The sequence below is a fragment of the Photobacterium sp. HL06 genome (assembly GCF_059552575.1).
On record NZ_CM183915.1, the window covers coordinates 2,132,972 to 2,190,642 of the forward strand.

The window sequence follows — 57,671 nt, forward strand, 5'->3', positions numbered from 1 at the left end:
AGAAAGACTATCGACCAAGCCGTCAGCAAGCTGTTGGATTATTTTTCCTGTTGGTGGGTGTTTGAGAAATAGCTGGCCATAATCCGAAAGCATGGTTTCCATTTTTGCTTGATAGGCTAGTAGCTCTGAGTCTACTTCCGCCTGAGCTTTCAGTTTCTCAATAGATTGTTCAATAAGCTTGTTTGCTGAGTAAAGTTCATGGCTTTTTACTTCCAGTAGTTTTTCGGCTTCTTTTCGAGCAGACTTTTCACGCTGCAGCTTTTTTTGCAGCAAAGTAATATGCAGGCTCTGATCCATACTCACCTCACAATCAGGTTGAGGTTAAATCGTACGTGGCTTTGATCTTCATTTAGGGGCTGCATGCTGACTTCAACTATTTGACCAAAATGTTTAGCGCAGCCTTTGATAAGACCTAGACAAACATGGGACATGCACCTTGCTGATTTATAGTCCATCACCATTTGTGTTTCTGATTCAGACAGGAAGTCAAATCGAGGGGGGGTTGCATCGGGGTAGAGCTTTTTCACTTCGGTATGGATATAGCTTTCGACCGTTTTGATAAAGCGGAATGTATCTTGTTGATGACTGGCCATTTCGGGCATAGTTTGTAGTAGTCGCGTGAAAACGGCTTCGCCAAAAATCTCTTGCAGTGATTCAGGAGAAACCTCCGTTATGTTACTGAGGGTAAGTATCAGTTTAACTAATGCCCGATGGTCATAACTGCCGACAGCGGTATAGATACCTTTGTCAGAAGCTTGATCAAGCATTTGCTGACAGATATCAAGGCCAAAGTTTTCTTCAATAATGTCTAGAAACTCAGTAAAAATGATTCCTTTCATATTCTTACCTATTTATCAGTACTCTAAACCATTATGGTAAGGGAATTATATTGAGTCAAAATTGTGTGAAGGAAGAGAGTCGGTAGTCAATAGGTTTGATGGGCTATATCAAGAGGTCGTTGAATATTAAGCGTAGGCAGAAAGGCGTCCTATCCCTTCTGACAGTCATTCAGTAATGAGCCGTCAGCTTTAGCAGCGGCAGATGATGAGTTGTTTGTTGTCAGAGCACACTTTCGCCAACAGGCTGTTTTCCATCTCAGAAATTAAGTTCTGTTGATTCGCTAGCGGTAACGCATGCACATCTGATATTAGGGCAAGATTGTTATCTGATTGGAATATCATGCCGCACGCTGCCGGTTTTCCCTTAAAGAAGCCGACAAATAATTGTGCCGCTGAACCTTCCTCAAACATGATCTGTGTTAGGAACTCGATAACCGCTTCTTTTTCTTTCTCATTCTGCCATTTGCTGGCTAAAACTAACGAATAGCGAATCGTTAATGGGTGGCAATCAACAGGATAAATAGTGAGAGAATTTGTGGATGAGCCGGGAATAGATGATATCAGTTGGCTTGACTGCTGTTGCTGTCGTGATTGATAGAGTGCCAGTCCTCTTTCACTCAGTGGCGTTGGAAATTCGGCCTCGGTAACGTGGCTGGCCATCCAGGCATTCTTTAAGTTGATGAGTTGTTCAATCTGTGACTGCATATCATCTGTTCTTTATTGAGGTTACACATACCTTACCGCAAATCAGTTTGATAAGGTATGGGATAGTATGTTAAGTGGTTAATTAATGACTAATTATGACATCTTGTTTGGCCACTCGGTGCCTGTCACTATAAATTCCTTCTTCAGTTCTTTTTCCGCAGCTGATGATCATAGTGATTTCAGCTTGTTTTGGTAAGCCTAGTAATTTTTTGGCTCGATGCGAATCAAAACCTTCCATTGGACATGTGTCATAGCCTTCTGCTCGCATCGCTGTCATGAAAGTCATTGCCGCTAGCGAACTGCTTTTGTGTAAACACACCCGTACATCACTTTTACTCACTTCCCGGACCATGGGCTTTTGATAACCTAGGCAGTGGCTCAGGATCTTGCGAGCATAACCGAAAATACCTAATCGATCATTGCAATAGACAAAAGGAATGAGTTTTTCGTAATACTTCAAAGCGCGTTTTGCCGTTGCATCGTCACGGCCATCAAAAGCCTGGCGAATTTGTGCTGCATTCATTTCTGCACGAGACTTCCATTTATAAGGCGTAGTAACAAATGCGACAAGCTCATTGGCCGTTTTAGCTGCATTTTGCCCCATACAGATATCAGCAAGTTGCTGACGCTTTTCATTGGTGATGATCCGGTGAAATTCCCATAGTTGCATGTTCGAGCTATTTGGCGAAAGTGTTGCCAGCTCGAGTGAGCGAGCCACAGCATTGTGGTCAAATGCTGTATTTTGTTCATATTTTCTGACTGAGCGACGTGATTGGATCAGCTCGTTAAAAACAGCTTTTGGATCTGACATAGGTAAATTGTTATAACTCAATAGCTTGGGATTGTTCCAATCATACCAACCCATTTAACTAAGCTAAATAGCCTTTTGCCGTGCTTATTGATTACTGTCAAATATACCATCTGTCACCGCTATTTTCCGTCCACTCGTTTAACATACAATTTGTCACATAGGTATCGTTAAATCACACTCATAGGCTAACTTTTACTATGTACTAGCGAACTGAATGATACCAATAGCAAAATATGTTCGATGAAACTGTTAAGGCTGTTCTGAGTGTGGGAGTACAGGCATGAATGTTAAGCATAAGTTCATGGCTGAAAAGAGAAGGGCTCCTTGGCCGCTGGACTCTCTCTTTTATCTCATGTTCAGGCAGCTTACTTTTCTTGTTAGTACGTTCTGTCGATGTGTGTGAATACCGTGGTATCTAGTTAGCGGTGAAATGCGGAGTACTCCCCACTTTTTAAAGCAATCGAGTTCTGAAGTCTTCTTATTTGTGCATAGTATATCGATTTCATATATTGTCTGGCTGTTGATGAATTGTAGTGGTGTATGAATGGATAATATAAGGTTCAGTTTTACTGCTAGGGATATCTGCATCAGTACCTTACTGTGTATTGGTATTGCACTAATAACATACATGATTAAAGGTGGAGGTTTTAGTCGCCACCTGATCATTGCGTTTGGCTATGGCGGGATTTGCAATCTAATTAGTTTGCTTATTCGCAATTACTGGCCCTCATGGCATTCCTCAGTCCATTTTATAATTGTGGTCAGTGGCACCCTTATTTTAGGCACACTTCACGCGATGCTATGGTCGACATGGTACCCGCTTCAGGGAGGAGTTGGAGAACTAATGAGCCTTATGAGTTTTGCTTTGTTTTTTTCTACCTTGATCTATTACTTCTTTTACAATCGTGAAAAATCATTGTTATATAAACATGAGCTAAGGCAAGTTAAACTGCTTCAGGCAGAGCATGAAAAAGCACTCGTGATTAGCCAGCTACAGGTTCTTCAAAGCCAAATTGAACCCCATTTTCTATTTAATACTTTAGCAAATTTACAAGTATTGATTGATACCAATCCAAAAAAAGCCAATTTACTATTAGGACGCCTAACTGAATTACTGAGGATTAGCTTAAAAAAAAGTCGGCGTGAATGGATAATGCTTGAAGATGAAATAGACTTGTTAGATGCATACTTAGGTATTCAGTCAATGCGGCTAGGGGACAGGTTGACTTACCGTTTCGTAATTGACAATAATGTAGATAAACAATGTAGTATACCACCTCACATGTTGCAACCATTGGTCGAAAATGCTGTTTTTCATGGTATAGAGCCTCGTGAAGAGGGCGGAGAAATTGTAATTTTAATGACTAGCCTTGAGGGGCGATTACTTGTCGAAATCAAAGATAATGGTGTTGGGCTTGAAGAGAAATCACTTCATCAAGGGAGTGGGATAAGCTTAGATAATATTCGTCAACGGTTGAAAGCATTATATGGCAACAAATCATACCTATCGGTCACGGCACCTGATGGCGGAGGAGTAACCACCAAAGTAGAGCTGATTCCTGGGGGGGATATATAATGACTGGTATAGAAACTATAACAGCGGTAATCGCTGATGATGAACCTTTATTGCGCCATCATCTGAATCGCTCTCTGGCTGAAGTGTGGCCTCAACTAGAAGTTGTAGGTAGTGATTCCGATGGTAAAGCAGCGTTGGCGAGCATAAAGCGAACTCGTCCAGATATTGCTTTTTTAGATATTCGGATGCCTGGCCTTGATGGAATTTCAGTTGCAAGAGCTTTGAAGAAAATAGATAAAATCCCACTGATAGTATTTATCACCGCTTATGATGAATATGCGATTCAAGCCTTTGAAGAGCATGCCTTTGATTACTTATTAAAACCCATCAACGAAAAAAGGTTGATGAATACCTGTGAACGTATCAAGTCATACCTTTTAGCTGTTAGCCCAGATCAAGAACATAATTCTGAGACTTCCGTCGAAGCGATTGAACGCTTAGTCGCCAGAATTCAGTCTCCCCCTAATCACTATTTACGCTGGATAAAAGCCAGTCGAGGTGATGATATTTGCCTAGTATCTGTTGACGATGTTAATTACCTGAAAGCAGAGGATAAGTATGTCAGTGTTTATACTCATAATGGTGAGTATATTATACGTACTCCATTGAAAGAATTGATTAAGCAGCTAGATCCTGATCTGTTTTGGCAAATTCATAGAGCTACGATTGTGAGAGTTGAGGCGATAGAGCGAGTTAAACGTGATTTTACAGGGAAAATGTACGTGTACTTGCTCTGTGGTAATGTGAGGTTGGCTGTAAGTCGAAATGCGCAAGGCTTATTCAAGCAAATGTGAGAGCGCAGCAATACCAGGCTGCAAAGTTAGGCTAATGTTTACTGAAGAAGTTTTTGTTATGGATGCGTCTGAGAGCCATCTATCGCGTTATATTCCTTTTATCTCGTTCACTTACCATTTATCGCAACGTTGTTCACAGTGAGTATATTGTAGGTAACCTATGTGTATAGAAAGAAGGCCGTAGCTTATATAACCAAAAGCGTTACAGGAATAACCCTTTAAGGTACAGCTATGGTAGCTCTTGAAATAATCATAAATAATGTTTGTTGGCATTTAACTGAGCCCCCTTAGGGGGGTAAAGTTAAGTCGAGTTCTGTTCTCAGTTCTGTACTCAGTTCAGGTTTCAGTTCTTCTTCAGTTCTTTAATCAAGGAAGACTAGTGATTGAGTTTCAGAGGATACAGAAAAGCTATAGCTTAGCTGGGCATCGTTTCCATGATGCGCTAAAAGGTGTAGGCGGTTGTATCAATCGTGGTGAAGTAGTCGCTCTGTGTGGACCTTCAGGTTCAGGTAAAAGTTCGCTGTTGAACATTTGCAGTTTGCTAGACAATAATTATAAAGGACGGGTAATTATTGATGGTGAAGCAATTACAAAAACTTCTGAATTTGCAGTAGATATTCGTCGTGATAAGATGGGACTGATTTATCCTGGATTTAGTTTGGTGGCAGCCTATACGGTATTTGAAAATATTGAGTTCCCATTAATCCTTAATCAAATATCAGAGGGAAAGCGAAGATCTCGTGTTTTTGATATGATGGATAAGCTTGGACTAATACAGTACGCACCTTACAAGCCAGATCAATTATCCTATGAGATAAAACGAAAAGTTGTGATTGCAAGGGCATTCATTAACCATCCAGTGGCAGTAATCGCTGATGAGCCTGTTGCAGACTTGAAGAGTAGAGAAGCTCTTTACCTGATAGAGAAGATAAAAAAATTAGGACAAGAGTTTGGCAGTGCCGTGCTAATGGCAACGTATAACTCTGCGATTGCTGAAAAATGTGATCGTACGATTCACTTGCATGATGGCTTAATTGTTGAACATGTACCACTAGTTTTAATTCAACGGCGAAAAGTCGCAGAGGCTCTTCCATGGGGAATCTAGTACTACAGATAAAGTTAATAAAAAATTGTTTAATTTACCAGTGGCAGTTCACATTGTTATCCATTGTCACGGTATGTACTTCTGTCATTATATTGAAAACAATTAGAAGTTATAGTTTCTTGTTAGATGAGTCTATTAGCATAGTATTTAGATTAGCTTATCTGACGATTCAAATTTTAGTTGTTGTTATATTTACGAAATTCACGCTGGAAATTGCAAGAAGGAAAGTGGCTAAAAATGCATCTGAATTTAAAGCTTTTGTAATTATTGGTTTGAATGAATCCGAGATTTTGCTTTGTTTAATAATTAACTCATTTATTATATCAATCATTGGATTCTTTTTTGGAACAAGTATTATTTCACAGTATCAATTAGCCACATATCATTTGGTGCCGCACTCTGTATTTGAAGCTATGAGTATTATCATGGGAGGGACCATTATATCAGTGTTTGCAGCTTCAATTACAATAAAGGAATGTATCGATAATCGAAGATGAAAGATTAAGGTGAAATGAGCCTGATATTGTCCATTTATTGATCCGACATGAGAGAGTGCTATTTTTGCCTGGTGGCTGAGCACTGAATGTCTGGAAGGATGGATGGGTAGGTGGATGGGTAGGTAGGTGGATGGTAGCCCAAGGTTTTTATTGAAATTTCATGCGCAAATTACGGGTTTTTAGTCTATTAATTTGTAGGTGTTTTAAACAAACTCTAGGGAGACCATGAATGGACTGTAACCAGCATAAACATCTTTATATTCCACCGTTTTCAGTGATGTCAACAGAGAGCTTTTTTCATCCAATACAAATGCTTACGCTATCAGGAAGAGCAATTGAATCGCTTGCGGTAAACCAAGCACAGAAATCGATTGAAGCGGCTTATAGTCAAACAGTCAAGTTACTTGAAGAGGTTGATACAAGTATCGAAAGAGCGAGTCACTCGGTAGATAGCAGTCTGCGATTTCCCTTTGATGTCATGGATCATGTAACTAGGACGGCTTCGGATAATTGGCGTGTTTTAATGGGAGGAAAAACGACGGCAGAGATTAAGTTGGCCGAACAAATTGAAAATCAGGAGATACTATCTTCTCGAATAGAAAATCAATTAAAAGCAGAAAATGCGTTGCTAATACAGAGTGTATCAGAGAAAAATGAGACGTTACTGTTACAGCAATCTGAATCTGATAAAGCAAGAAAAGCCAAACTATCGGCACAGCGTGCTCAGCGTAAGTTAAAAGCAGAACTTCAAGCGAGTAGTGATGAAGCACTATCGTTGAAAGTGGAGCGAGATAAGTTTACAGAGAGATACGATCTACAACTGTCTGATAATTTATTATTACAGGCACAAAATACGCAATTGGAACTTGAGCTGGCAAAAGCAAGACAAGAAGAGCAACTGCGAATAACTGACTCTGAGCAGCTGGCAGCAGAAAATGATGCCCTGACTATAGAGCAAGCGAAACTGATTGCCGAGAAAGACGGCTTACACAAACGTATAGAAGAGCTGCAACGGCAGTTAGAGCACTCTTCAAACTATACCGAATAATTACTCTTTCATTTTCATTTAAGGCGCCTCGCTCACAGGGCGCTTTTTTTTTGCTGGTGGATAGAAAATGCTTGCTCTGTCAGGCACGTATTGATTAATGTTTAAGGGTTGTTAATGAAGTTAACGTTTTGGATGTATGACCACTGTATTAAATATCGTTGGTCGAGAAAGGCAGAGTAGCCGAGGAGACTATGTATGGATGGTGGGCAGCGTGATGTCACTTTAAGGTTCCTCGCAGAGCCGGGAGATGTGAACTTTGGCGGTAAAGTTCATGGTGGCGCGGTAATGAAATGGATTGACCTTGCCGCCTATGCTTGTTCAGCAGGCTGGAGCGGAAAGTACTGTATTACTGCTTATGCAGGTGGAATTCGTTTTGTTGCGCCAATTCATGTCGGAAATCTTGTTGAGGTTAGTGCGAAGGTTATTTATACCGGCTCATCTTCAATGCACATTGCCATTGATGTACAGGCAAGCGATCCGAAAACACTAGAAAGGCGACTTACGACGCACTGTATCGTGATAATGGTAGCCGTGGATGAACATGGTAAGCCAACATCTGTACCTGAGTGGGTACCTCAGACAGAAGATGACAAGATGTTGCGGGACTCGGCAATTAAGTTGATGAATATGCGTAAGGAAATTGGTGAAGAGATGGAAGCCCACGTCAAGTATCTTAAAAAGGGCAGTTGATAGGTTTATTGAAAAAGGGGCAGAGGCCCCTTTGTTTGTTTCAGGCAGAAATCCGGTGATATACCTAACTTTGCTTTAACGCCTGGTGGGGAATTGTGCGGGACTTCTTATTATTACAAGCTGTTGTAACTAAGAGGGAAAAGCCCCACATTAGAGTGGGGCTTCGATAGTTCAGTCTTAAGTTTAATGGCTGTGCTTGAATTTAGATACTTGTTCAATAAGCTCTGAAGATTGGGCGCTCAATGTCTCTGTTGTCAGTGCAAGATCGTTGACGACCTGCTTGTTGTCACTGGCAATACTGTCAATATGCTCGATCTCGGCCTTGATATTAATACTGTCGTTAGCTTGCTTGGCCGCAATCTCTTCCAGTTCTTCTAGTTGTGCCAAAGAAATTTTTGCTCCCTCACTTAGCTCGCTAAGGGGTTTAACCATTTCGGCAACCATTAAGACACCACGGTCCATTTCCGAACGTCCATCAACCATGCTATTAACCGCTTCGTTGGTTTCCTTGTCGATTTTATCAATAACGTTGTTGATCTCAACCGTGGCAGTTCCCGTTCGAGTTGCTAAGTTGCGAACCTCGTCGGCAACAACAGAGAAGCCGCGACCGCTTTCTCCGGCTCGAGCTGCTTCTATTGCCGCATTCAGTGCTAGGAGGTTAGTTTGTTCGGCTATTTCTCTTACTGTCGTTACCAATTGACGTACTGAGGCAGCACTTTCTTGTAGTGTTTCTACAGATTGTGCCGAGTGGCTTATTGCTGTGGCGATTTTGTCGAACTCCCGGGTAACGAGGTGAATACGCTGCTGTCCATCCTGGGCAAGATCATGGCCTTGTTGCGCCTGTTTCTTTGCTTCTTCGGCTGTAGCGGCTACCTGGACACTTTCGGCAGAGAAGGTATTGATGGTATCACTAATTCGTTCAACAGCTTGCTCCTGAGAATTCGAACCCGTTTGTATTTTTGCGACAGGCTGCTGAATGGTATCTGAGGCATCACTAACTTTGTCTGATGAATGGTGGATAGCCATGATCAGCTGATCAAGGTTTAAGCAAGTCTCTGTCAGGGCTTGGGTAATATCACTAATTTCATCCCGGCCTTGTGGTAACTCAGGTGCTCGAAGATCACCGCTTGCGAGACGTCGAACGCCTTTCACTACACCACGTATCGGCTTCACAATGCTGTGGCTGACCACTAGGGCTAGGCTGATCCCCAACAACAATGCAACCCCTGACAATAGCATTACCCATTGCTGGGCTTGTTGGCCTTCTTGTTCAACAGTTATTTGCTCCTGCATCATCAGCATTTGTTGTTGCATACTTAATGCCTCGATAGCACCTAAGAAGGCGTTTAGCGCAGGTTGGGTTTGCTCTGAGAAATGTTCTGCTGCTTGTTCAGGCTCGATCTCTACGAGCTCGACAGTCGCCAGAAAAGCGGTACGGTAAGTGGCCTTGCTATCCAGTAGCGCATCAAATTTCTCATTTAGTCCCGTTGTTTTCACTTCTGCGAACTGGTTGATTACACCATCCAGCTGCTCTAGGTGCGTGTCCATATCGCGATAAAGCTGCACTCTTTGATCCCAATCGCTAGTCGAAAGGATCTGTAGCAATCGTAGTGCGGCGGCCTGGGCTTCAATATTCATTTCTGAAGACAAGGTAACACGTTGAACATCATGCTCTATAAACTGCTTTGATGCTGCTGAAGAGGTTTTCATCCTGTCAATAGCAACCCCTGAGATGATAAATAGCAGGGTTAAAATGAGTAAGAAACTTACTCCCAGGCGTTGACCGATCCTTAGATTGGAAAGAAAAGACATAAATAGGCTCTCGATACCCTATGGTTAACAATAATGTTTCAATAATGACACATGCAATTAACGCTTTGAACTGAATAAGTTAGTTTTGATAGTATCTTTTGGCAGCTGACATTCCTGTTTGTTATTACCCACATTGAGATTTGGCAGTAATCTTGTTTTTTTGAGGCAAGATTCAGACAGGGTTAGGATTAAGACTCTAGAATGATGACTGTACAGTAATGAAAGGATTCACCATGGTACAGAAACTAAATCACGATACCTTTCAGTCTGCCCTGGTTGTTGAAGGGGGCGCAATGCGAGGGATTTTTGCGGCTGGCGTTCTCGACAGTTTCATCGATAACAATTATCGCCCCTTTGACTTTTGTATCGGCGTGTCTGCCGGATCAACCAATTTGGCGGCTTGGCTAGCGAACCAGCGCGGAAGAAGTTACAAGGTTATTACCGATTATTCTTGTCGCCCTGAGTTTATTAATTTTCCTCGTTTTGTTAAAGGCGGCCATTGGTTAGATCTTGACTGGTTGTGGGATATTACCATCAGGGAGATCAATATAGATGCCGACGCGATGGCAAGCCAACCGATCCCGCTGTATGTCGTTACGACAAAAGTGGAGACTGGTGAAGCAGCTTATATCAAGGCCGTTCCCGATAATCTTAATGAGCTGTTGAAGGCATCCTGCTCGGTACCTATTGCCTATCGTGACTTTCCCCTGATTAATGACGAACCGATGACGGACGGCGGTGTGGCAGATTCCATCCCGGTCATCAAAGCCTATGAGCTTGGGGCACGAAATATAACTGTTGTACTGTCGCGTTCGCTGGGATACAAAAAAACACCGGTACGAAATAAATGGCTGGTAAGAAAGCTGTTATCAGGTTTTCCTGTATTGGCTGAGGCGATGATACAGCGTGCCGAGAGCTATAACCGTGCGATTGATTTCATCGAGAATCCCCCAGCCGATTGCGATATTACCGTGATCGCACCGCCTGATAGTTTTTCTGTAGGGCGTATCACGACGGATCTGTCCAAGCTCAATGCCGGTTACCAACTGGGTATTGAAGCGATAAGTAATTAATACGATAAACCTTCATGGAAAATCACAGAGCAAAGGAACGATTGTGATAGAAAACGCGGTAGATAGTGATATTCCAGAAATCACTGTACTGATTGAGCAGGCAATAAAAATCTGTATTGATGTAACAGAGGATGCAGCCAATGATCTTGTCGCCCATAGTGTCTATAACATGCTGTGGTGGAAGAAAAATAAACATAACGCGGTTCATCTTGTTTATCGTCTTGAGGAAAGAATTGTGGGTGTTGTGCTGGTTAAAGAATTTTGGAATCTCACTAGCTTGTTTGTTGATCCTGATTTTCAGGCCAGAGGGGTTGGCAAGGAGCTGGTGTTTGAGGCGCTTGCACAATGTAGAGGACTATCACCTAAGGGGGTGGTTAAACTGTCGTCTTCAACCCACGCTCAAGATTTTTACCGTACTATCGGTTTTGAGCAGGCAGGCGAACCGAAGGCGTTACCCGGAGGTTGTATTCCATTTAGGTACGTATTTTAGTGAGTAAGGAACGGGCCGCATGTGCGGCCCGTTTTTATTTATGTAGCTATACAACCAGTTAAGTCATAGTTAACCGACATAGAGGAAGAAAGCCGTTGTGAACACGATACCAATCAAGGCATAAGGAGCCTGGGTAATAGCGTGTTGCATTGCCGTACAGCCACTGCCTTGTGCTGACAGCACTGTCGAGTCACTGAAGAAGCAAGAATGGCTACCTGCTGCTGCAGAAGAAATCAGTGCGCCGATAACAATTGGCATTGATACATCTAGCTGCTGTGCCAGAGGGAACACGATTGGCATTGCGACGGCAAATAGTCCCCACGAAGATGCAGTGGCAAATACCAGCATTGTCAGGATGACAAACACAATCGCAGGAAGGAGCTCAGGAGACAAGATAGGTGCAACGGATTCAATGACGTATTGGGTCAGGCCAATTTGGTCGTTGACAGTCTTGAGCATGAAGCCGCCGATAACGGTAGCCAAAGGCAACAGCATGATTTTGATGCCATCGTAAATTGCATCGAACATTGCATTGAACGACAGTAGGCTCTGGATGCCGTATAGAAAGATGGTGAACATAATGGCTACAAAGACACCGGCAAGCAGGTCAATATCGTAGTAGCAACTGGCGGCAACCAGAACAACCATAGGCAAGATAAAGTTCATAATGCCCATGAAAGTATTCGGATGCTTCTGGATGTCGGCACCAAAGTCGATATCAACAGCACCTTCAGGCTTGGTTTGACCTGTCGCTGCTCGCTGCTCGGCTTTTTTCATTGCACCCAAATCTGGCATTTTCTGGATAGCAACCAGGAAGACGACTATCAGAGTTACCCAACCGTATGCCATGTAAGGAATAGCAGAGATATAGGTAGTGATGCCGTTGCCTTCATCAGTGATCTTGTTGGCTTCAAGCAGTGAAGCGAAGAAAATCGCCCATGTTGAGATAGGCACCAAAATACAAATCGGTGCAGCGGTAGAGTCAACCAGATAGGCCAGTTTCTCACGAGAGATGTTATAGCCGTCAGTGATGCGTTTCATCGACGATGAGATAGCAATGGCATTGAGGTAGTCATCAATGAACACCAAAATCCCTAGCACGAACGTTAAGATCATTGATTGACGACGGCTTTTTACCTTAGATACAAGCGCATCACTGAAAGACAGAATACTACCGCCTTTTTCTAGCATCGTGATTAACCCACCCATCAGACCACAAACCAAGATAATCCAGGCAATGGTTTCATCCATCATGACGGTGAGGGAGATATCAACGATATTGCCGACAATTTGTGCCGGATCGACCATCAACAGGCCAACAATTGTCCCTGCGAACAGTGCTTCAACGGTTCGATGCGTCAGTAAAGCGAAAGCCAGTACTACCGCGGTTGGTAACAAGCTGAACCAGCCATAAGGTGTGTCTGGTTCATGCAGGTTACCAATAATGATAAAGCCTGCAAAAATAGCGAAAATGATCGTCATCACGCTCAAGCGTTGAACGGTTATTCCACCTGGAGATGATAGCGATGTAGTTTGTGTTGTCATCCTATTAGTCCTTTAACTGGGTTAGGCCGAGTGGAGCATCCAATCAACTTCAAGTGGTGTAATGAATTGTTCAAATTCACTAAGCTCACTTTGTTTGCATGCTAAATACAAATCAAGAAATTCTTTATGAAAATATTTGGCTAGGGTTTCGCTAGAGGCTAATTTGTCTAGCGCGTCAGACATCCGTGTCGGTAATGACGGTGCATTCGAGCAAAGTTCTTGCGGGCATTGGTCCGGAGATAGTTGATCAGCATGCAACACTCCGGCGAGTACGACAGCAGCTAAGATGTAGGGATTTACATCAGCTCCGGCAATTCGATGCTCAATACGACGGTTTTTTGCATCACTTTTAGGTACTCTTAGCGCAACGCCGCGGTGGTTATAGCCCCAGTTAACAGTGGTAGGGGTGAACATGCCTTTTGCAAAGCGACGGTAAGAGTTGATATTGGGGCACAACAACGCCATTGTCTCCGGCATCATGTTTAGCATGCTAGCCAAGGTTTGACGGAAAAAATTACTGGGCTCGCCATTTGATGCCGAAAATAGGTTCTGTGACTTTTCGTCCAGCACACTTAAGTGAATGTGCTGTCCGCTACCTGCTTCATATGCAAAGGGTTTAGCCATGAAAGTGACATCAAACCCATGCTTTTGGGCAGCTTGCCTGATCAGGCGCTTGGCACTGAGAAGCTGATCGCAGGCATTAACCACATCTTGCTGGTGGAAGAAGTTCAGTTCGAACTGCCCGGGAGCTGACTCAGCCAGTGCACCGTCTGTATTTAAGTTTTGTTGTTTGGCAGCGGCGTTAACGTCTGATAAGAAAGCATCATAGTCATCCAGGTTATCCACGTTATAGACATCGCAGTTTGTTTCACGTTGTTTTGTTGACGGATTGATAGGAGCCTGAATTGCACCGTTTTCATTTCGTTGCTTGTCGATAAGATAGAATTCAAGCTCAAGTGCAACTACAGGGTATTGATGGCGAGCGTGAAGCTTGGCCACAATATCGAGCAATACATTACGGGCCTCGAAAAGACATGGACTCTTGTCGTCTTTATCCAGCATCTGTAGCTGCACCTGACCAACATTCGGGTTAAAGCTTGGTACTAGCGACCCCGGCACAACGGCACATAGGTGGTCGGGCTCACCGAGCTTTTCTCCTAGCCCCGCACTTTCAATCACACTTCCCGTCACGCTCAGCGAGTTGTTCGATACCGGAAGATATACCCCTCGATCCAGCTTGTGAGCCGATTCTATTGGAATACGCTTACCCCGTGGCGTGGCGTTGAGATCGTAGAACAACAGGTCGATAAAACGTATATCCGGCCATTCTTGTTTAAAATATTGTACATCCTGTATGGCGTCTTCCATGTTTTAGAGCTCCCAAATGATGGCTTTGCTTAACATGGCTTTAACATATAGCTCGATATTTTTAACAGGGCAATCCGAAATAGGCTGATTTTGTGATTGGCGTCACGATAATAGAAGGTGTTATTTAATTTTATGTTCTTTATTGTTGCCAAACTGTTACTCGCTCGCTATGTTTTTTGTCAATTAAATCGAACAAGAGGCAGAGGGATGAAAGGAATAAGCGTTAAACCACTGATTGCGGTTGTCTGTTGCCAAAAGCAGGTTGATAAATATTCCGTTCAATCTGTGAATGAGTTTTATCTCAATAGCGTCAGCGACTTTGGTGGTATCCCTGTACTAATTCCGGCAGGAATTTCGGAAGGTGATGTTGAGCAGCTACTTGCCAGTGTTGATGGCGTCTTGCTTCCTGGCAGTCACAGCAATGTGGCACCTGAGCACTACGGGGCTGATCATCACGAAGCAAAACAGGATCCAGGTAGAGATGAACTTGCCTTTCATCTGATCCGAGCATGTGCTGAGAAAAACATTCCTTTGTTCGGGATCTGCCGTGGCTTCCAGGAGATGAATGTGGCAATGGGCGGGACACTGCATCCTAAAGTGCATACCAAGTCTAATGCGCTTGATCATAGAGAGCCAAAGGATGATGACTTTGCCGTTAAGTATGCCGTCAGCCATTTACTGGAAGTATGTCCTGGCGGATATTTTGCCAACTGGCTGCAATCTGAAAAGACAATTTCAGTTAATTCCCTCCATGGCCAGGGTGTCGAGCAGCTTGCTCCAGTTCTGCATCAGGAAGCCATTGCCCCAGATGGCCTAGTCGAAGCATTCAGTTTGCCGGGGCATTCATACTTTATTGGTGTGCAATGGCACCCAGAATGGTTCGCAACAGAGTTATTTGTGTCAAAATTGCTGTTTAGCCACTTTATCCAAGCGGCACAACACCTTAAGGAATTGAAAGATGGAAAAACAGCAAATCGGATCCAAAGTCGCGAAGCTACGCAAGTTACATAGCCTATCGCAGCGCGAGCTTGCGGAACGGGCTGATATTACCCACAGCGCGATTTCGTCAATCGAGAATGACAAGGTCAGTCCGTCCGTCAGTTCGTTGCAAAAGATTGTGAATGTATTTTCGATGTCTCTGTCAGAATTTTTTACCAGCGAGGAGCCGAATATCAAACGCTCTGTGGTGATCAAACCTGAACAGTTTATTGAAATCGGGAATGAATCTGTATCGATGAAACTGGTATGTGACGGCCGAGCTGATAGGCAGATGGGCTTTTTGGTTGAGGTTTACCAACCACATACCAGTACAGGTTTGAAAACCATTAAACACGAAGGGGAGGAAGCTGGCACGGTGTTAGAGGGAGAGATTGAACTTACCCTCGGGGAAGATTCCTACATCATCAAGCAAGGTGAAGGCTACCTGTTTGATACCAGCATCCCGCATAAATTTAGCAATCGCACTGATCATGTTTGCCGAATAATCAGTGCCCATACGCCGGCAAGCTTCTAGCGCTTGCAGAGTTGAGGAAGAAGGGATGAATACCAAACAACAATGGATAGAGCGACAACATGAGTTAACCATAGAATCACGCGCATTTATTAATGGTTGTTATCAGGACGCGATTGACCAAAGTAGCTTCAGCACAATTAACCCGGCAACTAACCAGGAGTTGGCAAAAGTCGCGCGTTGTAAGGCTGCCGATGCGAATGTAGCGGTTGAAATAGCCAGAAGTGCCTTCGAACGTGGTGTATGGCAACATTTGGCACCAGCTCAAAAAAAAGCGGTATTACTTAAATTTTCCTCACTCATCAAGCAGCACCAGGAAACGCTGGCTTTATTGGAGACCTTAGATACAGGCAAGCCTATCAGCCATAGTTACAATACGGATATTCCTGGTGCAGTGAATGCCATTCGCTTCTATGCCGAAGCCGTCGATAAGGTCTATGGCGAAGTACCAGCTACTGAGCCAAATGTGCATGCTCATATTCAGCATGAAGCGATTGGTGTTGTTGCAGCCGTTGTCCCTTGGAACTTCCCACTATTACTTGCGTGCTGGAAGTTAGGGCCAGCTTTGGCTGCCGGTAACAGCGTTATCCTCAAACCTTCCGAAAAATCTTCTTTGACGGCGATTTATCTGGGTAAGTTAGCCAATGAAGCCGGTATTCCTGCTGGCGTATTCCAGGTCTTGCCAGGTTTTGGCCATGAAGTCGGTGATGCGCTGGCAAAGCACAATGATGTCGATTGCATCACTTTCACTGGCTCAACCAAAATTGCACGCCAACTAATGATCAGTGCGGGTGAGTCCAACATGAAACGTGTTTGGGCTGAGGCCGGCGGAAAAAATGCCAATATCGTCTTCCCAGACTACAAGAACCTTGAGAAAGCCGCGCAAGAAACTGCTGCAGGCTGCTTTTACAACCAAGGTGAAGTCTGCGTAGCAGCAACACGCCTGTTAGTACATGAGAGCATCAAAGATCAGTTTATTCAGTTGGTGAGAGAGGCTGCCAAGCGCTTTACCCCCAAAGATCCTCTGGATCCGGCATCTTCCATGGGCGCTTTGATTGATCAGGGGCACAAGCAGTTGGTACTAGGCTACGTGACGTTGGGTGAGCAGAGCGGGGCCAAGAAAGTATGCGGCGGGGATGTAGATCATCAGGGCGCTTTTGTTGAACCCGTGATTCTGGATCAGGTTAGCAATGATATGCGTGTTGCCCGCGAGGAAATATTTGGCCCGGTTCTCAGTGTGATTACTTTTAAAACCGAAGAGGAAGCAATCGCGATTGCTAATGATTCACCGTATGGGCTGGGTGCGGCACTTTGGAGTTCGGACTTAGATCGTGTGCATAGGGTCGCCAAACAGCTACGCGCAGGCTCGGTATGGGTTAATAACTATAACGAAGGTGACATGACTGTTCCATTCGGTGGTTATAAGCAAAGTGGTAATGGCCGTGATAAGTCACTGCATGCCCTAGAGAAATTCACAGAACTGAAAACAACTTGGATCCGTCTCGAATCTTAATCAAAGGAGTGATCATATGAGCAAGCATGTTGATTCTTATTACGCAGCCACTGCCAATAATAAGGAAGATTATCCGACGTTAAACGACAACATTGAATGTGATGTTTGTATTGTCGGTGCCGGTTTTAGCGGATTGTCAGCCGGGCTGCATCTGGTTGAGCAAGGGTTTAAGGTTGTGTTGCTTGAGAGTGTCAAAGTGGGATTTGGCGCGACAGGCCGGAACGGTGGGCAGATTGTTAACAGCTACAGCCGTGATGTGGATGTGATCGAGAAGCGTTATGACAAACGTACCGCAGATGCCCTGTGCAGCATGATTTTTGAGGGTGGCGAGATCATTCGCCAGCGTATCGAGAAATATAATATTGATTGTGACTACCGCCCAGGCGGGTTGTTTACGGCGCTAAATAACAAGCAGTTTGAAGAGCTCAAGCATCATAAGAAAAACTGGGAGCGTTACGGCCACACGCAGTTGGAGTTGCTAGATGCCAAAGCGTTGGGTGATGTGGTCGGCACCGATGTTTACCAGGGTGGGTTGCTGGATATGAGCGGCGGCCACATTCACCCGCTGAACCTGGCGTTGGGTGAAGCTGAGGCTATTGTCAGCCTAGGTGGACAGATCTTTGAGCATTCAGCGGTCACCCGTATAGAAAAGGGTGACCAGCCTGTTGCCTATACTGAAAATGGGTCGGTGAAAGCGAAGTATATTTTGTTGGCGGGAAATGCATACCTCGGCGATCTGGCAACGAATATTACCAACAAGGCGATTCCATGCGGCACTCAGGTCGTTGCCACTAAGCCACTGTCTCAGGATCTGGCTGATGAGCTATTGCCGCAGCGCTATTGCGTTGAAGACTGCAATTACCTGCTCGATTATTTCCGGATAACTGCAGATAACCGCATGTTGTTTGGTGGTGGTGTTGTTTATGGTGCCAGAGAGCCTGCCTCGATAGAACGTGAGATCAGGCCAAAGATGGAAAAGGTATTCCCGCAACTCAAGGGAGTACAGCTTGATTATGCCTGGAGCGGTAACTTCTTGCTGACCTATTCACGAATGCCGCAATTCGGTAGCTTCAGCGACAATATCTATTATCTGCAGGGCTACAGCGGCCACGGCGTGACTTGTACTCATCTAGCGGGCAAGTTGTTGGCAGAAGCCTTGCGGGGACATGCCGAGCGTTTCGATGCATTTGCTTCATTGACTCATATAGCCTTCCCGGGTGGCCGCCATTTGCAAGTTCCTCTCACTGCACTGGGTGCAGCCTACTATACCCTGCGCGATAAGCTTGCCATTTAAGTTAGTTCAGTTAAGGAGAAACTATGTCACGGATTGTTAAATTTGCTGCTGTGCAGCTGGCGATTAGCTGGGATCTAAGCAACAACCTGGAAAAAATCAGCAATGCGGTACGCGAAGCGGCCAAGAATGGTGCCCAGGTCGTTGTGCTTCAAGAGCTATTTGCGGCCCCGTATTTTTGCAAAGAGCAAGTTGCTCGGTATTTTGAACTGGCGGAAGAAACAGGCAACAGTCAGTTAATCAAGCACATGAGCCAGCTAGCGCGCGAGTGTGATGTTGTTATTCCTGTTAGCTACTTTGAAAAAGCAGGTAATAGTTTCTTTAACTCATTAGTCATGATTGATGCTGACGGTACGGTATTGGATAACTATCGCAAGTCGCATATCCCTGACGGGCCTGGCTATTGTGAGAAGTTTTACTTTAGTCCTGGCGATACCGGTTTCAAAGTTTGGCAAACCAAATATGGTACGTTTGGCGCCGGGATCTGCTGGGATCAATGGTTCCCAGAACTGGCGCGCAGCTTGGTGCTTGCTGGTGCAGAAGCTATTTTTTATCCAACTGCAATCGGTAGCGAGCCCCAGGATCCAACACTGGATTCACGCGATCACTGGCAGCGAACCATGCAAGGACACTCTGCGGCTAACGGAGTACCGGTTATTGCTTCTAATCGCACCGGGGTTGAAACCGATGACGGTATCGAAACAACGTTCTACGGCTCATCATTTATTACCGACAATACAGGCGGCAAACTGGCTGAAGCGAGCCGTGATGAAGAAACCATTATCTATGCTGAGATCGATCTTGCTCAAGCGGCACAAGAACGCCATAGCTGGGGCTTGTTCCGGGATCGTCGCCCAGATCTCTATGGGGCATTGAATTCATTAACCGGTAAGTAGCCCCTCAGCTTTTATGGAGCAGTGAAATGGAACTTTCAGGCACACCCAAACAAGATGGGTTTTATTTTCCGGCTGAATACCATCCCCAGCAACAGGTGTGGATGGCCTGGCCTGAGCGCCCGGATAACTGGCGGCTTGGTGGCAAGCCAGCCCAAAAAACTTTTGTCACGATTGCCGAAACACTCAGCCAGTGTGCGGAAGTGACCGTGGTTGCCAGTGCTGCGCAGTACTTGAATGCTCGGTACTTATTACCCGCGAGTGTCAGGGTGGTGGAAATGAGCTACAACGATGCATGGATGCGTGATATCGGCCCGACAGCAGTACTTAACAGCCAAGGAGAAATGCGAACCGTCAGTTGGCAGTTCAATGCATGGGGTGGTCTTGAGGGGGGGCTGTATTTCCCCTGGGACAAGGATGATCAGGTAGCCGCTAAAGTGAGTGAGCTGATCGGCGTGGATCACTATCAGGCCCCTTTTGTGCTGGAAGGTGGGGCAATCCATACCGATGGCGAAGGAACCTTATACACCACTGAAGAGTGTCTGTTACATCCTAATCGTAATTCGCACCTAAGTCGCGATCAGCTGGAGAATTACCTGGCAGAGTACCTGGGCATAGAGAAGGTTATCTGGATCCCCAAGGGGCTCTATAACGACGAGACCAATGGCCATGTCGATAATTTGTTGCATGTTATTGCACCAGCAGAAGTGGTGCTGACGTGGACAGATGATGTGAATGATCCTCAGTATGCTATTTCGCGTGAGGCCTATGAGGTCTTGATGCAATCAAGTGATGCGAAAGGGCGTTCAATAAAGGTTCATAAACTGCCGATGCCAGGGCCGCTTCACCTGACGAATGAAGAAGCGGCTGGTATTGAAGCCAGTCAGGGAATGAAGCGACAGGCGGGTGAACGCCTTGGCGCATCCTACTGCAACTTCCTGATGATCAACAAAACGGTCGCCTTTCCGTTATTGGATCCCCGCACTGATGATTTAGCCAAGGAGATGTTGCAAAAGGCGCTGCCGGACTGGCGGATCATCGGTATTCCCACCCGAGAAGTATTGCTGGGTGGGGGAAATATTCACTGTATTACTCAGCAAATACCAGCTTGCCTCACGGTTTAGTCTGGTTCAACGCAACGTTAAGGAGTAACCATGCAATCTATTCAAAATCGCTCGCTGATTTCATTCCTATGCGAGCCATCAGAAACAACTCTCGCCGTTACTGATCCGGCAACCGGAGAGGTCATCGGTCATATTGCGACCCAAACCCGAGCTGAGATTGAAGCGGCTGTAGAGCGCTCTCATGAGGCACAGGCGTTTTGGAAGTGTAAAACAGCTAAGGAGCGGGCTGCCGTCTTGCGCCGCTGGTACCAGCTGATGATGGAAAACCAGCGCGATCTGGCTCGTTTGATGACGCTCGAGCAGGGAAAACCGCTGGCTGAAGCGATGGGTGAAGTCGCTTACGGCGCTTCATTTATCGAATGGTTCGCCGAAGAAGCCAAACGTACCTATGGTGAAACCATTCCGGCTCCGGTCGGCGATCGTCGCCTTGCAACAATAAAACAGCCTGTTGGCGTGGCAGCGGCAATCACGCCGTGGAACTTTCCCATTGCGATGATCACCCGCAAGGCTGCCCCAGCATTGGCGGCGGGGTGTAGCTTTATTGCAAAGCCTGCTAACCAAACGCCTTTGTCGGCGTATGCAACGGCTGAGTTGGCTTACCAGGCTGGTATCCCGCGTGATTTGCTAACTCTCGTAGTGAACCAGTCCAGCAGTATGATTGGTGAAGTGTTCTGCAGCCACCCGAAAATCAGAAAACTGTCGTTTACCGGATCGACGCAAGTAGGACGTCTGTTGCTTGAGCAATGTGCCAATGATGTCAAACGTACTTCGATGGAGCTGGGTGGGAATGCACCATTTATTGTGTTTGATGACGCTGACATTGATAAAGCGGTTCAGGGCGCAATTGCCTCGAAGTTCCGTAATGCCGGGCAAACATGTGTCTGTGCTAACCGGTTTTATGTCCAGGATGCAGTTTACGATGCGTTCGTTGATAAGTTTGTTGCCGCCGTCAAGCAGTTGAAAATCGGTAATGGCCTGGAAGAAGGCGTCACGATTGGTCCGGTGATTGAGCAGAAAGCCAAACAGAGTATTGAACAAATTATTGATCGAGCCAAGCAACAGGGGGCGTCGGTTGTTTGTGGTGATACACCACAGCCTGGCCTGTTCGTAGCACCGACGATACTGACGGATGTGCGACAGGATATGGATATCGTACAGCAGGAAATCTTTGGTCCTGTGGCTCCAATCATTCGCTTTGACAATGACGAAGAGCTGGTTCAAATGGCAAACGACACAATCTATGGGCTGGCCAGTTACTTTTACAGCCGCGATATTGGTCGTGTCTGGAAAGTGGCGGAAGCGCTTGAATACGGCATGGTGGGTATTAATGAAGGCATTATTTCTACCGAGGTTGCTCCCTTCGGTGGTGTGAAGCAGTCAGGTATCGGCCGTGAAGGCGCGAAGCAAGGGATAGATGAATATCTAGACATTAAATACCTCTGTTTCGGCGGCATTTAATATCCAACTAACCAGCAAGTAAACAGCTTGGTATATCAGTCAGTATTTAAAAGGAAGAAAATAAAATGACAAGCAATCAATCATGGCAGGAACGCAAACAACAAGTTATTGCTCGCGGCATGGGTAACCTGAGCCCGATTTATGTAGAGAAGGCAGAAAACGCCTATGTGTGGGATATTGAAGGTCGACGTTACATTGACTTTGCCGCGGGTATTGCCGTCAATAATACCGGGCACTCTCACCCGCGCATTATCGAGGCAGTAAAAGCGCAGCTCGATCAGTTTTCCCACACTTGCGCAATGGTGACCCCTTATCCGTCTTTCGTTGAGTTGGCAGAACAGCTCACAGAGCGAGTGCCGGGCGACACTGACAAAAAAGCCATGTTTGTGACAACAGGTGCTGAAGCGGTTGAAAATGCAATCAAGGTTGCACGTGCCCATACTGGTCGAAGCGGTGTGATTGCCTTTAAAGGAGGCTTCCATGGCCGGACCAATATGACGATGGGGCTTACCGGCAAAGTGGCACCTTATAAGGCGGGTTTTGGCCCATTCCCTAACGAAATTTTCCATGTCGCTTACCCGAATGCTTACCATGGCATCAGCGTTCAAGATAGCCTGCAGGGGCTTAACGATCTGTTTGCTTGTGACATCGCGCCGTCACGTGTTGCTGCCATCATCTTTGAACCGGTACAAGGTGAAGGCGGGTTTTATCAGGCACCGCCGGAGTTTGCTCAAGCTCTGAGAAAATTATGTGATGAGCATGGCATTGTCCTGATTGCCGATGAGATCCAGACCGGTTTTGCCCGTACCGGTAAATTATTTGCCAGTGAGTACCTGGATATTGAGCCTGACTTGATGACAATGGCAAAAGGTATCGCTGGTGGCTTCCCGCTTTCAGCCTTAGTCGGTAAAGCTGAGATCATGGACGCAGCAGCACCCGGTGGCTTAGGCGGTACTTATGCGGGCTCTCCATTGGCCTGTGTGGCGGCATTGGAAGTGCTTAAGATCATTGATGAAGAAAAACTGTGTGAAAAAGCCTTGTCTATTGGTGAAGTCATGGGGCAGCGCCTATCGGGCCTGCAGAATCAATTTGATGAAATTGGTGATGTGCGTGTGCTTGGGGCAATGGTTGCTATCGAGCTGATCTCCCCGGAAGACGGCTCACCAAATGCCGGGCTGACTAAGGCATTGGTAGAAAAGGCAAATGCTGCTGGTGTGATCCTGCTGTCTTGTGGCGTACGTGGCAATGTTATTCGCTTCTTGCCTGCACTGACTGCAGAGCTGGAGACTCTTCATGAGGGGTTAGACATTGTGGAGAGTTGCCTGGCAGAATTGGTAGCAGATAAATAGCAGATGTTCGTAATGATTTCGTAGCGAATATCTGTTTCCAAGGAACGGTCGCTATATAAAATAAGGCGAGCTTTATAGCTCGCCTTATTTATTCCTAATGCTTAACTTTGCCAAGATCAATGGTGACTGAAGCTAGAAAATAGCCACAATATCAAAAACCTTTCGTTCACCACCAATTTGGATTTCTACCTCATCATCAACATGGCTGCCTGCTAAGGCTTGCCCAAGCGGTGCAGAAGGCGTCACGATGATGATCTCTTTGTTATCAAAAGCAACCTTTAGTCCACCGGCTGCTGGTCCAAGAAAGACATACTTATCTGTATCGTTTTCATCAGCCAAGTGGAGCAGACAGCCGAGAGAAACAGCATCCTCACTTGAGAAGCTTTTGATATCAAGCTTGGCATATAGCGCCAAATCGTCTTCACACTCTGCAACCCGCTGTGCTTGCCCTTGGGCTAGATATGAGGCCTCAAGGCTTAAGGTGTCATACTTATTCTCTGGCGCATTTTCATCATCGGTCGCTGTTTCGTATGCACGCTTAGCGGCATCTATCGCTGACTGGTGGACGATTTTAAGCTCATCTACAATATGTTTGAGTAACAGCGATTTATTCATTTTTTCAATTATCATTTTTAATTAGCTAATAACGCATCGTACCCGAAATCTAGCATGATTTCATATTTGACTTTCTAGCGGTTATTAGAGAAGCGCGTACTTAAGATTGTAGTGATTGAAACGAAAGTAGGTGTCGAATATGCCAAAAATCGGATTAGGTGGAAGTTGCTACTGGTGTACCGAAGCCATATTTCGCTCTCTGATTGGGGTGGAAAAAGTGGAGCAAGGCTGGGTGACTGCAAAGGAGCATGACACTTTATCAGAGGGTGTTATTGTAGAATATAATGGTGACGTGATTGATTTATATTCATTGATTCAGATTCATTTGCATACTCACAGTTGTACATCAAACCATGCGTTACGTGGACGGTACCGTTCAGCTATTTATGTTTACAACCCAGAGCAAAAAAAAGTGGCTCAGTTATGCCTGAAATCGCTGCGGGCAGAATTTACGGAGCCAATCATAACTCAGGTACTCGATTACAAATCCTTTGAACCGTCATGTCAGCAAATTCAGGACTATTATTATTCCAACCCTAAAAAACCATTTTGTATCAATCAAATCACGCCTAAATTACAGAAGCTACTGACACAGTTCGGCGATAGAGTTGGACATAGCCAGAAGGCAGTGATTGAAGGGAATACGAACCCAAAAAAGGTAGGCCAATAATGACGAAGGCAAAGGAATACCCGCTTGAACATGATCTTGAAAAGAAAGAATATCGGATGGAAGTGGCACCTGGTGCTTATGCGTTGGTCACTTACAGTCAGCAAGGTAACGTTTTACACCTAAACTATTCCGAAGTGCCTGTCTCGTTAAGAGGGCAAGGACTTGGTGATGTTTTGATGGAAGCTGTGTTGAAGCAAATTCAGGCTGAAGGCTATCTGGTGTTACCGGTTTGCGGGTTTATCAGTAATTACATCACCAAGCATGAAAAATGGCACTCATTGGTTGCTGACTAAGAATGGGCTGAGTCGATAAAGGTGAGCCGTAGCCCGCCTTTGAGTGCAAAACAAATTTCTGGCCTGACTCATTAGGCTGGAGATAATCTGAGAAGTTGTTCACTTTCCCAGCCTTAGTTAGGGCTTTCAACGTTATTTTGCTCTACATTATTGAGTTAGGTGTTTGAAAAAGCGTATCGCTAAATAGCAAGGAGGCTAGCTAATGACAAAGCATGCAGTAAAGTATTGGAATGTTCTATCGGAATCGAGTCGAAATCGTTGGCAAGCTATCGACGGAACTGATGGCATGATTGAGCAGGTTACGTTAAGTATGGATGATGCGACAGGTGATTATACCCGTTTAACACGTTTCAAGGCGGGTGCCGATACCACGCCGTTTGGCCGCAGCCGGCATGATTATCCTGAAGAAGTGTTTATTGTCTCAGGCCGGCTATATGACCAGACAAATAAAACTTGGCTAGAACAGGGGCACTATGCCAACCGTCTGCCAGGGGAAATCCATGGCCCTTTTTTGTGTGAGCAGGAATGTATTGTTCTGGAGATTTCGACACCAAGCCAAGCCTGATGTAGTTAATGCTCCAAATCCAGTATCGATCCGATGCGTTCAAGCATCGGATCCGGTTCTTTCCTTATAAAAGAAATAACCTACTTACATAACGTTGCATGTTCCCATTGAGTTAGCAGCTCCATGATCTCATAAGAATCTTTCGGCTGTGCTGCTGGCCGCAGGGCATGTTTGAGCCCGGCTTCAAGGTACTTCCGAGCCTTTCTTACTTGATAAAGGAACGCATCACCGTCAGCATCTACTTTGATAACCTCTTCTTGTTGCTCGTATTTTTGTATGATGAGTTGATTACCTGTTGCTTCTGGTAGCCATGGGTTGGATTTTAATTGAATACAACCTTCAGCCCCGAGAATGGTGAATCCTGAGTGTAGGCCGTAATCTTCTGCGGTGTGCAGCTGGCAGACAACACCGTTGGCAAACTGAAGAGTCGCGGCAGATTCACAAATGTTGCCATCGGTACCTCGGCGTCCATTGGCTGTGATAGTGTAATCATCAAATACACTGTTACCAAAGCTATGCTGCATTATGAGGTGCAAGAGAGAAGCGGGATAGCAGCCAAGGTTGTATAGCGCTCCTTTGCTATCAGGGTTGACAAACTGGGCGATCGAAGCACAGTAATGGCCCTGAACTGAGCGAACTTCCCCAATGACACTGCTATCAAGCACCTCAAGGATTTTGCTGGTAAAAGGGTGGTGTAAATACATAAGGCCTTCCATAAAGAAGACATTGTTTGCCTCAACTGCAGCAAGGGCCTCAGCTGTCTTTTCCATATCAACTGACAGTGATTTCTCGCATAAAATGGCTTTACCAGCGTTAGCCGCTTTGATGATGTATTCGTGGTGAAGATGGTTTGGCAGTGCAATATAGACAATATCGACGTTGCTATCGTTGATAATGGCATCAAAGTCTGCGGTTGCTACATCGATATCATAATCCACCGCAAATTGCTTGAGTGTGGCTTCAGAGCGTCCGGCTACGGCATGAATACGCGTGCTTCCTTCTTTATGAATCGCATCAGCCATCACGCCCGAGATAAAGCTTGTACCTAAGATCCCCCAGCTTACTGTTTGTGACATGATTATTTCTCCGTTAGTAGAAGTTGAGATTCAAACGCTTGAACGAGATCAGTTAGCCCCGCATTAATAAAGTGCTGAGTGTGGTTGGCTTGGAAGTGCTGCTCGAAAGCGGCCTGATCTTCATAACGTTCCCAGAAAATAACTTTCCGAGGATCTTTCTGATCTTGAAGGGCCAGAGCGAAGGAGCAGCCAGGTTCACTATTCATTCCTTCACAGAACTCGTGAATTGATGAGATTGCATGATCCAAATCGACGTCAGGTTTAATGTGAAGCTCTGCGGTGATAAACAGGCCTTGTTGGGATAAAGCTTTTAGCATGGGAATTTTTTCTTTGTAAATTGCTCGGCAGAGATAAATCTAATTGACTCTAATGAGTTGATAAACAATGATCTGGTTTGATGTTTATAAACTATAGGTTGTTAATGTGGATAAGTTGAAGAACATGCAGGTGTTTGTTTATGTGGCACAGCATGGCAGCTTTGCCAAGGCCGCCGCTCATTTTTCAGTGTCGTCTACGATGGTTGGTAAGCATGTTAAATCGCTCGAAGAACATCTTGGCACCAAATTGATAAATCGTACAACACGCAAGCAATCATTAACGGAAGCGGGTCAGATCTATTTAAATGAATGTGAACGAATCTTGAGGGACATAGCGGATGCAGAAAACAGTCTGCAAACATTGGAAAACAAGCCTAGGGGAACCGTTAGGATAAACTCACCGGTAACCTATGGAAATTTAGTCCTGGCTCCGCTGGTTGCAGATTTCCTGCAGCTCTATCCTGAAATTAATATTGAGCTGGTGGTCGACAACGCACTGATTGATCCGATGCACGAGAGGTTTGATGTTGTGTTTAGGGTGGGGGAACTAGCAGACTCTTCATTGATCGCCCGGCAATTGCCTGATTATGAAATGATGTTTGCAGCATCACCAGAATATTTGTCAAAAAAAGGAAAGGTGGAATCGCAAGCGGATTTGCTTAACCATCATTGCCTAGGGTTTAGTTACAGTGATATCCAGCCTCAACTCGCACTGGGGATCGAAACACAGGCCTTTGATCGACAACATACCCGTTTATTATCCAATAGCGGGCAGGCACTGAAAGTTGCAGCGGTTAAAGCCGCGGGTGTTGTCCTACAACCTCGATTAATCCTCTCGCAAGAGCTAATAAAAGGATCGTTGGTTGAAGTACTTCAGGGTGAGCGACCTAAAGCGATGCCAGTTAATATGCTATACAAGAGTAAGCAATTACCGTTGAAAACCCGGACGTTTGTTGACTATATTTTGAGAGCTTTTTCTGGCTGGGCTGATAAAGAATCCAACTGTGACTCATGCAGGAAGTGAACATAAGCCAACGTAAACACAATTATCCCTTTTGTAAAAAAGGTTCTATACCATGTATTAAAATAATAGGTATCCGTATCGTGAGTGTTTCCATTGTGTTTGTCTAATGTTGCGGCATTCGATGTGGCTCTCAGTGTCTCTGTATCCATCTCTATGACCTCCGATTAGCTCATCATCTGAGAGTATTCATTAGCTTGGTTATTCGCCACTAATTGCCATTGAGGCTCATTCTGAATGGGTATCTTGAGGGGGTGAAAAAGCTAAAAACAACATCTGTTTCTTCTGGATTTTTGACATTTTTCCTTAGTAAACTATTAAAAAATAGAGTGGCTAAGTGATAAATATGATTGTTTCAAATTCCACATTTACTGAAGAAGATTTTTCGAAACAAGACCTTTCTGGTTCGGTTTTTAAACATTGTAGCTTCTTTCGGTGTAACTTTAGTCGAGCCGATCTTACCGAAGCCGAATTCCACGATTGCCGATTTATTGAACAGGGTGATATTGATGGATGTAGCTTCGAATATGCGCAATTGAAAGATGCCAGTTTTAAAGAATGTGATTTGAGCCTGGCCCAGTTTACTGGTGCCCAGTGTTTAGGTATAGAATTTAGAATGAGCAATATGAAGGGCAGTAACTTTCTGCGCGCTAACTTTTGTAACTACATTACCCAAAACACATTTTTTTCCTCTGCCTATATCACCGGATGCAACTTATCTTATTCAAACTTTGAGAACCAACGTTTGGAAAAATGCGATTTGTTCGAAAATAGGTGGAATGGTGCCAATTTAAACGGCGCGTCTCTTAAAGGGTCTGACTTGAGTCGTTGTGAATTTTCTGAAGAGCAATGGGGGCAGTTTTTGGTTGAAGAATGCAACTTGTGCCACGTTGATTTGGCGGGGCTGGATCTCAGAAAAGTGAAGTTAAAAGGAGTCATGATCAGTGATTGGCAACAAGAGCAGCTGCTTGAACCTTTTGGGCTTTGTATCATTCCTTCGTAGTTCTAGTTCTAGTTCTAGTTCTAGTTTTCAGGGGCGGCCTTTTGGTCGCTTTTTTAGTTTCTGTATTGTTTATTTTCACCTTCATCCCCCCCTTAGTAGGCTTGCTGGAAAGGCTATGTTTGTTGTCGATTGATTAGAACACGAAATATTATTTTGTTGCTATTGTTAATAATCATCGAAGTTACCAGCAAATGTTGATTATTTATTGTTCGTTTGCCAGTAATTTCCAATTAAACTTGACACTTCAACCACATAAATGATTTGATCAGTGGGCTCAAATTTTATTTATAGGACTAAATATTCTTGGCTGAAAGTGTGCCAAGTAGGATTCAATGATGAGTAAACATGATAAGTACAGTATAGAAAATACGGATTACACGGTTGGACAAGACAATATCCAAAAGTGGGGCTTTGATGTCCATAATCCTGTTTTTGGCACAAGTGCTGGTTTAATTGCCTTGTTTTTGGTTGCTGTTTTGATCAGCGACCCGGCAACGGCTAAAACGGCCCTAAATGGGGTGAAAAATAGCATCATCAATAATTTCGATGCTCTTTTCATTTGGTCAGGCAACATTTTCGTTATCTTCTGCCTGGCGTTGATTTTCTCTCCATTCGGAAAAATTCGTATCGGTGGACAGGACGCAGAGACGGATTATTCTCGAGTTTCCTGGCTGTCGATGCTGTTTGCTGCAGGTATGGGTATCGGCTTGATGTTCTGGAGTGTTGCCGAGCCAGTTGCGTATTACACTGGGTGGTACGAAACACCGCTAGGAGTGACGCCTAATACACCTGAAGCTGCAAAATTGGCGATGGGTGCAACTATGTACCACTGGGGTTTCCACCCTTGGGCAATTTATGGTGTAGTCGCCCTGTCTCTGGCTTTCTTTGCCTATAACAAAGGCTTGCCTCTTTCTATTCGCTCCATTTTCTACCCTCTGCTGGGTGATCGTGTATGGGGTTGGGCTGGTCACATTATCGATATCTTCGCGGTGCTTGCTACCTTGTTTGGTCTAGCAACGTCATTGGGCTTAGGCGCTCAACAGGCAGCGAGTGGTATCGAACATGTATTGGGCCTAGAAAGTGATATCACTTTGCAGATTGGGGTGATAGCCGTTGTTACCTTGTTGGCGGTAATCTCAGTGGCTCGTGGTATTGACGGTGGCGTAAAGCTGCTAAGTAATATCAATATGCTGGTTGCCATTGCACTGCTGGCATTCGTTGCTTTGGTTGGTTTCGCCGTCTCGATGGGCACGATTCCAACAACTATCTCTGGCTATGCTGAAAACTTTTTTGCGCTAAGTAATCCACATGGTCGTGAAGATGAAACTTGGATGCGCGGCTGGACAGTATTCTATTGGGCGTGGTGGATTTCTTGGTCACCATTCGTGGGTATGTTTATCGCTCGTATTTCAAAGGGCCGAACTGTTCGCGAATTTATGATTGCGGTACTGATTGTTCCAACAATGGTGACGGTTCTTTGGATGTCAGTGTTTGGCGGCCAAGCGATTGATCAGGTGATTAATGGTGTCGGTAGCCTTGGTGAGAATGGGTTGACGTCTGTCCCTCTGGCGATGTACGAAATGTTTGAAGCACTGCCATTCAGTAATCTGCTGTCTGTTATTGCCATTGTATTGGTGATGGTTTTCTTCATTACATCATCTGACTCAGGTTCGCTGGTTATCGATAATATCACCGCTGGTGGTAAGCTTGATTCGCCAATGCCGCAGCGTATTTTCTGGGCTACGGTTGAAGGGGCGATTGCTGCAGTAATGCTATATGTTGGTGGTACACAGGCAATTGAAGCGCTTCAGGCCGGTGCAATATCAACGGGTCTACCGTTTACCATTATTTTGCTACTGATGTGCGTAAGCTTGGTAATGGGTTTCCGTACCGAACGTTTTCGCTAATCAGTAAAGATAGCAATACTAAAAACGCCGCTGTTTTCAGCGGCGTTTTTTTGTCTATCAATTAGCGTCAGGTGCTAATACTGGTGCTGATTGGTATTATTGCCAAATCTCCGATATCGGCGTATCAGGGTCAAAATGGTAGGCAATCTGTGCCTGTAGCAACTCAGCTGTCGCTAGAGCATCGGTTAAGGCATGGTGGGGTTGGTAGGTGGGCAGGCCGTAACGCTGACGAGCCTTACCTAATCTTACCGAGCCGCGGCGCTTTCCCTGCAAACGTTTCCAGAAACCACCATATTGGCGTTGCTGTATTGCTGATTCTATCGCCAGTGTATCGACGACAGGAAAGTAAATACCTTCGTTGAGCCTTGCTTTTAACGCACTGTTCATGAACTCTCGCTCAATTTTTTGATAATGAACAACGACGATTCTTCCGGCAAGGGCATCCAGCACTTTCTCTAGAATACGCAACAAATCAGGCGCATCACTAACATCTGAGTCGGTGATACCATGGATCACGACTGACTCTTCTTCCAACTGTCTATGTGGATTAACCACCCAATGGGCAGAATCTCTGCACCGAATGCGTTGAAGGTTAAAGGGAACAAGCCCGATGCTGATGATCTCGTCTTTCTTGGGATCAAGTCCTGTGGTTTCAAAGTCTAACGCAACGAAAGGGACATCCCGCAACGGCGTATCGCCACTGACTATGTCTGTGGAGTAGTACCGTTTTAGGCGTGAGTCTTTAGCCTGGCTGGCCAATGTAGTGAAAAAAGTCGGCCAGTCAGGTGTACTTGTATTGGCTAGTAAAGGCCTTTTCGTTTGTTTTTGCATCATTAGCGTCTGTTGCCTTGATAGCGAAACTTGATGAAGTTTTGTGCATTGCTGAGGATTTGAAATGCGGCTTTGAGGTTACGACGTTCAAAGTCCGACATGTTTTCCGGCTCAATACTGTTATCAGCTTCAATCCCGGCTTCAACATCCAGAGCCTGGTGGCGGATGCGAACCATATAGATAAACTCCATGGCATCACGAAGATCTTGTCCTCGGCCTTTGGGTAAGATGCCGGCATCAATGATGTCATCCAATCGTTCGAACGAGTTTTGCGAACGAGAGCCCACAGCAAGGGCATGGACACGGATCAGATCTGCAAGCGGTGCTGTACCGCGGCGTTTCAGGTTAATTGAGTTGTTATGGCGGCCATCTTTTTCCATAACGAAGTCTTTGAAAAAGCCTAGCGGTGGTGTGCGGCTGATCGCATTGCGGGCAAGGCAGGCTAGAAAACGATTGTTTTTTCGGGCTCGTCGAATAATAAAGCTATTGAGTTGCTCGGCCCATTTAACGCGCCCCCAAACTCCATCTAAATCAAAGAAGATAGAACTGTTGAGGAGTGCTTGCGGCTTAGGGTTATCAATCCAGTCGGCAAAACATTCTTCCCACTCTTGCCGCGTCATTCGCCACTCTGGATTGGAGGCCATGATATCACCCTGGCAATAGTTGTATCCGCAAGCGTCGAGCCCATCACAGACAAAGGCAGCGAGCTTGGCAAAATACTCACCGTGTCGGCTTTCATCGTAGCTATTGTCCAGGATCAGTGCATTGTCCTGGTCGGTAACAATCAATTGTTCGTCCCGGGCCATAGAGCCAAGTGCGAGGAAGCAATATGGAACTGGTGGCGGTCCTTGAATTTCCTCTGCCAGTTCAAGTAGCCGCTGCTTAAAGCTACGGCCAATTACGGCCATGGCGCTACCAACCATGTGTGAGTTGGCATCTTCGTTGACCATGCGTACAAAGCAATCTTTGACTTGCTCTGACAAGGCCTGTAGTTCTTCGACACTCTGTTGCTGGAAGATAGTACTAACCAGTAACAGGCTATTTTGCGATTCATAACGAACAATATCGGTAAGGCCAATAACCCCAATTGGATGCTTATTGCGTAGTACTGGTAAGTGATGGACGTTGTAGCGCAGCATGGTTAGCATAGCTTCAAATACGTAGGCATTGTGATCGAGAGAAATGACCTCGGTTGTCATAACTTCTGAAACCGGAGTCGAGACATCAATACCGCTTGCCAGTACACGGGTGCATAAATCACGATCTGTGATAATACCAACCAAGTGATCCCCATCTTCATCGTCATCTGATGCTTCGGGATCGGTGACTAGAAGAGAGGAGGTACTTTCTTCTGCCATCGTCTGCGCGGCGATCTGAATCGACTCGTCTTTTGGGATCAGCAGCGGATCGCGTGTCAGTAGTGTTCGTACTTTTGACGTTGTGAGATCATTGGCATCGGTGTGGGTTGAGACCACACTGCGTAGACGGGCGCTGTCTTCGACTTCGACGAAATCAGCAAAGGTATCGAACTCCTCATAGAGGCTGTTGAACATCTCTTCAGGAATACAGTAAACCAGCGTATCTTCAATGGCCTTGGCGGGCATACGAACGCGGTTGTTCATCAGTAGCCCCATTTGACCAAAGAGCGCCCCTTCATCAATACGGTTGTAGAGTTCACCTTTACGTCGGTAAATCTCGACGGCGCCGCTACGGATCAGGTAAAGGTCGTGGATTTCATCCCCAAAGTTGAGGATCATACTGTCGGCGCGGTAATAGGATACCTCGATTTGCAGTGCTACTTGCTGTTGCTTTTCTTCTGGTAGATTATCAAAAGGAGGGAACTGGCTGATAAAACTAAGTATTTCGAGCTGTTCTGCTTCCATCACAAGATCCGTTTCATGGGAGTAATCGGTGAGTATATTGATGTAAGTATACAAGGGTTGCAACTGACATGCTTTTACATTCAGCTTGTTAGCGGGTGGTTGATTAAAAAATAGACCGCGGGAGGGTGTTTGAAATTATAGCGTTCATCCGCGGATATCTTCGTGAATGATGGGTAAAGAGAAAGCTAGGTAAACTGTCAGAATATAGATAAAATCAGACGCCGCAGTATATGCGCTGCAGTAATTGATTCTGGTGACGGCATCCTGTTTTATGCAAGATACTCTTAATTTGTGATTTGGTTGTTTCTTTTGATACGCCACGGATAGCGGTTATCTCACTTCCGTCATATCCTTTAGCGAGTAAAGAGACAATGTTGTGTTCTGCCTGCGTGAGGGTATCGGGTAATTTCATCATCCCCCTCGCAAGTGGCTCTGAGCCATATATCGTTTCCAGAGTGTTACGAGCGATAAAAAACTGTCCCCAGTGAACAAGGGCATCAAGCAGCTTTTGCATCAGCTGCTTGTTTTCCATGGTGAAGGGCTGGTAATAACGATGGAAAGTAATGGCAAGCATTTGCCCTGGAGCAACAGGATATAAGCCGCTGATGGAGTAACGAACAGCTAGCCGTGGGATCATTTCCTCGATAAACCAACAGTCATGAATGCGCTTAACTGGCAACATATCTTGCAGGGCGACCATCTTGCCTGTCAGTGAATGGCTCAGGTAATGTTGCAAATAAACATCATCACCTGAATGACGCAAGTAAAAGTCGAAATCGCCTTTTTCTATCCCGTGGTGAAGGATCCAATGTTTACCATGGTGTGGTGGGGAACCGAGGAAAAATAAGCTTAAGTCAGCGCCCAAATATAGGCCGATGCGCTGAACAACACGATTAAGGTCGTCGCTCGACTGGCCAGCCTCCAGCAACTCTTTTACCCAGCAATGAACCCGTTCCATGGATTTGCTCCGCTATTGTTAGAGTTATTACTCATAATCGTTGTATATATGCCGTTCGTTTGCAATTAATAATCTGAATCATGTGAACCCAGTTCGAATTCCATCTTGTATGTCGTTGTGGCTTGCAATAAGAAGATATCCGAGGCGTTATTTTGCTTACTGTTAGCAACCTACGTATTATTCCATTAAGCGATAGAATGGAAACTAACATTAGATAGGATGAACTGGATGTCACAGAAGACACTTCCTTTATTAAAGTTATTCAAAGTCCTGCACCTTGTAGGCTTAGTTATGGTCGTAATTGGTGTGGTCATTTTACTGATGAGTGATATTGGGCAATCCGTTAACGGTATGGTTGTTATCAGTAGTTTGATTGGTATAGGTGGAGTTATGATCTCGCCTTTTCCTGTGGCCGTGTTTATCCAGTGGGCGAGCCAATCTCAGCCTAATAAAGTAGATTGATAAAAAAGAGGAAATGATGAGCAATCGATATAAGGATGATCTCGGTTTCAGTTTCCGGGAGTGGAAATCTGGCGACGTTGTTATCTCTCATCATGGAAAAATCGTCACGACGTTACGGAGTGAAAAAGCGATCAGCTTTATCGATAACGTTCAGTCAGCCAGTTTTACTGAGCAACAGCAGCTGATGGCAAGGTTAACCGGAAACTATAAACGCGGAAATGAGCGTCCGGTATAATTATTGACGATATTCGATAATCGCCGGAAACAAAGAAAGACAAAGATAGAACAAGGATGAAGTGTTGAGCGTAGCGAATAAAATAGGGATCAGGGAAGCAACTGTTTCAGATGCCAAAGCTGTAACAGAAGTAATGCTGACATCACGAAAACAGCTGCTGGCATTCGCCCCATTAGCCCATAGTGATGAGGCTGTTTTTCAATGGATTGAAGGGTACCTTATCCCCAACAGTAGGGTTACTGTTGCGCTGTTGAAATCCCAAATTGTGGGTATTTGCGCCATGTCTGAGCAAGACGGGGTAGGGTGGATTGATCAGCTCTACTTACTGCCTAAACATACCGGTAATGGTATTGGCTCGATACTCATATCTGATGCTCTGGATTATTTTGAAGGAAGGCCTGTTCAGCTTGTTACTTTCCAGCAAAACCACGGCTCTCGAGCTTTTTATGAACGTTTTGGTTTTAGCGCGGTGGAATTTAACGACGGTACGAATAATGAAGAAGGCGTTCCAGATGTCCTTTATCAAAAGTTGCCACCGTCGTAACTGGGGCTGATATGAAGATAACAAAACTAGACCGAAATATTTGAGCTTGAATTTACCATATAGAGAGGAGTATTTGACTGCACAGTTTTTAAGGTGGTAGCTTGAGTGCAGCGAACGAACGGAATAAAAGGAATTTAAACAAGGATATGAAGTTTATTACCTGCACCTTCGAATCTCATGCCGCTGAGATTCTGGCCATTCTTAATGATGCCATTCTACATTCAACCGCTTTGTATGATTATGAACCGCGAACAATGGACAATATGGTTTCATGGTTTGAATCCAAGGAAAAAAGTGAGTTTCCAGTAATTGGTGTGGTTGATGATAACGGTGAGCTCATGGGCTTTGCCACCTATGGCCGATTCCGCGAGCAACCAGCCTTTAAGTATACTGTCGAGCACTCTGTCTATTTACATCATGCTGCCAGAGGTAAAGGGTTAGCCAAAGAACTGATGCGTCGGCTAATCGAGCTTGCCAAACAGCAAGATTACCATGTCATGGTTGGCGCCATTGATTTAGAGAATAAGGGCAGTATTGTATTGCATCAAAGATTAGGCTTTACCCATTCTGGAACTATCAGCCAAGCGGGTTATAAATTTGGCCGCTGGCTGGATTTAGGTTTCTATCAGTTGACATTAAACACCCCAACCAACCCGGTTGATGGCTGAAGTGGTATTTAGCGGCCAGAAATCAAGTACTATGCTTACCTATACTATTGATAATGTGATCTTTTCGTAGATTATCGATACTGGTTAGATTTCATATTTGCCGGAGTTAATTAGAGCTTCTACTCTTCATTGTTCCATATACAACGGAAATAATAACAATGAAGACATTAACTAAGGGAATGATTACAGCGTTGGCAACGCTCTCTTTTTCAGCTTCCGCTGCCATTGGTGAACATCCTATTATTTTGATCCATGGCTTCCAGGCCGATCAACTGCAATCGAAACCGGATAGTACCGCGGTTGAGCAAGAAGGCGCTGATTATTGGCGCGACTTTTGGCTAGCGAAGGCCGATGACCGTATTGACTGGCCGTCTCATGAACGGGTCGCTGGAAAGATCTCGACGGATTATATTTGGCCTAAATTGCAGGAATTATCACGTAACCAGACTTGTGTTAACGGCTGCATTTTCGTTACCCATTCAACCGGTGATCTTGTCGCAAGGTATATGCTTGATAATCAGGCTAACTGGCTTGAGAACGCAGGCCTTCAGCCGTTGAATATTCTAGCGACGTTTGATTTTGCAGGTGCTGGTGGAGGCTCTGAGCTGGGTGATTTAGCAATCAATGTGGCAGAAGGGAGCGGATGGGTTAATGGAGCCCTGCAGTCGGCAATTAAGCTTTGGTTAGGTGAAATTCCGAATAGCTCTAATACCGGCGTGTTGAATGATCTGAAGGTGGCGAATGCACGCCAGTTGGCACCTTTACCCGACGGGCGTATTCCGCGGGTTCGTTTTACCGGTGATGGCTCTGATTACTTCCAGCTTACAGCAGGTTTCCTTCCGGGTCATGATGATGGAGTGGTTGCCAGCCATTCAACCTGTGGTGCCAGCCAATCAGGAGACTTCAACAGTTGTTCACTCAGTGTTGCCTATGACGGTAAGCTGGCAACGCAGTCACGTGGGGTGAGCGACTTTATGCCAGATCATTATCCGTTGTTGATGGGAGAGGGCTATAGTCACGGTGGTTTGATTGGTAACTCGCATAGTGGGCAGGTTACCGCTGCAAGTCAACAGGCGACGCTAAGTGATGGCAAGACCTTGACAGTCAGTACGACTGACGAAAGGTACTGGCTGACGGGTTACTATTATCGCTATGTTGACGGCTCAGATAAAGTGACGATGTCACAACTGGCAGCAGACTTGCTTAACTGATCCAGCTGAACATTGAAATCAAGTAAAGGGGGCCAGCTGGTCCCCTATCAGTACAACTTGAAGATTAATGATTACTAAGAATTGTATGAATAATAATAAGCATATAGTGATAGCTTTGATATTAGGTACTTCAATATCTACTTACTTTTTGCTGGAAGCGAAAATTGACGTAGTGCCGCTTGGGGAGTCGACAGATATTGTGGTACTGCAAGACGGGCAAGCGAAGCGGGTAATTGAGCCGCAAACCATATCGGTAGATAACCTAAGCCATAGTAAAAATCTTGGAAATGTGAAGCTGGATGATGCATCGGTTAATAGGCAAGAGATTGAACCTGAGTTGAAATCTATTACTCAGCAACTGGCCCTGATTTCAGATGTCTATGCAGCTGAAGTTCAATATCCTCCGTACTCAAAGCCCATTTCTGAGTCGAGTGTGAGCTACCTTGAGCCTAACTATTTCAATGTGGTTGAAGTCCCTGTGCTTGATGGCGACAATACGGCTTCACTATCGCTGGATAAATACCGGTTTTTCTATCCTGAACCTATTGTGGTTTCATTAAATACCAAACTGGCTATCAGTAATATTAAGTATGAGCTCTATGAACCTGATACAAAACAGCTCTTGTTTGTTGAGCAAACAAATAGCAAGACGTTAGCCATCAAAACGAAAGAGAGTTGGCCACAGGAAGTCAGAATAAAAGCAACCATCGATTTTGAGCAAGGGACAGATATATTAACTGCCGATTTTAACTTTTTTGTTCCTACGGCCTACCTACTGTCAGCAGGCGAACCGTTGTCAGAAGGAGCAGATATGCTGATCCCCCTAGCGCTCGATGTTAAGCAGGGTGGAATATACCGGGTGAGAGCGAACTTATTTAGCCAAGACGGCGAAGTGATTGCAGCGCTTAATGGCAAGTCTAAATTGGGAGAGGGGAGTGAAGTCTTGGAGCTGAAAGTTCACCAGAGTGTTTTGGCAGGTACTGATGGTCACTATCAGCTGAAAAACTGGGTGATAGAGAAAATGTCAGGCTATCCTGGCGAGAAGGCCAGTTTTGGTGTGAGCCTGCATGACGCGATACCATTGGCACCATTTGATATCTCAACACTGAGCAAAGACGCTTATACGCCGAGTTCCGAAGAGCAACAAAGGTTAGAGTTTTTGCGCCAGGCTGCAAACCAGTAGGGTGAGATTTCGTTGTGATGCAATGCCTGGGCGATCGGGCATTGCAAGAATATAGGTTTCGGTGAAAGCGCTAGTTTGTCTCTTGAACAGAAAGTTTGTGAATGTGGTAAAGGTTGACAAAAATACAGAAACTATTCATTACCACCACGGGGTAAGCTTGCAGCTGCCATCCATAGATCACAAATAATAAACATCCTATTCCATTGATATATCTAAGACTTTTCATATTACTCATTAATAGCGACAGCCCTACCATGATTGAGGCAGCGTAGCCGATGGTTTCAGAAAATTCCATTTTCACACCTATGAATTAGCGCTTTCATTTCATTAACTGTAGAACAAAAATACATCGTGTATTCAAGTGTCAATCTCCAATTTGGCTTCGATAAAATACGACTCTTTGAAGGCGGATATTTTCGGGGATTGGACATGTGGTCTATGTTTAAGTGGAAACTTGTGCACGGCTAAGAAGTAGGAGAGTATGTCATTGAAACCATAGATTATCTAAAAGATAGGTATGCAGAAGAACAAGCTCGATTCGACCATTGGGAGAGTAAATGTTCTAAGTTATTAACATTTCTAACAACGGTTATAGCTGGACTTGGGACAGTGACCGTGATTAAGAGTGGTAGCTTTTTTCAGCCATCATTACCTATTGAGTGGATAAAATTGGTGGCGTTATTGATCGGTTTGTTTTCAGTTGTCTGCGCCTGGGGACATTCACTCTTGGCATTGAAGCTCGAGGGGATACCGGAACTGCCAAAGGGAAGAGAAGCAACGAGTATCTTATTTACACTTGATAGGGTAAGTCGAGAGCAAAAAATAGCTAACTTTTACCATGATGCGATAGAAGATTTATCAAAAGTGATAAATGAAAAGCAGAAGTATATAATTATTGCTTATGAAGAGCTGACGATGAGTGCATGGTTTTTTGGTATCGTGTCTGCCATAGCTATCGGAATGGAAATCTTAGGCTAAGTGCTGTTTTAAATACGATCAAGTCAACACAATGTCAATTGTGTTTAAAAAAACGCCAGTTGGCGATTCAATGGCCTGAACTATATAATTTTCATTGATGTCATTAAGAATTAATACATAATACTGGTTATTTATCCAGTTAAAGAGGCAATGGCTGTTGGACAGCAATACTAAGCTGTAAATGATTCAATGGCCTTGTTCAGTGTGAAGACTTGTGGCTAATTTCAAAATGCATCTTGGATCGGCCGCTTTAACCAGTAGTTTAGCGGCTACCGCATTATTATCAGCAGGGCATATCGTTCCGATCACAGCCTTGTGGCTGATGTTTCTTGGCACCATGGGTGGATTGTTGCCAGATATTGATTCAGACAATTCCACCTCAATGAGCACCTTGTTCAGGCTGTTTGGTGGGCTGATCACTTTCGGCTTTGTCGGACATATCTACCGTATGGTCTCGATGCTTGAGCTGATCGTTTACGCTTCGTTTTGTTATTTTACGATACGACATAATTTCAAGGCGTTGTTAGAAAAAGTCACGATTCATCGAGGCTGCTGCCATTCGCTGGCTTTTATCTTCTTATCGGGTATAGGCTGCGTATCCCTTATTTATTTGCTCGGGTACAGCGAAATGACCAGTTGGTTATCTGGGCTTTTCTTGACAGGTGGTGGCATTGTGCATTTATTGCTGGATGAGGCTTACAGTGTTGATCTGGCTAACCGAAAAATTAAAATGTCGTTTGGTTCAGCGCTCAAGTTGTGTTCCAACCGCAACCCGGTAATAAGCACACTCCAATTCATATTGATAGGTGTGTTAGTTGTTCAAAGCCCACCATGGGACAACACTTGGCAGCAATTGACCAATTGGAGTGATTTCAGGCTGAAGCCCGATTGGTTAAACAGGGATGATGTGACTGCTTTTTTTGATGATGTTATTGAGTCGACAACTAGTGCAATTAAACCTCAGTAATGAGTAGTTCATTGCGGTCGGGGGGAATGTTGAGGGGAAAGATTTGATTCTCTATGTATAGCGTTCAGTCACTGTGTCTGTATGCTGCGGGACGTCCATGGAAGTTGTATTGTGTGATCGTTGTGCCGGTAAATGGGTCAACAAAGAAACATATATCATAGGATGTAAAAGTCAGGTGACTATAACCCATTGATATTAAATTAAATAAATCAGCGTCAATTTCGCGAACACTGAAAGTCATTTTATTGACAATATTGATTCTATAACTTCTTGATAAGAATCAATATTTCAACATGAAGCCATGCTAAATTCGTTTGAATTTTGTAATGTAAACGAAGCGCCATAGGCTGGATCATGCTGTTTAATCTCAATAACGTGTCTGTTAGAAAACAAGTTCTATTACCCGTCATTATGATCTGTTTGATCATGTTGGTTGCTTTTGTGATAGTGACCAAGGAGTCACGTCAGCAACGAGCATCAAGTAATGCGGTCACATACAATGCTCTGTCTGAAACGAGTATTGCAAAGGAGGTCTTGGAAAATACCTTCAAGGTGCGAGTGAGCGCCATTTATAGTCTTTACGACAAGACTGTATTGGCGGGCTTAGACAAAGCGGTAAAAGATGGCTTTCAAGATAATATCAAATTGCTTAACCAGCTCAGCCAGAACGATTACCTAGCCAATAATGTCCGAGTTATTCGAGATAAAATGGAAAGCTACCAGCGTTTTGTGCAGCAGGAGCTAAAGCCGTTTGTGGCGATGAAGAGCTCAGGGCAAGTGACGATCGGAGATGAAGAGAAGCTCGCTTCCCGTTTTCGCCAGGTAGGCACTGAATTGATTGATGCCATTGATCAGCTAACTACAGCCATTGATGACAGCGTCAAGGTTGAGCTTGAGCAAGTTGAATCGGATTACCGCCAGATGATGCAAGGAGTAATGGTTATTATGGCTATTATTTTGGTTATCGGCTTGGCGATTGCGTGGTATCTATCAGGGCTTATTGTTAACCCGATAATGGCAGTATGTAATGCATTGAAGAAAGTTGCCCTGGGTGATTTGTCGGTACGAACAGATGCGCTGGGTGATAATGAAATCAGTCAGCTAAACCAAAACCTTAATCAGACACTTAGCAAGTTGCAGGACACAATTGGTTCACTTAATCGTATTAGTGAGGAAGTGGCTTCGGCCTCGACAGAGCTGGCGGAAGTGATGGTATCGGCTCAAAACAATGCTCAAGGTGAGTTGAGCGAAATAGAACAGGTTGCTTCGGCGGTTAATGAATTATCGAGTACGGCAGAAAATGTCAGCGGTAATGCTTCTGAAGCCGATGTGTGCGCTAAGCAGAGTCATAAGATGGTAAATGAAGGTTTGGCTGTATTTGCTCAGAGCGAGCAGGCAAACCGCGAAACATCTGCAAAGATGACGGAAGCCGCACAGGTTGTTACGCATTTGCGTGAGCAATCTGAACAGGTAAGCAAAGTTATCGAAGTTATTCAGGCAATCTCTGAGCAGACGAACTTGTTGGCGCTAAATGCGGCTATTGAAGCTGCCAGGGCTGGAGAATCAGGTAGAGGTTTTGCCGTAGTTGCTGATGAGGTCAGAATGCTTGCTGCACGAACTCAGGATTCAACTCGTGAAATCCAAGCTATTATTGAAGATCTGCAGATCCAGTCAACCAATGCTAATACTGGTATGCAAGAGTCGCTGAAAATGTTGCAGGAATCGGAAGAGCTAACCGGGCTGGCCAACGAAGTGTTGGGTGGAATTACCGATGCGATTGATATGATCGGTGATATGAATACCGAAGTGGCTGCGGCAGCAGAGCAGCAATCGCAGGTTACCCAGAATATTAATCAGAACGTGGTGAATATGTCTGAGTTGGTAAACCAGAACGTTGTTGGGATCACCCAAAGTGCCAGTGCTAGTGAAGAGCTGTCACGTTTGGCTGAACAGCAGCATAAGCAACTAGAATTTTTCCGGTGTTAGTTTTTATAAAGTGTTCACGAAGTGTTCGTAGAGTACCCACAAATAGATAGCTCTATCTTGAATGAATGAATGAATGAATGAAGCGAAGGGATCTTAATTGGTCCCTTTTTTATGCCCTCAATTAGTCCCATCACAGGCTTTGTTTTAAAGCCCGTCGTTTCATTATCTTTTTGAACTCATGAGCGAGATCATGAATTCACTTTTCTCTCTTGTGCGACAGACTACTTATCCCCCGTACGGGGGATGCTGACATCCAGAGTAGGCTCTATAACCATCATTAAGTTGTGATTTATCTAGTGCTCAGACCCATTACCGCCATGATGAAGATGAGTTACTGTTCATAGGCCTTTCTGATGAATAGGTATCACGTTAGGGCCAGTATGGTTTCTTGGTATGTCGTGGGAGCCTAGGATCACTTTATCGTAGAAGAGATACAAGGAACAGTATGATGAAACGACATCCTCTTGCTATCGCAGTAGGGCTGGGGACCTTACTGATGCTAGCTGGTTGTGGCGATGAAAGTAGTAATAATACCGCTATTGAAACGCCAGAGCCTAACCCTCAACCCCAGACATCGATGAGTGTGACAGCCATCGATGGGTATCTCAATAAGGCAGTTGTTTGGTTGGATCTTGATGAAGATTACCAACTCGATACTGGAGAGCCGAGAACAGAAAGTGGTGATAAAGGCGTTGCGGAGTTAAATACAACCGGGATAGAAAACCCAGAACAGTATCCGATTGTAGTAAAAGCGGTTGTGGGCAAAACAATCGATGAAGACAACCCTAATGTAACAGTCACTAAGAACTTTATTATGTCTGCGCCTGCTGGTAGTGATGTTGTCAGCCCTTTGACAACCATGGTTGACATGAAGGTCCGTAGTGAGGGTATTCCGGCTGACGAAGCGATAACGGAAGTTGCCGGGATATTAGGCATCGATGTCGACCTAATATTGGGTGACTACGGGGATAATAATCCTCAGGTGGATACCGTTGCAGTTAAGTTAGTTCAGCAATCAGCGAAATCGTTGGTCTCGTCTGGGATTTTACCCGAAGAGGAAGATGATCTGAATGCGAATACCCTCGAGTCAACACTGACTGAGGTGCTGGACAAAGGTGATGAGGTGGGTACTGCACTGAAAAGTGACCGCGGCGAAGAAGTTAGTGACGATTATGATTTTGACCGAATAGTAAATGAAAGCATTGTCGTCGACGTCGATTCTGACAAAGATGGTGTTGCTGACCAAGATGATGAATTCCCAGAAGATATTACTGAGTGGCAGGATACCGACGGTGATGAATACGGTGACAACTTTGCCGATAAATTCCCGTTTGATAGCACTGAGTGGGCTGATACCGACGGCGATAATTATGGTGATAACCTAGCCGATAAATTCCCAAATGATAGTACGGAATGGGCTGATGCCGACGGCGATAATCATGGTGATAACTTTGCTGATAAATTCCCAGACGACAGTACGGAATGGGCAGATGCCGACGGTGATAATTATGGCGATAACTTAGCCGATAAATTTCCGGGTGACAAAAACGAATGGGCAGATGCCGACGGCGATAATCATGGTGACAACTTTGCTGATAAATTCCCAGAAGACAGTACGGAATGGGCGGATACCGACGGCGATAACTATGGCGATAATTTAGCGGATAAATTCCCGGAAGATAGCACGGAATGGGCAGATGCCGACGGTGATAATTATGGTGATAACTTAGCTGACAGGTTCCCTGATGACAGTACCGAGTGGGCTGACTCTGACGGTGATGAGGTTGGTGATAATGGTGATGCTTATCCTGCTAATGCGGAAAAATCGGTTGCTGATGTAACTAATACGGTACTCCAAACCGGGCCAGTGCTGATCCATTTGCTCAGTGATATTCGAGAACTACAAACAACAACTGTTTCTATCGTTGAAACGTTCAATAACGGTGATATTCAAACGACCAAAACTGTCACTTATACCATGGCTGATAATCAAGGATATTTCGGTAAGGAAGAGGAAACCGATCTAATGCACCCATCAGGGGAGTTTTCTCGTACTTCGAACTGGGAGTATGACTTCAACCAGGATGGATTGGTTACCTTTAGAGGAAAGGCTCTGGATCGCGGTAATCGTGCTCTCCAGGGGGAAACCTTCTGGCGCTATGTTGATGAAGGCAGTGCTCAGCCAGAGGGAGGAGACAATGGTACCGAACCTCGTCAGTTTGATAACCTGGATATAGCTGCGCAGATTGATGCTAAGGATCTGACCGGGGTCGATATCATTCAACACTTCAGTGTTACCCAGGTACTCAGCGAGGGTACAGAAACGGTAACCACAAACTTCGAACAGTATCCGCTTGAAGGGTTTGACTTTGATGCCGAAGAGTATGCCGCCGAGTATAGTTATCACTCAGTGGGAATATATAATGGCGATCTACTCAGTAGCTTCGAAGAAGAGCGTGACTGGGGGGCTGATGGTACACCTAACGCCAGTTTTCAGCTCACCCTCAATGAGGGACAAGGCTATACCTTTGCCTACCAGCGTCCGATATGGGCAAACCCACATAGTACTGATTTTGAAGAATACTCCCATTACACATATGTTCAGGGAAAAGCGGGAGAACTTGGTCCGCAGTGGTATGAAGTTAACCAGCAAGTAAGTTGGCTGGATGGCCTGAAAACAACGCTTCAGTCCGGCAAGCGTTATTTGCTTGATGAAACCGATGGACGTCACATCAAGTTACTTGATGAAGCAAATCCTACTGGGGTGCTATTTAGTCAGTACCAGACTCAGAACCGCGAAGTGAGTGAGATCGAAGTGGTCGAGACATCAAATTGGTCGATGTTTGCGATAGATGATAGTTATTTTGGCCAAGACCGTGAAAACTTCACCGTACTGGCTGATGATATGGGGCAGGATTATAAGGTTTACCAACGCTTGGACAATGGCATGTGGCTCGGTCACCGATTCGCTGAATGGGGTAGTCAGAATGTTGTTGATCTAGCAGGCCAGGTCGAGGCGCTGCGTGCTCAAAATTATGAGCTAGCCCAGATCACGTCTGCAGCATTGCCAGGGCTTAGCGATTATGACGGAAAAGTCTTAACCTCGTCTTTCCGAATCGATGAGAACGGGCAACCTGTGACATGGCATTTTATTACCAACAACGCCGCAATCACCGGCAGTGAAGATGGTAGTTACCAACTACTCGATATTACGTTAACCAACGACGGTATTCAGGAGGGGTGGCTAGTTAATGATAACGGCTCTGGCTCTATAGTTATTTCGGTACCGGTTACTGATGAGCCTTGGGATTGGTATAACGCCTATTGGCGAATGATGGTCGACGTTGAGAGCTTCAATACAAATCAAGGTATGAATACTTATAGCTGGACTAGTTGGCTTGGTGAGTTCTATCTCGATCAGGCACAGGCAAACTTGCGGGCTGAAGCGCTGGGAATAGGCGTTAAAGAGTATACCGTATGTACCGATGGTGACTCTGAGTGGGATGAGGCCAATGATGTTCCTTTAGGTAGTCCGAGTTATCAAGAGTTTATGGATAGCGCGAATACTTGCCAATATGAAGTAACAACTACATCAGATGTCGCTGGTTCTGAAATATATCGTATAAACGGCCGTGGTGAACTACGCCATTGGGTGTTTAACGAGGATGGTACAGGGCAGTATTTCAGAAACGGTTATCCAGATGATGAATTTACCTGGCAGATCAATTCAGATGGCGTTGTCGTGGTTGATTACGGCAATGGCGACTTGGATTATTTTGCCTACGTAAGCAGTGATGATAGCCGGATCAGCTTCAAGCTCTACAGTGAATGGACAGAAAATAATACTGAGTTGAAAGAGATCTGGTCGTCTGGTTTCACGTTTACCCCTCCTGAAGACTATACCGTTCGGCGTTGTAACGTTGATATACCTAACGCAACGTTTGAAGATTTTACCAATGCGATTGAATCATGCGGTGGCCACTACGTTGTAACAGAGGAAGATGCCGCCCATATAGCCAGTACCAAATTTGTTCGTGTACGTGGTGACGGCGATACTCGATCTTACCAGTTCAATGCTGATAACTCGGTAACGTATTTCCGCGCTGGAGAGCGAAAAGAAAGCACATCTCGTACTTGGCAGCGTACCGAAGAAGGTTATCTCAAGCTGATTTGGGATAGCTCAAACCCAGACGAATATATGCTGCTGGCAAACCTGTTGTACTCGGATGATCAGAGTAGTTTCATTACCTACGATGTCTACCAGGAAGGTGGTGAGTGGATCAAAGATGTTTGGAGTCTTGTCTTCCGTGAGTATGAGGATAATCCAATCACGGAATGCGACTACGGTAATAGTCCGTGGAATGAAGAGCTCGATCAACCAGCTGCCTACAACCGTATATCGGACTACCATGAAGCGGTTGAAAAATGCCAGGTAAGGACTGATGGTGCGGTACTGAAATTCACCGAAGATATGTTAGTGGGTAATAATGATAAATCTTCAACCTGGGCAATTCTCTTCATTGATGGAACCGATCCGCAAGGCGCGCCTATTTATGTAGAAGATGAACGGTTGCGCTTTGACCCGAATAACAAAGGGGCTTTTGTGGATGCCGAGGATGGCGAGTTCGGCTTTGACTGGCAGATTGACGATGGCAGGTTGCTTTTGTCTATTACCCATCAAGACTATGTTGGCTCCTCAGAGAACATGTCAATCGTAGAAACTGATGGTGAATATTTTTCCGTCAAATCATTTTGGATGGATAAGTCTGGCGAATGGAGTAATCCAGCACCTGAAGAAGGAGAGGGTGAGCTGCTAAGTTTAATTTTAAAGCAGGTCAGCAAAGAATAATCGCCGTTAGGTGATTTGGACAGCATGCCCCTTTATCGTGATTAAATGGTAGGGGGTATGCTTTTTTGTGTCAGTATCTACAGCAAGATGAAGCTTGCGCCAGTTTTCACAGCAAGCAGGCATTCTCATCAATTCAGAAGGTTAGTGAACCACGGTTGACGAGAGCCTGGTTGTGCTCTTTCTAGCTTATTTATTCAACAAAGCCCTTCTTATGAATTAACTCACAGTAATTATAAGGACTAAAGTTAAGCTTATATGTAGCTTGTTACTGAATGGTTGGATTATGGATGTTCCCATAAGGAAAATGACTTGGAAGACGATGAGGCGGTGAATCCGCCAACTAACGCAATGGAAATGTGCAATCACTCGTCTTTCTTTTTTCTAGGGGGCATCTATGTCTGTTAATGAAATTCGTAATATTGGTTTTATAGGTCAAAGCGGGGTTGGAAAAACGACGTTAGTTGAACGTCTATTGTATGAGTCTCAGTCAACAACACATTTAGGCAGTGTAAAGCAGGGAGATACAGTTACTGATTTTGATCCCCAGTCAATTCAGTATCAGCATAGTATCGAGGCTACACCCGTAGCCTTAACCTGGCATAAGCACCGGATGAACATTATTGATACTCCGGGCCTGCCCGAACTACTTGGGCGGAGTTTGAGTGTTTTTCCTGCCATCGAAACGACGGCCTTGGTTTTTGATGCTAATACGCCACTTAACCAGGTCTCGGAGCGTCTGTTTGCTTTTGCTCAAGAGCAGCAAAAATGCCAGATGATTATTATCAATAAGCTGGATCTTAACCCTCATCAGCTAGCGAGATTAGTGGAGGAGATCTCGTCACACTTTGGCGGTGCCTGCCTGCCGATCAATTTGCCGTCAGAAGATAGCAAGAGGGTAGTTGATTGTTATTTCGCGCCTGAGTATGACCAACCGACATTATTTGATGGTGTTTCGACCGTCCATGAGCGACTGATCGATCAGGTTATTGAAGTTGACGAAGCCTTGATGGAGCTGTACCTCGAGCAAGGCTCTGAGCTAACGCCGAAGCAATTGCACGATCCATTTGAAGAGGCATTGCGTACTGGGCATGTCATTCCTATCTGTTTTGTTTCTGCCGAAACAGGGGCTGGGATCGAACTGTTATTAAGGACAATGGCAGAAATAATGCCAATGCCGGACGAAGGCAATCCGCCGTTATTGGAAAAAAAGGGCAAACAGATACGAGTCGATTGTGACCAGCTTGATCACAGTGTTGCCCATGTATACAAAGTGAGTGTTGATCCATATTTGGGAAAGCTTGCCTATATTCGCGTTTTCCAAGGTGAGATTAATGCAGGAAGCCAGCTATATATTGGAGAGAGCAACAAGGCGTTCAAGGTTGGGCATTTATACCAACTGCAGGGAAAAAAACGGATCGAGATATCTAGCGCCAAAGCAGGGGATTTTTGCGTGTTGGCGAAAGTCGATGACCTCTATTTTGATTCAGTCATTCATGACTCCCATGATGAAGATGGCATTATGATGCGCACGCTAAGTTTTCCCGCGCCTATGTATAGCTTGGCGATTCGGCCCACCAAACGTGGTGATGAGCAGAAGCTATCTGAAGTACTGCACAAAATTGCGGCGGAAGACCCAAGTTTACGGCTTGAACATCGTAAACGCACTAATGAAACATTACTCAGCGGGCAAGGAGAGTTCCACCTTAAGATCGCGATGGAAAAGATGGAATCCTTGTACAAATTGAAGCTAGCTGCTTCTCAGCCAAGTATTGAATATTATGAAACAATCACTAAGCCTGCAGAAGGTCATTACCGTCATAAGAAACAAAGTGGTGGCGCGGGGCAATTTGGTGAGGTTCAGCTTAGGGTTCGGCCGTTAGACCCGGGGGCCGGTTTTGTTTTCGTCAACAAAGTTGTAGGAGGCGCGATCCCTACGGCATTGATCCCCGCCGTAGAAAAGGGGATCTGCCAGGCTGTGGATGAAGGGGCGATTTCGGGCAACCCAATCAAAGACATTGAGGTCACTGTTTATGATGGAAAATACCACTCGGTAGACTCGAAGGAAATTGCGTTTGTGATTGCCGGAAAGAAAGCTCTCTTGGATGCAGTGAATAATGCTGGCCCCATCGTGTTAGAACCCATTGTTGAATTGTCATTGACGATACCCACCTTGGCTGTCGGTGATGTCACGGGTGATCTTGCCGGAAATCGAGGGGTAATTATTGGTACCAATGCCGAGCCTAATAACCTGACCTCTTTACATGCCAAAGCGCCGCTTAATGAGTTGCAAGGCTATTCGCAACGGTTAAGAGCAATCACTGGCGGGGAAGGTAGCTTCAGCATGACGCTGAGTCATTATGAGCCAGCGCCAGTTAATGTACAAAAACGGGTGTGCAGCGAGAGCGAAGCCACCTAATAATCATTTCCTTGTAGTAAAAGCCGCATTGCGAACCCTCGTAATGCGGCTTTGTCAGTCCTATCGTAAACAATGTAAATTGAATGCCAATGCAAACAATTATCAATTAAATTGTGTCACATAAAATTTGTGACTGTTAATTGTTTTCTATCATGCTGCTTAAAAATAAAACGGTTCAGCTTTGGGCTCGCCGCCTGCATATCTATATTTCGATGGCGTTGCTGCTTGTGGTGCTGTTCTTTTCGGTAACAGGCATCACATTAAATCGGCCGGAGCTGTTTGTTAAAAGCCAGCCAACAACCGCCGAAGTGGTGCTGCAGCTTCCGGATGCATTGATGGCGCCTGGAACACATACCTTTGTACCGGATGAAGTGGAACTGGTCGCTTTTATTACCGAAAGAGCTGACATTTCAGGCAAGCCTTCAGATGTTGAAGTGTTCACTGAGGTTGAAGATGGTGAGTTGCTGGAAGGGGAGATGTCGCTGGATTACAAAGGTCCCGGCTTCAACGCTTCAGTGTTCATAGATCTTACTACCCAAGTCGCTGTTATTGAAAAATCACATTATGGTGCTGTCGCCGTACTTAACGACCTACACAAAGGCCGAAACAGTGGCGAGGTCTGGAAATGGTTTATCGATATCACTGCACTGCTGATGGTTTTCTTCGTGTTGACCGGGGTTTGTTTGCTACTTCCTAAGAAAAAGACATTTAACACTTCGCTAAAGTGGACAGCCGCAGGCTCGGTTATCACTTTGCTGATTTTCTTTTTTGCTGTTCCTTAACCTTTAACAGCAATTGTATTTTAAAAGGACTTCCCATGACCTTTATTTCCAAGTCGCTTCTGGCTATGTCAATCGCCCTACCGCTGGCTTTTGCCGCCAATGCGAAGCCGATCCCGGAAAATGCATCTATGGATATTCAATTTGAATTACCAAAGATCGAAACCTCCATGTATGCCAGGCCATACGTTGCGGTTTGGATTGAAGATGCAAAGCGCACCCCTGTTCGCACCATACAGCTATGGGTTGGTAAAGATGAATGGTTAAAAGATTTGCGTAGCTGGTGGCGTAAAGTTGGCCGCTATGACCGTGAATTGGTTGATGCGGTAACGTCGGCAACACGTCCTGCTGGGGAATACCGTTTCGTTTGGGATGGCCTTGATGATAATGGTAACCGGGTAGAGCAGGGCACCTATACCTTCTATACCGAAGTCGTACGAGAGCATGGTGGCCGTAATTATATTCGACAAAAAGTTCAGCTAGGTGAATCTGACTTTACACGCCAGCTGGTGCCGACCCAAGAGACCGGCACCATCACACTTAACTATGTCGCTAACTAGTGCGGTGAATAGCGAGAAAGATTTCTGTAATTTTAATAGTTAGTTTAAGAGCATCAATGATGATTAAGAATAAGAAAATTAAAGCATTATCCGTAGCCTGTGCTGTAGTTGCTGGCTTGGCTGTTACAGCAACCGCAAATGCGCACCCACGTTGGATTGTACCTTCCCACTTTACCGTTTCGAAAGAAGGCGGCGATTGGCTGACATTTGATGTGACAGCGTCACACGGTACGTTTGTATTCGACAAACCTGCCGGTAGCGAGACTGGTGAAATCATCATGCCTGATGGCCGAATTCAGTGGCCGTCTTATGTGACTAAGGGTAAGCGCCGTTCAATTTTTGATTTCTATTTTGAAGAGGAAGGTACCCATAAAGTCCGCGTAAACAATGTTCCTTCTTATTACACTCAGTTTAAAGCCGGGCGTCGAGACACGGTTAAGTGGGCTAAGGCGAGTAAAGTTGAGCGTGATGACGTGCTACCTAAAAAAGCGCGTGATGTTGTCACTCAGCTTAGCTACACACGTGCTGAAACATACGTCACGGTGGGTAAACCAACCAATAAAGCTTTCGAGCTGGAAGGTAAATACCTTGAGCTGGTTCCTGTTACCCACCCGGCAGATATCGTCGAAGGCGAGGACGTGACATTCCAGTTTTTCTTCAATGGTGAGCCTCAGCAAGGGGTGACGGCGGAAATTACCCGTGAGGGTACGCTATATCGTAATCACCAGGAACAAATTGATGTGGTCAGTGATGAGAAGGGGATGGTGACATTTACCCCTGACACCGCAGGTCGCTGGCTGATGAAAGCTAATTATAAAGGTGAGTTACAAAACAATCCGCTGGCAGACCGTGCCAGTGTCAATGTTCACCTGACATTTGAAGCTGTACTTCAGTGATTAACTAGCCTGAGAAATCAGGCCGTAAATTATCGTTCTCAGACCACCTCCGATGGAGGTGGTGATATTTTCCTTATTTAAGTTGTTGAGGTTGTGATGAACAAGCGTGCAAGCCTGCTGTTTTTCTCTTTATTTGCCTTCTTTTCCGCATCGGCAAATGCGCATTTTCCTCTCATGAGTTGCTGGTTCGACGCAGACAAAGTTATTTGTGAGGCCGGTTACAGTGATGGTAGTTCAGCGGTTGACTATAACGTTGATATGTTTGACTACGATGACAACCTTATTGATAAAGCGACAACGGATAAGCGCTCTATTGCCGAGTTTGATATGCCGGAGACGGATTTCTACCTGGTATTTGATGCTGGCCACGAAAGCCCGGTCGAAGTTGATGTTGTAGAGATTTCTGAAAAATGATCAGCGAGAGCGTTATAGCCGATGACGGGGGCAGGGAAGGAAAGTGGGTTGCATTGTCGATTGTAATGATATTGCTGGTTGCCGTGCTATCGCTTCCCCATCATCAAGCATCAAGCCAACAGTATGAAGTGGCCTCGCACCAGGTATCTATAGATGAACTGGTGCCGACAGAGTTGGCAATGATTGCCGATCTTCGTTTGGCTCATGAAGAAATTCGTAATATTCGCCAGGACAGCATTGAACTTGATGGCGTTGATATTTGGCCTGCAATTAGTGAGCTAGAGGAGTTGTGGCTAGCACCATTTGTTCAGGATAAAAGCTGGCAGCATAAAGGCAGACATCAATGGCTGAAGGCTTCAGCGGGTGTTTATCAGGGTATTCGACAGCAAGAAAAAGGTTCAGCTTCAGTAATTTTGCATTCAACCCAGGAAGAACCTGATATCTGGCTGAACTCGGACAATACAGCAACGCCTGTCAACGCTGATCAGTCCCGTGATGTATCAGCGTTAATTAATGCTGGCTGGAAGCAAGTCGTATTTTCTGTTCAAAAAGAAAATCATCTCCACTAAATGACTCGCTTTGCCGTTATTGCGGTAATTGCGAGTGGTGTTTGTTATGAAACAGTTATTAAAAACTCAAAATAAAATAAAACGCATGCTTAAAGGTGCATCTGCAGTATTGCTGATGGTAGGCGCGATGGGCGCACAGGCAGAAGACAAACTGACAGTAGGTATTACGCTTCAGCCTTACTTTAGCTATGTAAAAGCCGTTGTCGGCGATAAGGTTGATGTATTGCCGTTGGTTGATGCTGGTTTTAATCCGCATAACTATCAGCCCCAGCCAAATGATCTGCGTCGTTTGAAGCAGATGGACATTATTGTGGTTAATGGTATCGGCCACGATGACTTTGCCCTGAAGGTGATTCAGGCTGCTAACCGTGATGATTTGGTTGTGATCGAAGCCAACAAGGATGTTCCTTTGTTGCCTGCTATTGGCCAATCCGTCGGTGATGGCGCCGTGAACCCTCATACTTTCGTTGGCTTGTCGACGACAATCCAGAAGGTTTACACCATTGCCAACGAGATGGCGAAGATTGACCCCGAGAATGCGCGTTACTACCGCAAAAATGCCCGTAGCTATGCTGCAACATTTCGCAAGCTTAAACATCAAGCCATGATGACCTTGGGTGATTTGGATACCAGCGGCATGATAGTTGCGACCACGCACAATGCCTATGGCTACCTTCTGCAGGAGTTTGGTGTAGACGTTGCAGCTGTGATCGAGCCTGCACATGGCGTAGAGCCAAGTGCCAGCCAGCTTCAAGAGACCATCGAAAAAATTCGTCAATCAGGCATTGATGTCCTGTTTTATGAGTTAAACATGCCAAACCGCTATGTCGATACCATCGAGAAAGCTACTGGCGTTCAGCTATATCGCTTTTCCCACATGACGCATGGCCCGTATAACGCTGACAAGGTAGAACTCGAGATGAAAGCAAATCTTGATACCTTGGTTCAGTCAATGAAGTTCACTGCTGAAAAGAAAGGTAGTTGATTATGGGCCCGAGTATTCGTCTTAATAACGTCGGCCTGAAATATGGCGACAATGCTATCTTGCATGATATCAATCATGCATTTGCTCCGGGTCAGTGCCATGTGGTGATGGGGCCTAACGGTGGCGGAAAGACATCACTATTGCGATCCATTCTTGGCTTAACCCCGTTTACTGGCGATATTCAGATCCAATGGCCAGAGAGCAAAGGAAGGATCGGCTATGTGCCGCAAAAGGCGACTTTTGAATCTAGCCTGCCGTTAACAGTGATGGATTTTGTATTACTGAATCAAAGTCGTACTCCTCTATTCTGGCCCAAGTGGCGCAGCCGTTCCAAAGAACAAGCCTATGCACTAGAACAACTGGATCGAGTAGGAATGGCTGCTCGTGCAGATCGTCGTATGGGACAGTTATCAGGTGGTGAGCAGCAACGGGTATTGTTTTCACAGGCCCTGCTTGATGACCCTGATCTATTAGTCTTGGACGAGCCTACCACTGGTATGGATGAGCAGGGGGTACGCTATCTAGAGTCGTTGATCCAGGAGTTGGTTTTGGAAAACAAAACCGTATTGGCTGTTCACCACGACGTCACTGCAGTAAGGCGTTTAGACGCCCATGTTCATGTTGTTAATCGTCAGCTGATAGACAGTGGGCCGGTGGCCGATGTGCTGGTGCCGGAGAAAATCGAGCGCCTGTTTAATCATTACAGTGCCTCACCGCAGTCTGCAGAAGCCACGTTGGTGAATGTCGCATGATGGATTATATTCGCAATTGGGCGCAGTTAGGCGTTGATGCAGGTTGGCTTAGCGAAAGTTTCTCTTATGCATTTATGGTTAACGCTGTTGTTGCCGCATTGCTGCTAGGGCCTCTTCTCGGTGGTTTGGGCACTTTGGTGATAGCGAAACGGTTGGCGTTCTTTTCTGAGGCGGTAGGGCACGCGGCATTAACCGGGATCGCACTTGGCGTATTGTTAGGTGAGCCCGCTGAAAATCCGATTATTGGCTTATTTAGCTTCTGCATGATTTTCGCACTGTTGCTTCACTTTGTCCGTAACCGCACCAATGTACCCTACGATACCTTAGTTGGGGTGTTTCTTGCGTTTGCGTTAGCAGTCGGTGCAGCCCTGTTGATGTACGTAGCCCGTAAAATCAACATCCATATGCTGGAAAATGTACTGTTTGGCTCAATATTGACGGTAACGGATCAAGATTTGCTGGTATTGGGGCTGAGCTGCCTGTTGATCACCTTGGTGTTGATCCCGACATTTAATCGCATCCTTTTAACCTGCATCAGCCCAGATATAGCAAAGGTTCGAGGTCACGCAACCAACTTCTATGATTATTTGTTTGTAATGATGATCACTTTGGTGACGATTGCTTCAGTGAAAATCATAGGTGCGGTACTTGTTGGCGCTCTGTTGTTAATACCTGGCGCTACAGCACGTCTGCTGACTAAAAATATGGGTGATTTTGTGTTGATGTCAGCTTTTCTAGCAACAATCAGCTGCCTGGTGGGTACCATTCTTCCTATGGAGCTTAAGCTGCCAGTCCCATCGGGAGCTGCGATTATTATTGTTTCGGCTTTGTTCTTTTTAACTGCAACCTGTTACCGCATTGTACGCAAAGGATGATCTAACGTGATGACTATTCATTTTAAAGAAATGCTCGCCAAGGTGAGTGTCGTGGTGACTATTGCAAGTGCGACGTTAGTTCCAGCATCAGTGCAGGCTGAAGATATCTTAACGGCGACACCGGTAACGTATATGTTGGCCTCTGAGCTGACAAGGGGGACGGATATATCAACAAGCTACTTGCCGCCTAAACGTTATGGTGTTCAACGTTTGCCTAATTGGTTTAATAGTAAAGGGGCAGATCTGACAGCAAAGGCTGCAAAAGATGCCAAAGTAACGGTTACCTTAGGGGCTATTTGGCCAGAGGACCCATTGTATGTTCATGCCCGCCAGGGGAACATTCAAATAATCGAAGTCGATGCTTCACAAGCAATATCTCCGAGAGCACAAGGTGTTGCCGCATTACGGCTAGAAGACGGAACCACATCGATGTTTGCTTGGCTAAATCCAGCCAACCTGAGCCGAATGGCTGCGATTGTGAGTGAAGATTTACAGCAGGTATGGCCTGGGCAAGCCAAAATGATAGCAGCAAATCAGCAGCAGTTGATGCTTGAGGTTCGAAAACTGATCAATCAACAGCAGAACGAGTTGTTCGAAGCCGGTATTGATTCAGTGGTACTTCTATCAAAAGACTTGGAAGATTTTGCCTCTGGTAATCAGCTGTTTGTTGTCGAACGATTTACCAAGCCTGAGCTGGAATGGACACAAGAGGATAAGCAGGCTCTGACTGCGCTGCTTCACAATGATGAGTCTCTATGGTTGTTAACCTCTAAGAAGGTTAGTACACAGCTAAAATCATTAGTTCCCAATCCCAAACGGATTTTAGTTGTCGATAGTGTCGACCGGTGGGGTAGGGAAGGCGTTAGCAAAGAGATGCCGCTTAAACGCTGGCAGTTAGATTTGTAATTCTTCATTTTTTATCGACGCTAAATGTGTTCTAATACCGCCCTTACGAAGGGATAGCGTTTTTCAGAGTGAGTAACAAATGGATCCGATGAATAAGCTCTATTACCTTGAGTCATCCCTAGGAAAATGAAATGACAAACGGCAAAAAATTTGATTACCGCGTAGTTGAGAAAAGAAATGGCTGGGCGGCGGAGATTGTACGACAGATAACTGCTCGACGCACTACGATCTCAAAGCGTGAAATGGGCTTTGCAACTGAAGCTGAAGCGACAGAATGGGCAGAGAAAACTCTAGCCGAGTTTGTGCAAAATCAAGTAGAGCGTAATAAGCGCAAAGCTCTTCAACGCAAAGCGAATGAAGAAGCCGCAGATTTAGACTAATTAATCCGCTCGGATTAGTTATTTTGTATAAGCTTCACTGATTTGACAATTAAAGACCTTATGTGAGATAGCACATAAGGTCTTTTTTTAATGTGTAGGATTTGCCTATTTAACAGGCTAAGAAATAGCCACTTAGTATTGCTACCTGAAATAGAGCTTGTATAAGTACCCTTTCAAACATGCCTATCGACATAACGCGCTCTGCGGGTAACCTATTTCCAATCTAACCAAAAACATCCTTAAGTTGTCTAATTGTTTGTTTTAAATCGCAAAAGTTGAGTGTAATCATCATTTCAATAACGAGCCATGGTATGATCATTCATATTGTTGCTATGTCTCGGGATTTTACTATCTTAGGCGGTAGCGTGTTTTCGCCAGGCTTTAATCATCTAATGGGCTTTTGACTCCACTTTGGTGCAAGCCTGC

The 57,671-nt window shown here is 45.1% G+C and carries 58 protein-coding genes (2 of these 58 running past the window's edge); 43 read left to right on the plus strand and 15 right to left on the minus strand.

Features of this window, described 5'->3' with window-relative positions:
* From AC51G0_RS27400 to AC51G0_RS27415, 4 genes are all read right to left on the minus strand, one after another.
* A protein-coding gene (locus AC51G0_RS27400; RefSeq protein ID WP_496302722.1) for an ATP-binding protein crosses the window boundary here: on the minus strand, window positions 1–297 show its beginning. Its footprint begins 1,428 nt before the window's first position; 297 of the gene's 1,725 nt are visible here — the first part of the coding sequence; its start codon is at window positions 295–297; its stop codon lies beyond the left edge, outside the window.
* A gap of 2 nt (window positions 298–299) precedes the next feature.
* Window positions 300–839, minus strand: coding sequence for a heme NO-binding domain-containing protein (locus tag AC51G0_RS27405; protein ID WP_496302723.1), 540 nt, complete (start codon window positions 837–839; stop codon window positions 300–302).
* Between the two features lie 189 nt (window positions 840–1,028).
* Window positions 1,029–1,544, minus strand: coding sequence for a hypothetical protein (locus tag AC51G0_RS27410; protein ID WP_496302724.1), 516 nt, complete (start codon window positions 1,542–1,544; stop codon window positions 1,029–1,031).
* Between the two features lie 82 nt (window positions 1,545–1,626).
* Complete coding sequence (locus AC51G0_RS27415) at window positions 1,627–2,355, minus strand: nitroreductase family protein (RefSeq protein ID WP_496302725.1); 729 nt, start codon at window positions 2,353–2,355, stop codon at window positions 1,627–1,629.
* A 544-nt stretch (window positions 2,356–2,899) separates the two neighbouring features.
* On the opposite strand from AC51G0_RS27415, the gene AC51G0_RS27420 reads away from it, so the two are divergent.
* The 6 genes from AC51G0_RS27420 to AC51G0_RS27445 all read left to right on the plus strand — a co-directional run bounded on the left by AC51G0_RS27420 (window position 2,900) and on the right by AC51G0_RS27445 (window position 8,065).
* Complete coding sequence (locus AC51G0_RS27420) at window positions 2,900–3,931, plus strand: sensor histidine kinase (protein WP_496302726.1); 1,032 nt, start codon at window positions 2,900–2,902, stop codon at window positions 3,929–3,931.
* On the plus strand, window positions 3,931–4,725 hold the full coding sequence (locus AC51G0_RS27425) for a LytR/AlgR family response regulator transcription factor (RefSeq protein WP_496302728.1): 795 nt from the start codon (window positions 3,931–3,933) through the stop codon (window positions 4,723–4,725). Before AC51G0_RS27420 ends, AC51G0_RS27425 begins: the two co-directional genes overlap by 1 nt.
* A gap of 379 nt (window positions 4,726–5,104) precedes the next feature.
* Window positions 5,105–5,830, plus strand: a complete 726-nt coding sequence (locus AC51G0_RS27430) for an ABC transporter ATP-binding protein (RefSeq protein ID WP_496302729.1) — start codon at window positions 5,105–5,107, stop codon at window positions 5,828–5,830.
* A 119-nt stretch (window positions 5,831–5,949) separates the two neighbouring features.
* Window positions 5,950–6,327 (plus strand): hypothetical protein, encoded by a 378-nt coding sequence (locus tag AC51G0_RS27435; RefSeq protein WP_496302730.1) that lies wholly within the window; start codon window positions 5,950–5,952, stop codon window positions 6,325–6,327.
* Between the two features lie 229 nt (window positions 6,328–6,556).
* Window positions 6,557–7,375, plus strand: coding sequence for a hypothetical protein (locus AC51G0_RS27440; protein ID WP_496302731.1), 819 nt, complete (start codon window positions 6,557–6,559; stop codon window positions 7,373–7,375).
* Window positions 7,376–7,570: 195 nt separating this feature from the next.
* The gene (locus tag AC51G0_RS27445) at window positions 7,571–8,065 is read left to right on the plus strand and encodes an acyl-CoA thioesterase (RefSeq protein WP_496302732.1); all 495 of its coding nucleotides are present in this window, start codon (window positions 7,571–7,573) and stop codon (window positions 8,063–8,065) included.
* Between the two features lie 183 nt (window positions 8,066–8,248).
* Here AC51G0_RS27445 and AC51G0_RS27450 read toward each other — a convergent pair whose 3' ends face one another.
* Window positions 8,249–9,877 carry a methyl-accepting chemotaxis protein gene (locus AC51G0_RS27450; protein WP_496302733.1) on the minus strand — a complete coding sequence of 543 codons (1,629 nt, stop codon included), beginning with the start codon at window positions 9,875–9,877 and terminating at the stop codon, window positions 8,249–8,251.
* Between the two features lie 233 nt (window positions 9,878–10,110).
* Between AC51G0_RS27450 and AC51G0_RS27455 the strand changes: the two genes are divergently transcribed.
* Together AC51G0_RS27455 and AC51G0_RS27460 are read left to right on the plus strand one after the other, a co-directional pair.
* Complete coding sequence (locus AC51G0_RS27455) at window positions 10,111–10,950, plus strand: patatin-like phospholipase family protein (protein WP_496302734.1); 840 nt, start codon at window positions 10,111–10,113, stop codon at window positions 10,948–10,950.
* A 43-nt stretch (window positions 10,951–10,993) separates the two neighbouring features.
* On the plus strand, window positions 10,994–11,440 hold the full coding sequence (locus AC51G0_RS27460; protein ID WP_496302735.1) for a GNAT family N-acetyltransferase: 447 nt from the start codon (window positions 10,994–10,996) through the stop codon (window positions 11,438–11,440).
* 69 nt (window positions 11,441–11,509) lie between these two features.
* Here the strand turns inward: AC51G0_RS27460 and AC51G0_RS27465 are convergent, their stop codons facing one another.
* Window positions 11,510–12,985, minus strand: a complete 1,476-nt coding sequence (locus AC51G0_RS27465) for a Na+/H+ antiporter NhaC family protein (protein WP_496302736.1) — start codon at window positions 12,983–12,985, stop codon at window positions 11,510–11,512.
* A gap of 21 nt (window positions 12,986–13,006) precedes the next feature.
* The gene (locus tag AC51G0_RS27470; RefSeq protein WP_496302737.1) at window positions 13,007–14,353 is read right to left on the minus strand and encodes a glutamine synthetase family protein; all 1,347 of its coding nucleotides are present in this window, start codon (window positions 14,351–14,353) and stop codon (window positions 13,007–13,009) included.
* A 207-nt stretch (window positions 14,354–14,560) separates the two neighbouring features.
* On the opposite strand from AC51G0_RS27470, the gene AC51G0_RS27475 reads away from it, so the two are divergent.
* The 8 genes from AC51G0_RS27475 (at window position 14,561) to gabT (ending at window position 23,491) form a co-directional block, all read left to right on the plus strand.
* Window positions 14,561–15,364 (plus strand): gamma-glutamyl-gamma-aminobutyrate hydrolase family protein, encoded by an 804-nt coding sequence (locus AC51G0_RS27475; RefSeq protein WP_496302738.1) that lies wholly within the window; start codon window positions 14,561–14,563, stop codon window positions 15,362–15,364.
* The gene (gene puuR / locus AC51G0_RS27480; RefSeq protein ID WP_496302739.1) at window positions 15,312–15,866 is read left to right on the plus strand and encodes an HTH-type transcriptional regulator PuuR; all 555 of its coding nucleotides are present in this window, start codon (window positions 15,312–15,314) and stop codon (window positions 15,864–15,866) included. Before AC51G0_RS27475 ends, puuR begins: the two co-directional genes overlap by 53 nt.
* Before the next feature lie 25 nt (window positions 15,867–15,891).
* Window positions 15,892–17,376 carry an aldehyde dehydrogenase gene (locus AC51G0_RS27485; RefSeq protein WP_496302740.1) on the plus strand — a complete coding sequence of 495 codons (1,485 nt, stop codon included), beginning with the start codon at window positions 15,892–15,894 and terminating at the stop codon, window positions 17,374–17,376.
* Window positions 17,377–17,392: 16 nt separating this feature from the next.
* Window positions 17,393–18,670 (plus strand): NAD(P)/FAD-dependent oxidoreductase, encoded by a 1,278-nt coding sequence (locus AC51G0_RS27490; protein WP_496302741.1) that lies wholly within the window; start codon window positions 17,393–17,395, stop codon window positions 18,668–18,670.
* A 23-nt stretch (window positions 18,671–18,693) separates the two neighbouring features.
* The gene (gene aguB, locus AC51G0_RS27495) at window positions 18,694–19,563 is read left to right on the plus strand and encodes an N-carbamoylputrescine amidase (protein ID WP_496302742.1); all 870 of its coding nucleotides are present in this window, start codon (window positions 18,694–18,696) and stop codon (window positions 19,561–19,563) included.
* Between the two features lie 26 nt (window positions 19,564–19,589).
* Entirely contained in the window at window positions 19,590–20,684 is a 1,095-nt protein-coding gene (aguA, locus tag AC51G0_RS27500; protein WP_496302743.1) for an agmatine deiminase, read from the plus strand.
* 30 nt (window positions 20,685–20,714) lie between these two features.
* Window positions 20,715–22,142 carry an NAD-dependent succinate-semialdehyde dehydrogenase gene (locus AC51G0_RS27505; protein ID WP_496302744.1) on the plus strand — a complete coding sequence of 476 codons (1,428 nt, stop codon included), beginning with the start codon at window positions 20,715–20,717 and terminating at the stop codon, window positions 22,140–22,142.
* A 65-nt stretch (window positions 22,143–22,207) separates the two neighbouring features.
* Window positions 22,208–23,491 carry a 4-aminobutyrate--2-oxoglutarate transaminase gene (gene gabT, locus AC51G0_RS27510; RefSeq protein ID WP_496302745.1) on the plus strand — a complete coding sequence of 428 codons (1,284 nt, stop codon included), beginning with the start codon at window positions 22,208–22,210 and terminating at the stop codon, window positions 23,489–23,491.
* 132 nt (window positions 23,492–23,623) lie between these two features.
* Here the strand turns inward: gabT and AC51G0_RS27515 are convergent, their stop codons facing one another.
* Window positions 23,624–24,106 carry a GreA/GreB family elongation factor gene (locus AC51G0_RS27515; RefSeq protein ID WP_496302747.1) on the minus strand — a complete coding sequence of 161 codons (483 nt, stop codon included), beginning with the start codon at window positions 24,104–24,106 and terminating at the stop codon, window positions 23,624–23,626.
* Window positions 24,107–24,245: 139 nt separating this feature from the next.
* Here AC51G0_RS27515 and AC51G0_RS27520 point away from each other — a divergent pair, with 139 nt between their 5' ends.
* The 3 genes from AC51G0_RS27520 (at window position 24,246) to AC51G0_RS27530 (ending at window position 25,634) form a co-directional block, all read left to right on the plus strand.
* Window positions 24,246–24,776 (plus strand): peptide-methionine (S)-S-oxide reductase, encoded by a 531-nt coding sequence (locus AC51G0_RS27520; RefSeq protein ID WP_496302748.1) that lies wholly within the window; start codon window positions 24,246–24,248, stop codon window positions 24,774–24,776.
* Window positions 24,776–25,069: a GNAT family N-acetyltransferase gene (locus tag AC51G0_RS27525; RefSeq protein WP_496302750.1), complete on the plus strand. Its 294-nt coding sequence runs from the start codon at window positions 24,776–24,778 to the stop codon at window positions 25,067–25,069. Before AC51G0_RS27520 ends, AC51G0_RS27525 begins: the two co-directional genes overlap by 1 nt.
* 202 nt (window positions 25,070–25,271) lie before the next feature.
* On the plus strand, window positions 25,272–25,634 hold the full coding sequence (locus AC51G0_RS27530) for a cupin domain-containing protein (RefSeq protein ID WP_496302752.1): 363 nt from the start codon (window positions 25,272–25,274) through the stop codon (window positions 25,632–25,634).
* A gap of 80 nt (window positions 25,635–25,714) precedes the next feature.
* On the opposite strand, the gene AC51G0_RS27535 is transcribed toward AC51G0_RS27530, so the two are convergent.
* Together AC51G0_RS27535 and AC51G0_RS27540 are read right to left on the minus strand one after the other, a co-directional pair.
* On the minus strand, window positions 25,715–26,710 hold the full coding sequence (locus AC51G0_RS27535; RefSeq protein WP_496302753.1) for a Gfo/Idh/MocA family protein: 996 nt from the start codon (window positions 26,708–26,710) through the stop codon (window positions 25,715–25,717).
* Between the two features lie 2 nt (window positions 26,711–26,712).
* Entirely contained in the window at window positions 26,713–27,027 is a 315-nt protein-coding gene (locus tag AC51G0_RS27540; protein WP_496302754.1) for a putative quinol monooxygenase, read from the minus strand.
* A 106-nt stretch (window positions 27,028–27,133) separates the two neighbouring features.
* On the opposite strand from AC51G0_RS27540, the gene AC51G0_RS27545 reads away from it, so the two are divergent.
* From AC51G0_RS27545 to AC51G0_RS27555, 3 genes are all read left to right on the plus strand, one after another.
* On the plus strand, window positions 27,134–28,051 hold the full coding sequence (locus AC51G0_RS27545) for a LysR substrate-binding domain-containing protein (RefSeq protein ID WP_496302756.1): 918 nt from the start codon (window positions 27,134–27,136) through the stop codon (window positions 28,049–28,051).
* A gap of 343 nt (window positions 28,052–28,394) precedes the next feature.
* Entirely contained in the window at window positions 28,395–29,051 is a 657-nt protein-coding gene (locus tag AC51G0_RS27550; protein WP_496302758.1) for a Qnr family pentapeptide repeat protein, read from the plus strand.
* 332 nt (window positions 29,052–29,383) lie between these two features.
* Window positions 29,384–30,958 carry a BCCT family transporter gene (locus AC51G0_RS27555; RefSeq protein ID WP_496302760.1) on the plus strand — a complete coding sequence of 525 codons (1,575 nt, stop codon included), beginning with the start codon at window positions 29,384–29,386 and terminating at the stop codon, window positions 30,956–30,958.
* A 96-nt stretch (window positions 30,959–31,054) separates the two neighbouring features.
* Here the strand turns inward: AC51G0_RS27555 and AC51G0_RS27560 are convergent, their stop codons facing one another.
* The 3 genes from AC51G0_RS27560 to AC51G0_RS27570 all read right to left on the minus strand — a co-directional run bounded on the left by AC51G0_RS27560 (window position 31,055) and on the right by AC51G0_RS27570 (window position 34,630).
* Entirely contained in the window at window positions 31,055–31,792 is a 738-nt protein-coding gene (locus AC51G0_RS27560) for a 3'-5' exonuclease (RefSeq protein WP_496302762.1), read from the minus strand.
* Window positions 31,792–33,672: a DUF294 nucleotidyltransferase-like domain-containing protein gene (locus AC51G0_RS27565; protein WP_496302763.1), complete on the minus strand. Its 1,881-nt coding sequence runs from the start codon at window positions 33,670–33,672 to the stop codon at window positions 31,792–31,794. Before AC51G0_RS27565 ends, AC51G0_RS27560 begins: the two co-directional genes overlap by 1 nt.
* 214 nt (window positions 33,673–33,886) lie before the next feature.
* On the minus strand, window positions 33,887–34,630 hold the full coding sequence (locus AC51G0_RS27570) for a helix-turn-helix transcriptional regulator (RefSeq protein WP_496302764.1): 744 nt from the start codon (window positions 34,628–34,630) through the stop codon (window positions 33,887–33,889).
* Window positions 34,631–34,858: 228 nt separating this feature from the next.
* On the opposite strand from AC51G0_RS27570, the gene AC51G0_RS27575 reads away from it, so the two are divergent.
* The 6 genes from AC51G0_RS27575 (at window position 34,859) to AC51G0_RS27600 (ending at window position 38,933) form a co-directional block, all read left to right on the plus strand.
* Window positions 34,859–35,092, plus strand: a complete 234-nt coding sequence (locus AC51G0_RS27575; RefSeq protein WP_496302765.1) for a hypothetical protein — start codon at window positions 34,859–34,861, stop codon at window positions 35,090–35,092.
* A gap of 13 nt (window positions 35,093–35,105) precedes the next feature.
* Window positions 35,106–35,327, plus strand: a complete 222-nt coding sequence (locus tag AC51G0_RS27580; RefSeq protein WP_496302766.1) for a hypothetical protein — start codon at window positions 35,106–35,108, stop codon at window positions 35,325–35,327.
* Between the two features lie 64 nt (window positions 35,328–35,391).
* Window positions 35,392–35,871 (plus strand): GNAT family N-acetyltransferase, encoded by a 480-nt coding sequence (locus AC51G0_RS27585; protein WP_496302767.1) that lies wholly within the window; start codon window positions 35,392–35,394, stop codon window positions 35,869–35,871.
* A gap of 146 nt (window positions 35,872–36,017) precedes the next feature.
* The gene (locus tag AC51G0_RS27590; protein WP_496302768.1) at window positions 36,018–36,539 is read left to right on the plus strand and encodes a GNAT family N-acetyltransferase; all 522 of its coding nucleotides are present in this window, start codon (window positions 36,018–36,020) and stop codon (window positions 36,537–36,539) included.
* Window positions 36,540–36,697: 158 nt separating this feature from the next.
* On the plus strand, window positions 36,698–37,750 hold the full coding sequence (locus AC51G0_RS27595; protein ID WP_496302769.1) for a hypothetical protein: 1,053 nt from the start codon (window positions 36,698–36,700) through the stop codon (window positions 37,748–37,750).
* 85 nt (window positions 37,751–37,835) lie between these two features.
* A complete protein-coding gene (locus AC51G0_RS27600; protein ID WP_496302770.1) occupies window positions 37,836–38,933 on the plus strand; it encodes a hypothetical protein in 1,098 nt (365 codons plus the stop codon).
* A 70-nt stretch (window positions 38,934–39,003) separates the two neighbouring features.
* Here the strand turns inward: AC51G0_RS27600 and AC51G0_RS27605 are convergent, their stop codons facing one another.
* Window positions 39,004–39,228, minus strand: a complete 225-nt coding sequence (locus AC51G0_RS27605) for a uroporphyrinogen decarboxylase (protein ID WP_496302771.1) — start codon at window positions 39,226–39,228, stop codon at window positions 39,004–39,006.
* Between the two features lie 320 nt (window positions 39,229–39,548).
* Between AC51G0_RS27605 and AC51G0_RS27610 the strand changes: the two genes are divergently transcribed.
* The 15 genes from AC51G0_RS27610 (at window position 39,549) to AC51G0_RS27680 (ending at window position 57,245) form a co-directional block, all read left to right on the plus strand.
* On the plus strand, window positions 39,549–39,911 hold the full coding sequence (locus AC51G0_RS27610; RefSeq protein WP_496302772.1) for a hypothetical protein: 363 nt from the start codon (window positions 39,549–39,551) through the stop codon (window positions 39,909–39,911).
* A gap of 214 nt (window positions 39,912–40,125) precedes the next feature.
* On the plus strand, window positions 40,126–40,878 hold the full coding sequence (locus AC51G0_RS27615; RefSeq protein WP_496302773.1) for a metal-dependent hydrolase: 753 nt from the start codon (window positions 40,126–40,128) through the stop codon (window positions 40,876–40,878).
* Between the two features lie 354 nt (window positions 40,879–41,232).
* The gene (locus AC51G0_RS27620) at window positions 41,233–42,864 is read left to right on the plus strand and encodes a methyl-accepting chemotaxis protein (RefSeq protein ID WP_496302774.1); all 1,632 of its coding nucleotides are present in this window, start codon (window positions 41,233–41,235) and stop codon (window positions 42,862–42,864) included.
* Window positions 42,865–43,309: 445 nt separating this feature from the next.
* Entirely contained in the window at window positions 43,310–47,713 is a 4,404-nt protein-coding gene (locus AC51G0_RS27625; RefSeq protein WP_496302775.1) for a hypothetical protein, read from the plus strand.
* A gap of 394 nt (window positions 47,714–48,107) precedes the next feature.
* The gene (gene fusA / locus AC51G0_RS27630; RefSeq protein WP_496302776.1) at window positions 48,108–50,129 is read left to right on the plus strand and encodes an elongation factor G; all 2,022 of its coding nucleotides are present in this window, start codon (window positions 48,108–48,110) and stop codon (window positions 50,127–50,129) included.
* Between the two features lie 152 nt (window positions 50,130–50,281).
* Complete coding sequence (locus tag AC51G0_RS27635; protein ID WP_496302777.1) at window positions 50,282–50,911, plus strand: PepSY-associated TM helix domain-containing protein; 630 nt, start codon at window positions 50,282–50,284, stop codon at window positions 50,909–50,911.
* Window positions 50,912–50,946: 35 nt separating this feature from the next.
* The gene (locus tag AC51G0_RS27640; protein WP_496302778.1) at window positions 50,947–51,468 is read left to right on the plus strand and encodes a DUF2271 domain-containing protein; all 522 of its coding nucleotides are present in this window, start codon (window positions 50,947–50,949) and stop codon (window positions 51,466–51,468) included.
* 59 nt (window positions 51,469–51,527) lie between these two features.
* The gene (locus AC51G0_RS27645) at window positions 51,528–52,364 is read left to right on the plus strand and encodes a DUF4198 domain-containing protein (RefSeq protein ID WP_496304229.1); all 837 of its coding nucleotides are present in this window, start codon (window positions 51,528–51,530) and stop codon (window positions 52,362–52,364) included.
* Between the two features lie 96 nt (window positions 52,365–52,460).
* Window positions 52,461–52,778, plus strand: a complete 318-nt coding sequence (locus tag AC51G0_RS27650; protein WP_496302779.1) for a hypothetical protein — start codon at window positions 52,461–52,463, stop codon at window positions 52,776–52,778.
* On the plus strand, window positions 52,775–53,347 hold the full coding sequence (locus AC51G0_RS27655; protein WP_496302780.1) for a DUF6162 family protein: 573 nt from the start codon (window positions 52,775–52,777) through the stop codon (window positions 53,345–53,347). Before AC51G0_RS27650 ends, AC51G0_RS27655 begins: the two co-directional genes overlap by 4 nt.
* Window positions 53,348–53,432: 85 nt before the next feature.
* Window positions 53,433–54,332, plus strand: a complete 900-nt coding sequence (locus AC51G0_RS27660; protein ID WP_496304230.1) for a metal ABC transporter solute-binding protein, Zn/Mn family — start codon at window positions 53,433–53,435, stop codon at window positions 54,330–54,332.
* Window positions 54,332–55,084, plus strand: coding sequence for a metal ABC transporter ATP-binding protein (locus AC51G0_RS27665; protein ID WP_496304231.1), 753 nt, complete (start codon window positions 54,332–54,334; stop codon window positions 55,082–55,084). The genes AC51G0_RS27660 and AC51G0_RS27665 overlap by 1 nt, the downstream gene beginning before the upstream one ends.
* Window positions 55,084–55,959, plus strand: coding sequence for a metal ABC transporter permease (locus AC51G0_RS27670; RefSeq protein ID WP_496304232.1), 876 nt, complete (start codon window positions 55,084–55,086; stop codon window positions 55,957–55,959). Before AC51G0_RS27665 ends, AC51G0_RS27670 begins: the two co-directional genes overlap by 1 nt.
* Window positions 55,960–55,968: 9 nt before the next feature.
* Entirely contained in the window at window positions 55,969–56,865 is an 897-nt protein-coding gene (locus AC51G0_RS27675) for a metal ABC transporter substrate-binding protein (protein WP_496302781.1), read from the plus strand.
* Between the two features lie 131 nt (window positions 56,866–56,996).
* On the plus strand, window positions 56,997–57,245 hold the full coding sequence (locus tag AC51G0_RS27680) for a DUF3622 domain-containing protein (RefSeq protein WP_496302782.1): 249 nt from the start codon (window positions 56,997–56,999) through the stop codon (window positions 57,243–57,245).
* Between the two features lie 381 nt (window positions 57,246–57,626).
* Here AC51G0_RS27680 and AC51G0_RS27685 read toward each other — a convergent pair whose 3' ends face one another.
* Window positions 57,627–57,671: the final stretch of an integron integrase gene (locus AC51G0_RS27685; protein WP_496302783.1), read on the minus strand. It continues 939 nt past the right edge of the window; 45 of the gene's 984 nt are visible here — the last part of the coding sequence; its start codon lies off the right edge, out of view; its stop codon occupies window positions 57,627–57,629.

Coding starts and splice junctions, on each gene's coding strand:
- AC51G0_RS27405 (WP_496302723.1), bottom strand. CDS start 839: ATGAAAGGAATCATTTTTACTGAGTTTCTAGACATTATTGAAGAAAAC.
- AC51G0_RS27410 (WP_496302724.1), bottom strand. CDS start 1,544: ATGCAGTCACAGATTGAACAACTCATCAACTTAAAGAATGCCTGGATG.
- AC51G0_RS27415 (WP_496302725.1), bottom strand. CDS start 2,355: ATGTCAGATCCAAAAGCTGTTTTTAACGAGCTGATCCAATCACGTCGC.
- AC51G0_RS27420 (WP_496302726.1), top strand. CDS start 2,900: ATGGATAATATAAGGTTCAGTTTTACTGCTAGGGATATCTGCATCAGT.
- AC51G0_RS27425 (WP_496302728.1), top strand. CDS start 3,931: ATGACTGGTATAGAAACTATAACAGCGGTAATCGCTGATGATGAACCT.
- AC51G0_RS27440 (WP_496302731.1), top strand. CDS start 6,557: ATGGACTGTAACCAGCATAAACATCTTTATATTCCACCGTTTTCAGTG.
- AC51G0_RS27445 (WP_496302732.1), top strand. CDS start 7,571: ATGGATGGTGGGCAGCGTGATGTCACTTTAAGGTTCCTCGCAGAGCCG.
- AC51G0_RS27450 (WP_496302733.1), bottom strand. CDS start 9,877: ATGTCTTTTCTTTCCAATCTAAGGATCGGTCAACGCCTGGGAGTAAGT.
- AC51G0_RS27455 (WP_496302734.1), top strand. CDS start 10,111: ATGGTACAGAAACTAAATCACGATACCTTTCAGTCTGCCCTGGTTGTT.
- AC51G0_RS27465 (WP_496302736.1), bottom strand. CDS start 12,985: ATGACAACACAAACTACATCGCTATCATCTCCAGGTGGAATAACCGTT.
- AC51G0_RS27470 (WP_496302737.1), bottom strand. CDS start 14,353: ATGGAAGACGCCATACAGGATGTACAATATTTTAAACAAGAATGGCCG.
- AC51G0_RS27475 (WP_496302738.1), top strand. CDS start 14,561: ATGAAAGGAATAAGCGTTAAACCACTGATTGCGGTTGTCTGTTGCCAA.
- puuR (WP_496302739.1), top strand. CDS start 15,312: ATGGAAAAACAGCAAATCGGATCCAAAGTCGCGAAGCTACGCAAGTTA.
- AC51G0_RS27485 (WP_496302740.1), top strand. CDS start 15,892: ATGAATACCAAACAACAATGGATAGAGCGACAACATGAGTTAACCATA.
- AC51G0_RS27490 (WP_496302741.1), top strand. CDS start 17,393: ATGAGCAAGCATGTTGATTCTTATTACGCAGCCACTGCCAATAATAAG.
- aguB (WP_496302742.1), top strand. CDS start 18,694: ATGTCACGGATTGTTAAATTTGCTGCTGTGCAGCTGGCGATTAGCTGG.
- aguA (WP_496302743.1), top strand. CDS start 19,590: ATGGAACTTTCAGGCACACCCAAACAAGATGGGTTTTATTTTCCGGCT.
- AC51G0_RS27505 (WP_496302744.1), top strand. CDS start 20,715: ATGCAATCTATTCAAAATCGCTCGCTGATTTCATTCCTATGCGAGCCA.
- gabT (WP_496302745.1), top strand. CDS start 22,208: ATGACAAGCAATCAATCATGGCAGGAACGCAAACAACAAGTTATTGCT.
- AC51G0_RS27515 (WP_496302747.1), bottom strand. CDS start 24,106: ATGAATAAATCGCTGTTACTCAAACATATTGTAGATGAGCTTAAAATC.
- AC51G0_RS27520 (WP_496302748.1), top strand. CDS start 24,246: ATGCCAAAAATCGGATTAGGTGGAAGTTGCTACTGGTGTACCGAAGCC.
- AC51G0_RS27525 (WP_496302750.1), top strand. CDS start 24,776: ATGACGAAGGCAAAGGAATACCCGCTTGAACATGATCTTGAAAAGAAA.
- AC51G0_RS27530 (WP_496302752.1), top strand. CDS start 25,272: ATGACAAAGCATGCAGTAAAGTATTGGAATGTTCTATCGGAATCGAGT.
- AC51G0_RS27535 (WP_496302753.1), bottom strand. CDS start 26,710: ATGTCACAAACAGTAAGCTGGGGGATCTTAGGTACAAGCTTTATCTCG.
- AC51G0_RS27540 (WP_496302754.1), bottom strand. CDS start 27,027: ATGCTAAAAGCTTTATCCCAACAAGGCCTGTTTATCACCGCAGAGCTT.
- AC51G0_RS27550 (WP_496302758.1), top strand. CDS start 28,395: ATGATTGTTTCAAATTCCACATTTACTGAAGAAGATTTTTCGAAACAA.
- AC51G0_RS27555 (WP_496302760.1), top strand. CDS start 29,384: ATGATGAGTAAACATGATAAGTACAGTATAGAAAATACGGATTACACG.
- AC51G0_RS27560 (WP_496302762.1), bottom strand. CDS start 31,792: ATGATGCAAAAACAAACGAAAAGGCCTTTACTAGCCAATACAAGTACA.
- AC51G0_RS27565 (WP_496302763.1), bottom strand. CDS start 33,672: ATGGAAGCAGAACAGCTCGAAATACTTAGTTTTATCAGCCAGTTCCCT.
- AC51G0_RS27570 (WP_496302764.1), bottom strand. CDS start 34,630: ATGGAACGGGTTCATTGCTGGGTAAAAGAGTTGCTGGAGGCTGGCCAG.
- AC51G0_RS27575 (WP_496302765.1), top strand. CDS start 34,859: ATGTCACAGAAGACACTTCCTTTATTAAAGTTATTCAAAGTCCTGCAC.
- AC51G0_RS27580 (WP_496302766.1), top strand. CDS start 35,106: ATGATGAGCAATCGATATAAGGATGATCTCGGTTTCAGTTTCCGGGAG.
- AC51G0_RS27590 (WP_496302768.1), top strand. CDS start 36,018: ATGAAGTTTATTACCTGCACCTTCGAATCTCATGCCGCTGAGATTCTG.
- AC51G0_RS27595 (WP_496302769.1), top strand. CDS start 36,698: ATGAAGACATTAACTAAGGGAATGATTACAGCGTTGGCAACGCTCTCT.
- AC51G0_RS27600 (WP_496302770.1), top strand. CDS start 37,836: ATGAATAATAATAAGCATATAGTGATAGCTTTGATATTAGGTACTTCA.
- AC51G0_RS27605 (WP_496302771.1), bottom strand. CDS start 39,228: ATGGAATTTTCTGAAACCATCGGCTACGCTGCCTCAATCATGGTAGGG.
- AC51G0_RS27620 (WP_496302774.1), top strand. CDS start 41,233: ATGCTGTTTAATCTCAATAACGTGTCTGTTAGAAAACAAGTTCTATTA.
- AC51G0_RS27625 (WP_496302775.1), top strand. CDS start 43,310: ATGATGAAACGACATCCTCTTGCTATCGCAGTAGGGCTGGGGACCTTA.
- fusA (WP_496302776.1), top strand. CDS start 48,108: ATGTCTGTTAATGAAATTCGTAATATTGGTTTTATAGGTCAAAGCGGG.
- AC51G0_RS27635 (WP_496302777.1), top strand. CDS start 50,282: ATGCTGCTTAAAAATAAAACGGTTCAGCTTTGGGCTCGCCGCCTGCAT.
- AC51G0_RS27640 (WP_496302778.1), top strand. CDS start 50,947: ATGACCTTTATTTCCAAGTCGCTTCTGGCTATGTCAATCGCCCTACCG.
- AC51G0_RS27645 (WP_496304229.1), top strand. CDS start 51,528: ATGATTAAGAATAAGAAAATTAAAGCATTATCCGTAGCCTGTGCTGTA.
- AC51G0_RS27650 (WP_496302779.1), top strand. CDS start 52,461: ATGAACAAGCGTGCAAGCCTGCTGTTTTTCTCTTTATTTGCCTTCTTT.
- AC51G0_RS27655 (WP_496302780.1), top strand. CDS start 52,775: ATGATCAGCGAGAGCGTTATAGCCGATGACGGGGGCAGGGAAGGAAAG.
- AC51G0_RS27660 (WP_496304230.1), top strand. CDS start 53,433: ATGCTTAAAGGTGCATCTGCAGTATTGCTGATGGTAGGCGCGATGGGC.
- AC51G0_RS27670 (WP_496304232.1), top strand. CDS start 55,084: ATGGATTATATTCGCAATTGGGCGCAGTTAGGCGTTGATGCAGGTTGG.
- AC51G0_RS27675 (WP_496302781.1), top strand. CDS start 55,969: ATGACTATTCATTTTAAAGAAATGCTCGCCAAGGTGAGTGTCGTGGTG.
- AC51G0_RS27680 (WP_496302782.1), top strand. CDS start 56,997: ATGACAAACGGCAAAAAATTTGATTACCGCGTAGTTGAGAAAAGAAAT.